Source organism: Pseudomonas sp. GW821-FHT02H09 (genome assembly GCF_059421425.1).
The window spans coordinates 339,311-394,224 of record NZ_JBWKVA010000002.1; the positions used below are offsets into that span (position 1 = coordinate 339,311).

Sequence of the window (54,914 nt, forward strand, 5' to 3'; positions counted from 1 at the left end):
CCGCCGACGTCGAGGGTCGGCCACAGGGCGTCGAGCAGTTCGCCTTGCAGCACGGCCAACGCGGCGATGTCGTCAGGTTGACGGGTCAGTTTGATGTCCGGGTGACGGCGGATCACCCCGGTGGCCGAGCATGGCGCGTCCAGCAGAATCCGCTGGAACGGCTTGCCGTCCCACCAGGCAGCGGTGTCGCGACCATCGGCGGCAATCAGCTCAGCGCTGAGGCCAAGACGCTCAAGGTTCTCTTGCACTCGCACCAGGCGCTTGGCTTCCAGATCCACCGCCACCACACCGGCCAGTTTCGGTTCGATTTCCATGATGTGGCAGGTCTTGCCGCCCGGGGCGCAGCAGGCGTCGAGCACTCGTTGGCCCGGCGCCAGGTCCAGCAGGTCGGCGGCCAGTTGCGCGGCTTCGTCCTGCACGCTGATCCAGCCTTCGGCGAAGCCCGGCAGGTTGCGTACATCACCCGGCTCGTCGAGGACAATGCCGTCCTGGCTGTAGAGGCAAGGTTTGCCGACAACACCGGCGTCGCTCAGCAGCTTGAGATAAGCATCGCGAGAATGGTGGCGGCGATTGACCCGCAGAATCATCGGCGGATGGGCGTTGTTCGCCGCGCAGATGGCTTCCCACTGTTCAGGCCAGAAGGCCTTGAGGGATTTTTGCAGCCAGCGCGGATGGGCGGTGCGCACCACCGGGTCGTGTTCCAGCTCGCTCAGCAGCGCTTCGCTTTCGCGCTGAGCACGGCGCAGCACTGCGTTGAGCAGGGCCTTGGCCCAGGGTTTTTTCAACTTTTCAGCGCAACCGACGGTTTCGCCGATGGCGGCGTGGGCCGGCACGCGGGTGTAGAGCAATTGGTAGAGACCGACCAACAGCAACGCCTCGACATCGGCGTCTGCAGCCTTGAACGGCTTTTGCAGCAGCTTGGCCGCCAACGCCGATAAGCGCGGTTGCCAGCGGGCGGTGCCGAAGGCCAGATCCTGGGTGAAACCACGATCACGTATTTCCACCTTGTCCAGTTGCGTCGGCAAGGAGCTGTTGAGTGAGGCTTTACCGTTGAGTACAGCCGTCAGGGCTTTGGCGGCGGCCAGACGCGGGTTCATTGGGCATCCACCGCTTGACCCAGCACGGTACCGACGGCGAATTTCTCGCGGCGGCTATTGAACAAGTCGCTGAAGTTCAGCGCCTTGCCGCCGGGCAATTGCAGACGGGTCAGGCACAAGGCCTGCTCGCCGCAAGCGACGATCAGGCCGTCCTTGCTGGCGCTGAGAACCTCACCCGGCGCGCCTTGGCCATCGGCGAGGTTCGCAGAGAGGACTTTCAGGGCTTCGCCATTGAGGGTGCTGTGGCAGATCGGCCAAGGATTGAACGCGCGAACCAGGCGTTCCAGCTCGACGGCCGGACGGTTCCAGTCGATGCGCGCTTCGTCCTTGTTCAGCTTGTGAGCGTAGGTGGCGAGGCTGTCGTCTTGCACTTCGCCTTCCAGAGTGCCTGCGGCCAGACCGGCGATGGCCTGAACCACGGCCGGCGGGCCCATCTCGGCGAGACGGTCATGCAGGCTGCCGCCGGTGTCGTCGGCGCTGATCGGGGTGGTGACCTTGAGCAGCATCGGCCCAGTGTCCAGGCCTGCTTCCATACGCATCACCGTCACACCGCTTTGGGTATCACCGGCTTCGACGGCGCGCTGAATCGGCGCCGCACCGCGCCAGCGTGGCAGCAACGAAGCGTGGCTGTTGATGCAGCCCAGGCGTGGGATATCCAGCACCACTTGCGGCAGGATCAGGCCGTACGCCACCACCACCAGCAAGTCCGGCTTCAGAGCCGCAAGTTCAGCCTGGGCCGCTGCGTCGCGCAGGGTCGGTGGCTGCAAAACGGCAATGTTGTGCTGCTCGGCGAGTTGCTTGACCGGGCTTGGCATCAGCTTTTGCCCACGGCCCGCCGGACGGTCCGGCTGGGTGTAGACCGCAACGATCTCATAAGGGCTGTCGAGCAGGGCCTTGAGGTGTTCAGCGGCAAATTCGGGGGTGCCGGCAAAGACGATGCGCAGTGGCTCAGTCATGTGAGAAGTCTCGCAAAAGAAAAAGGCTTGCCGCAGCAAGCCTTTGGAAGAAGGGAATCAAGCGTGCTGGCGATGTAGTTTTTCCAGCTTCTTCTTGATCCGGTCGCGTTTGAGCGTGGACAGGTAGTCGACGAACAACTTGCCATTGAGGTGATCGCATTCGTGCTGAATGCACACCGCCAGCAGGCCGTCGGCGATGAGCTCATAAGGCTGGCCGTCACGGTCCAGTGCGTGGATCTTCACGCGCTGCGGGCGATCGACGTTTTCGTAGAAGCCCGGTACCGAGAGGCAGCCTTCCTGATACTGGCCCATCTCGTCAGTCAGGACTTCAAACTCGGGGTTGATGAACACCCGTGGCTCGCTGCGGTCTTCGGAGAGGTCCATGACCACCACGCGTTTGTGCACGTTGACCTGGGTCGCAGCCAGGCCGATGCCGGGTGCTTCATACATTGTTTCAAACATGTCATCGACCAACTGACGCACTTCGTCGTCCACTACAGCCACAGGTTTGGCGATAGTGCGCAGGCGCGAGTCAGGGAATTCGAGGATGTCTAAAATGGCCATAGGCGTAATTGCTGCACGTGTGAGTAAAGTCAAAGTCGGTGCCTGGTGGGTCCGTAGACTCAGGCTGCCGTTGTAAAACGTTCTCCTGGAAGGGAGCAAGCCTCGGGGGGCTCTGGCGTTTCACGCGAACGTACATAATAAAGGGATTCACTGCATGAGGAAATCACTACTCGCCCTGCTGCTGTTGGCCTTGGCCGGTATCGCGCAGGCGCAAGTGCAACTCAAGGACGGTTTTCCACAGCATTACACCGTAGTGGCTGGTGACACACTCTGGGATATTTCCGGGAAATTTCTCCGGGAACTCTGGAAGTGGCCGCAGATCTGGCAGGTCAATCCGCACATTGAAAACCCCAATCTCCTCTACCCCGGCGACTCGCTGTCACTGGTCTACGTCAACGGCCAGCCACGCTTGACCCTCAATCGTGGGGCTTCACGGGGCACCATCACACTATCACCGCAAATCCGCCGCACGCCGGTGGCCGATGCCGTTGCGAGCGTTCCTCTGCAGACGATCAACAGCTTCTTGCTGAATAACCGTATCGTCGACACGGTCGAGGTGTTCGACAAGGCGCCATACATCGTCGCCGGCGATGCCGAGCGGGTGCTCAGCGGTACGGGCGACCGAATCTATGCCCGCGGCAAGTTCGGCCCGGCGCAATCGGTCTATGGCATCTTCCGTCAGGGTAAGGTCTACATAGACCCACAGAGTAAAGAGTTCCTCGGGATCAACGCCGACGATATCGGCGCCGGTGAAATCCTTGCCACTGAAGGTGATGTCGCCACGCTGGCCCTGCAACGCACGACCCAGGAGGTTCGCCTCGGCGACCGATTGTTCAGTGGCGAGGAACGGGCGATCAATTCGAATTTTATGCCCAGCTCGCCACAAAACGAGATCAACGGCGTGATTATCGATGTGCCACGCGGTGTGACGCAGATTGGCGTGCTCGACGTGGTGACCCTGAACAAGGGCTATCGTGATGGCTTGGTCGAAGGCAACGTGCTGGCGGTGATGAAAACCGGGGAAACCGTTCGTGATCGCGTGACGGGCAGCGAGGTGAAAATCCCCGATGAGCGCGCCGGATTGCTGATGGTGTTCCGCACTTATGAAAAGCTCAGCTATGGCCTGGTATTGAATGCATCGCGCTCTTTGGCGGTGATGGACAAGGTCAAAAATCCTTAAAAAAACGGAAACTCTCAACAAGTTACCAACAGACTTATCCACAGCTTGTTCCTGTCTGAGCAGGACTTATAACGATCAAGGATGATCCTATGTCGCTGTCTGCTATATCCCCGGTTTCCCCTGCGGAGCTGGAAGCCCGTTTGCGTTTGCACCGTCTGCCGGAACTCGGCCCCCGACGTTTTCATAAGCTGCTCGACGCCTTTGGTTCGGCCTGCGCAGCCATCAGCGCACCCGCTGGTGCCTGGCGCTCATTGGGCCTGCCTGCTGCGTGCGCCGAGGCCCGACGCAGTGCCAATGTCCGTGACGGTGCCAGCCATGCATTGGCCTGGCTGGAACGTGCGGACCAGCATTTACTGATGTGGGACCAGCCGGGCTACCCTGCTCTGCTGGCCGAGCTGTGCGACGCCCCGCCGCTGTTATTCGTTGCCGGCGATCCGGACATTCTTGAAAAACCACAGCTGGCGATGGTCGGCAGTCGTCGTGCTTCGCAGCCTGGAATGGATACTGCCGCGGCGTTTTCCCGCAGCCTTGCCGGTGCCGGTTTTGTCATCACCAGCGGCTTGGCGCTGGGCATCGACGGCGCCGCGCATCAGGCCGCTCTGGACGTGGGCGGGCTGACCGTCGGCGTGCTGGGCACAGGGCTGGAAAGTTTTTATCCACAGCGCAACCGTCAACTCGCCGAAGCGATGATTGCCCAAGGCAGCGCGGTGGTTTCCGAGTTCCCGCTGGACGCCGGGCCGCACGCCAGCAACTTCCCTCGGCGCAATCGGATCATCAGCGGTTTGTCCCTGGGCGTGCTGGTGATTGAGGCCAGTGTTGCCAGCGGTTCGTTGATTACCGCGCGGCTGGCAGCCGAACAGGGCCGCGAGGTGTATGCGATTCCTGGGTCGATCCATCATCCCGGTGCCCGCGGTTGTCATCAGCTAATCCGCGATGGCGCGGTACTGGTGGAAACCATCGAACATGTTCTCGAAGCCCTGCGTGGCTGGCAAAACCTGGCACCATCCGAGGTGGTGCCAGTGAAGGCCGATCACCCATTGTTGCGCTTGCTACATGCAGCGCCGCACACCAGCGAAGCCTTGGCTGGCGCCAGTGGTTGGGCTTTACCGAAGGTATTGGCGGCATTAACCGAGCTGGAGATGGACGGCCGGGCAGTTTGCGAAAGCGGACGCTGGTTTGCGCGCGTAAGCTAGGTTTTGTAACGAAGATCGGTAAACTGCGCTCAGCCTTATTCCGGAGAGTCAGCAATGGTCAGCAGTTGGCGTGTGCAACAAGCCGCACGAGAAATTCGCGCAGGGGCGGTGATTGCCTATCCAACCGAAGCCGTCTGGGGCCTGGGTTGCGACCCGTGGAACGAAGAGGCGGTGGATCGCCTGTTGGCGATCAAGTCGCGATCTGTGGATAAAGGTCTGATCCTGATCGCTGACAACATCCGTCAGTTCGATTTTCTCTTCGAAGACTTCCCGCAAGCCTGGATGGATCGCATGGCCAGCACCTGGCCGGGGCCCAATACCTGGCTGGTGCCGCATCAGGGCATGCTGCCGGAATGGATCACCGGGGTTCACGACACGGTGGCCTTGCGGGTCAGTGATCACCCACAAGTCCGGGATTTGTGCGCGCTGGTCGGACCGCTGGTGTCGACCTCGGCCAACCCCCAGGGCCGGCCGGCGGCGCGCACACGGATCCGCGTCGAGCAATACTTCCGCGGGCAAATCGACATGGTGCTGGGCGGTAATCTCGGCGGGCGGAAGAATCCGAGCCTGATTCGTGATCTGGCGACCGGCAAGATCGTTCGCCCGGGTTGAAGTCGCAGTAGAACCCCTGTTAATTGATCGTTCCTACGCTCCGCGTGGGAATGTCTCAATGGACGCTCTGCGTCCGCTCTAGATGTGACGCGGAGCGTCACGGGATGCATTCCCACGCGGGAGCGTGGGAACGATCAACGATCAGGCGGTCAGCTTACGGCAACAGAATCGTCGACCCGGTCGTACGCCGTGCCGACAACTCGGTCTGGGCCTTGGCCGCTTCTGCCAGTGGATAACGCTGGCTGATATCAACCTTGATTTTGCCGCTGATGATCATCCCGAACAGCTCATCGGCCATGGCTTGCAGGTTCTCGGCGTTGTTGGCGTAAGTCGCCAGCGTCGGCCGGGTCACGTACAACGAGCCCTTTGCCGCCAGAATCCCCAGATTCACGCCATCCACCGCGCCCGAGGCGTTGCCGAAGCTCACCACCAGGCCTCGTGGCGCTACGCTGTCCAGCGAGGTGAGCCAGGTGTCTTTGCCGACGCCGTCGTAGACCACCGGGCATTTTTTGCCGTCAGTCAATTCCAGCACACGCTGTGCGACGTCTTCCTTGCTGTAGTCGATGGTCTCCCAGGCGCCGAGGGATTTGGCGAGGGCGGCTTTTTCAGGCGAGCTGACCGTACCGATCAGCTTCACGCCCAGCGCCTTGGCCCATTGGCAGGCGAGCGAGCCGACACCGCCAGCGGCGGCGTGGAACAAGATGGTTTCGCCACCTTTCAGGTCATAGGTTTGACGCAGCAGGTATTGCACGGTCAGGCCTTTGAGCATCACGCCCGCAGCTTGTTCGAAGCTGATGGCATCCGGCAAATGCACCAGATTGCTCGCCGGCAGTACATGCACATCGCTGTAAGCGCCCAGTGGACCGCTACCATAGGCCACGCGGTCGCCGACTTTGAATTGAGTGACTTCGCTGCCGACCGCCTCGACCACGCCGGCGCCTTCGGCACCCAGGCCCGAGGGCAAGGATGGCGGTGCATACAGGCCGCTGCGAAAGTAGGTGTCGATGAAATTCAGGCCGATGGCCTTGTTGCTGACGCGAACTTGTTGCGGACCCGGTGCTGGCGGTTGGTAGTCTACATACTCGAGTACTTCGGGGCCGCCATGGGCACGGAACTGGATACGTTTGGCCATCTGCAATCTCCTTGGGGCTTTTCGCGAAAGGTCCCTATCGGACTCCTAAGCTTGACCTTCGTCAACTGCGGTGGGGCAAGTTGCGGTGTTATGCTACGCGCCCATTTGCGTCGGCTTCACGTTCCGTTCGAAGCGCCGCGTAGCTTTGCCCGATTCAAGGTGATGCCATGAATACTCGCACCGAGGCCGTAAAAGCTTACCTGCTTGACCTGCAAGACCGTATTTGCGCTGCTCTGGAAGCCGAAGACGCTGGCACTCGCTTCGTCGAAGACGCCTGGACCCGGCCTGCCGGTGGTGGTGGTCGCACCCGGGTGATCGAGAACGGTCAGGTCATCGAAAAAGGCGGTGTCAATTTTTCCCATGTGTTCGGCAGCGGGCTACCGCCATCTGCCAGTGCCCATCGGCCAGAACTGGCCGGGCGCGGTTTTGAAGCCCTTGGTATATCGCTGGTGATTCACCCGCACAACCCTCATGTGCCAACTTCCCACGCCAATGTGCGATTTTTCATCGCCGAGAAAGAGGGCGAAGAGCCGGTCTGGTGGTTCGGCGGCGGCTTCGACCTGACTCCGTATTACGGCAACGAAGAAGACTGCGTGCACTGGCACCGGGTCGCCGAGCAGGCTTGCGCGCCATTCGGGCCGGACGTTTATTCGCGTTACAAGGCTTGGTGCGACAGCTATTTTTACATCAAGCATCGCCACGAGCCGCGGGGCATTGGCGGCCTGTTTTTCGATGACCTGAACGAGTGGGACTTCGACACCAGCTTCGCCTTCATGCGCGCTATTGGTGACGCCTACATCGAGGCGTACCTGCCGATCGTCCAGCGCCGCAAGGCCGAGGCGTACACCGAGAAACAGCGGGAATTCCAGGAGTATCGCCGGGGTCGCTATGTCGAGTTCAACCTGGTGTATGACCGTGGCACGCTGTTCGGCCTGCAATCGGGCGGGCGTACCGAGTCGATCCTGATGTCGCTGCCACCGCAAGTGCGCTGGGGTTACGATTGGAAAGCCGAGCCTGGCAGCGAAGAAGCGCGTCTGACCGAATACTTTCTGCAGGACCGTGATTGGCTGGCCAAGGGCTGACAGTTTTACACCGTCAGGACCAACGCCAAGATCGCAGCCTCCGGCAGCTCCTACAAATGAGGAATGTGCTTGATGGACCGTTACGTCGTATTCGGTAACCCGATTGGCCACAGCAAATCGCCGCTGATCCACCGCCTGTTTGCCGAGCAGACCGCTCAGCGGCTGGACTACAGCACCTTGCTGGCGCCGCTCGACGACTTTTCCGGCTGCGCTCAGGCGTTTTTCCTTGAGGGCCTGGGCGCCAACGTCACAGTGCCATTCAAGGAAGACGCCTATCGCCTGGCCAACAGCCTGACGCCACGGGCGCAGCGGGCCGGCGCGGTCAACACCTTGAGCAAACTCGCCGACGGCAGCCTGCTGGGGGATAACACTGACGGTGCCGGGCTGGTGCGGGATCTGACGGTCAATGCCGGATTCAGCCTGCGGGGCAAACGCATTTTGCTGCTGGGTGCTGGCGGCGCGGTGCGCGGTGCGCTGGAGCCGTTACTGGCCGAGCAGCCATCGTCGGTGATCATCGCCAACCGTACGGTGGAAAAAGCCGAATTGCTGGCTGAGTTGTTCGCCGATCTCGGTCCGGTGTCCGCTAGCGGTTTCGACTGGCTGCAAGAGCCGGTGGACCTGATCATCAACGCTACATCTGCCAGTCTGTCAGGCGATGTACCACCGATTGCCAGCAGCCTGATCGAACCGGGCAAGACCTTTTGCTACGACATGATGTACAGCAAGGAACCGACCTCGTTCTGCCATTGGGCCAGTGAGCATGGCGCGGCGGTAGCAATGGATGGCTTGGGGATGTTGGCGGAACAAGCAGCCGAAGCGTTCTATCTATGGCGTGGCGTGCGCCCGGATACTGCGCCGGTGCTGGCGGAATTGCGCAGGCAGTTGGCGTTGTAACTGGCGGCGCGGGCTTTTGTGTTCAGTCTTCAAACCGAATCGGGCATTTCTCCGCCCCTTCCAGCTTCCTCAGCTCTTCCACCACCTGCGGCCGTGCTCGCCGCAGGGTCAGGCTACGGTCCTGCCGCAGCAACCGCCGTGCTTCCTGATGGAGCATTTTCACCCCGGAATAGTCGATGAAGTTGATCTGCTGCGCATCGATCACCACCCGTGAGCCGTGGAGACTTTGCAGGCGTACTTGCAGGTAGTGGCTGGCGCCGAAGAAGATCGAGCCGCCGACCCGCAGAATGTCTTCGTCGCCGTCGCGCCACTGCTGCACTCGCGGTTGCGAAGTGCGTTTGAGGTAGAAGAACAGCGACACCAGTACCCCGGCGTAGATCGCGGTCTGTAACTCCAGCAACAGGGTCGCGACGCAGGTCAGCGCCATGACCGCGAACTCAGAGCGGCTGACCCGGAACAACGACCGAATACCGCGATGATCCACCAACCCCCAACTGATCAGCAAAATGCTCCCGGCCATGCTCGGGATTGGGATATGCGCGATCAACGACGCGCCGGTCACGGCGAACAACGCCACCCATAACGCGGAAAATACCCCGGCCAACGGCGAGCAAGCGCCGGCTTCGTAGCTCAGACCCGAGCGGGTGAAAGAGCCGGCCGACAGAGAACCCGAGAAGAACCCACCCACGATATTGGACAGGCCCTGAGCGCGAACTTCCTGATTGGCGTCGAGAAGTTGCTGCGAACGGGCGGACAACGAGCGGGCGATCGACAGGCTGGTGACCAGGCCGAGCATCCCCACCGCTACGGCGCTGGGCAGCAGGCGCAGCACCAGATCAAGATCCAGCGGCAGCGGGCTGAAGGGCGGTAGTTTGCCGACGAACGAGCTCACTAGCTTCACATGACCAAACATCGCCGGCCACAGCCAGACCACCAGGGCGCTCAAGGCCAACGTGATCAGCAATGTCGGCCAGCGCGGCAGCAGGAGTTTGAGAACAATGCCCAACACCAAGGTGCTAATGCCCAGAGCCAATGACGGTCGGTCCAGAGCGCCAATATGGCTGATCAGCGACATCAGACCGTTCAGAGCAGTGGCCTGATTCGCAAGATCGAGCCCCAGCAGGTTGGGTAATTGCCCAAGGGCGATGACCACCGCGGCGCCAAGGGTGAAGCCCAGTACCACCGAGTGGGAGACGAAATTTACCAGCGCGCCGAAGCGCAGCATGCCCAGCAGCCACTGGAAAGCCCCGGCAAGGAGCGTCAGCAACAGGATCAGGGTGATGTAGTCCTGCGAACCGGGTACGGCCAATGGACTGACGCTGGCATACAGCACAATGGAAATCGCCGCCGTCGGGCCGCAGATCAGATGCCAGGACGAGCCCCACAGGCAGGCGATCAGCACCGGAATGATTGCCGCGTACAAGCCATACTCGGGCGGCAGGCCGGCGATCAGCGCATAGGCGATGGATTGCGGTAGCGCCAGAATCGCTCCGCTCAGGCCGACAATCACGTCGCGGCCGACGCTGGCGCGGGTTTGCCGTGGCATCCAGCTCAGGAAGGGGAAGAGTTTATGGCGGTTGAGCCAGGCCATGGGTCCTCTCGGTCGGGATATGCAAAAAGCGTAAGGGTGAAGTTTCAAAGGGCTGGATGCAAGGTTGGGTTTGATCGTTCCCACGCGCAGCAGAAGGAATGCCGCTAAGGACGCTCCGCGTCCGCTCTGGATGTGACGCGCAGCATCACGGGATGCATTCCCACGCAGAGCGTGGGAACGATCACCTCGCCATCACTCAAAGCTTCGCCTTCACCGCCACCAACGCATCCTTCCCATCGACGGTCTTCACCCCATCCAGCCACTTGTCCAGCACTGCGGGGTTGGCCTTGATCCAGGCTTTGGCGGCGTCGGCGTTGCTGACTTTCTTGTTCACCACCTCGGCCATGATGCTGTTCTCCATTTCCTGGGTGAAACTCAGATTGGTCAGCAGTTTGCCGACGTTCGGGCAGGCCTGTGCATAACCTTTGCGGGTCAGGGTGTAGACGCTGCCGGTGTCGCCGAAGTACTTCTCACCGCCTTTCAGATAGTGCATTTTCAATTGCACGTTCATCGGGTGTGGGGTCCAGCCGAGGAAGGTCACGAATTTCTGTTTCTTAACTGCGCGGGACACTTCGGCCAGCATTGCTTGCTCGCTGGATTCGATCAGCTTCCACTGACCCAGCTCGAAGTCGTTTTTCTTGATGATGTCCTGCAACGAGATGTTCGCTGGCGCGCCGGAGCCGATGCCGTAGATCTTCTTGTCGACTTTTTCAGGGAATTGGTCGGCATATTTATTCAGGTCGGCAAAATTATGCACACCCGCGTCCCAGACGTAATCCGGCACTGCCAGCGTGAATTCGGTGCCGTCCAGGTTCTTCGCCAGTTGGGTGACGTCACCATTGGCCACGAACTTGTCGTAGAAGCCCTGCTGCGCCGGCATCCAGTTACCCATGAAGACATCTACCTGGCCGTCCTTGAGCCCGCCAAAGGTAATCGGCACCGCCAGCGTGTCGACCTTGGCCTTGTAGCCCATGCCATCTAACAGAAAACCGGTGATGGCGTTGGTCGCGGCGATGTCGCTCCAGCCCGGGTCGGCCATTTTCACCGTGTCGCAGCTCTGCTCGGCGTAGGCCGAAACACTGCTCAGGGCCAATAGCCCCGCGCTCAGTACTGTGGATAACCGTTGCATGCTCTTCCCCTTACGTTATTGGTTTTGGCAGGGTTGTGGATAACGAGCCTTGCGCTCCAGATCGTCGAGGTCGATGTGGTTGCGCATGTATTGCTGACTGGCGTCGACCAGCGGCTGGTGATCCCAGCTCTTCAGCTTCCCGGTGGTCAGCGCCTGGGCGACAAAGCGCCGGCGTCGCTGGCTGGCGAGCACCTGTTGGTGAATCGCCGGGATATCCCATTTCGCCCGCGCTTCGGCGAGAAAGTCGTCGAACAGTTGCCGATATTGCGGTGAATGGCTGAGTTCTTCCTGTTCACGCGGGTCGTTGTGTACGTCGAAGAGAAGGCAGGGGTCGTCTTCGCTGTAGATGAATTTCCAGGCACCGCGGCGAATCATCATCAGCGGGCTGATGGTGCCTTCGGCCATGTACTCGCCAAAGACTTCGTCGTGGCCGGCCTGGCCCAACAAGTGCGGGACCAGTGAGCGGCCGTCCAGTGGCAGACCGGGTTCCAGCTCACCACCGGCCAGCTCCACCAGGGTCGGGAGCAAATCGGCGGTGGACACCGCAGCGCGGACCCGTCCTGCGCCGAATTGCCCCGGAGCACTGACCAGCAGCGGCACGCGGGCAGCCATTTCGAACCAGTGCATTTTGTACCAGAGCCCGCGCTCGCCGAGCATGTCGCCGTGGTCGCCGGAGAACACAATGATGGTGTCGTCGATTAGCCCGGTTTCCTCAAGCGTTTGCAGGAGTTTGCCGACGTTGCTGTCGATATAGCTGCATGCGCCAAAATAGGCACGGCGCGCGTCGCGGATTTTATCCACAGGCAGCGGCTTGTCCCACAGGTCGTAGACCTTGAGTAGACGCTGGGAATGCGGATCGAGACGGGTCTGCTCCGGCGTCTGCGGCAGTGGAATGTCTTCGTCGCGGTACAGGTCCCAAAACGCTTTGGGAATGGTGTACGGGTCGTGGGGGTGAGTCATCGAAACGGTCAGGCAGAACGGCTGATCGCCATCCTCGCGGATATGGTCGAACAGGTACTGCTGAGCCTTGAACACCACCTCTTCATCGAAATCCAGCTGATTGGTGCGCACACATGGCCCGGCTTGCAGCACCGAGGACATGTTGTGATACCAGCTCGGGCGTACATCCGGCTCGTCCCAGTTCACCGACCAGCCGTAGTCGGCCGGGTAGATGTCGCTGGTCAGGCGTTCTTCGTAACCGTGCAGTTGATCCGGGCCGCAAAAGTGCATCTTGCCCGACAGCGCCGTGCGGTAACCGAGGCGACGCAGGTAGTGGGCATAAGTCGGCACATCGGCGGGGAAATCGGCCGCGTTGTCGTAGGCGCCGATCTTGCTCGGTAACTGTCCGCTGACCAGGGTAAAGCGCGAAGGCGCACAGAGCGGGCTGTTGCAGTAGGCGGCGTCGAACACCACGCCTTGCGCGGCGAGGCGGCTCAAATTGGGCAATTTGATGGGCGATGGGCCGTAGAATGGCAACATTGGCGCGGCCATTTGATCGGCCATGATGAAAAGAATGTTCTTGCGCTTCATGTGATCGCGGCATTCCATAGTGAATATTTATGCGAAAGTGCTGTGATCGAGAATGGAGCCCACGCACTTGGCGGTAAAGCCCATGCACGGCAATGACTAGGATAAGTACAGCTTATGTATGACGCTCTTGGCGATTTGTCCCTGGACCTGTTTCGCGCCTTCGAAGCCGCGGCCCGCCACCGCAGCTTTACCGCAGCGGCGGTGGAGCTCGGCACGACCCAGCCGGCCGTGAGCCAGCAGATCAAGCGGCTCGAGGAGCAACTGGGCACGCGCTTGTTCGACCGGATCTATCGCGGCATTGAACTGACCGAGGCCGGAACGATTCTGTTCGAACAGGTGCAGGCCGGATTGCAAAGCATTGACGCCGGTTTGAGTGCGATCAGTGCCCAGCATCAGCATGAGGTGTTGCAGGTTGCGACCGACTTCGCCTTCGCCGCCTACTGGCTGATGCCGCGCCTGCAGCGCTTCCATGAAGCCAACCCGCAGGTCGACGTCAGCCTGGTCACCAGCGAGCGCAGTCATAACATGCTGCGCACGGATATCGATGTCGCCGTTTTGTTTGGCGATGGGCGATTCAAACAGGGTGAAAGCCATTGGCTGTTCAGCGAAGAAGTGTTTCCGGTGTGCAGCCCGCAGTTGCTCGAGGATCGCTCGATGCCCTTGCCTGCTCATTCGCTACTGGAGTTTCCACTGCTGCATCTGCGCGGTGAAAACAGCAGCCATTGGTTCGACTGGAGTGGCGTGTTTCGCGAGTTGGGCATTGCTTCAGCGCCTGCCCCGGGACCATTGCGCTTCGACAACTACACACTGTTGATCCAGGCGGCGATTGCCGGCCAAGGCGTGGCCATCGGTTGGCGCCACCTTGTGGATAACTTGTTGGAGCAGGGCTGGCTCTGTCGGCCGATAGCCGAAACGGCGATCTCACGTTTCGGCTATTACGTGGTTTTGCCCCAGCGCAAACGCCGCGGGCCGCTGATCCAGACGTTCGTCGATTGGTTGATGGCCGAGCAGGCCAGCAGTGCCGAATCGCTGACGGGTGTGGCCCTGCCGTCTATTGCGGTTTAGCGTCTGTCGCTACGAAACACACGTGCTCGCGGATGTGCAGATTCAGGCGCAGCTCATCGGCAATCCCGACTGCGACGCGGTTGAGCCGCTCAAGCACTGGGGCCAGCCCCGGCTCAAGGTGGCTGCTGACCCGGCTGAAATGTTCGATGGTCAGTCCGGCCACACCTCGCGGCGCGTTCACCAGCGTCCAGTGCAAGGTGCTGGCCTGCAGGGCTTCGAGGATTTCTTCGGCGGCGTGGCGTTGTAGGGGATCCCCCTCTTCCGGGTCATCCAGCACTGCAAAGCCCCCCACTAGAAACAGCCGATGGATGCCCATTGCCTGCATTCCGACGATCAACGCATCGACGGCGCGGACCTGCTCTACCGGGTCGGGCGTCGTGGTTTTTTCGACGTGTTCATGACTCATCGGCAGTCCCGGTGCATCCAGCAGGCAGATCACTGCCGAACAGCCGGCGACGCTTTGCTTGACCCGTTCGGCATCGAACAGATTTCCGGTTTTGGTGCGCAAACCCGGGCGCGGTGCCAGAGCCGTCAGGTCATCGAGAATGGCGATGACTTCATGTTGGCGCCGCAGCATCTCAGCCATCAGCGCACTGCCGAGGCTACTCATGGCACCATAGAGCACCAGTTTGACCACCGGGGTTTCGGCGTTTTTCATGGCTGAACTTCCTTCTTTCCCACAAGTATAGGTGCTGACCTGTGGGCAACCGGAAGGGTTCGACATTGTCGCGAGGGTTTCAGATGCAACGAATCAAGGGCTACCACGCCCATGTCTATTTCGACGCCAACACTATCGATCAGGCCCGAGCCCTGTGTGAGCAGGCTGCGCAGTTATTTCCGCTGAAGATGGGGCGTGTGCATGAACGGCCAGTCGGCCCGCACCCGGACTGGAGCTGCCAGTTGGCCTTCGCCCCTGAGTATTTCGGCGACGTCCTGCCGTGGCTGGCGCTTAATCGCAAAGGCCTGGTGGTGTTTGTGCACCCCGATACCGGGGATAACCTGGCGGACCATGCCGAGCATGCCATTTGGATGGGGGCGGTAAGGCCGCTGGATTTGTCTATTTTTTGAGCAGTGCGATCGTTCCCACGCTCTGCGTGGGAATGCTTCAACGGACGCTCCGCGTCCGCTTCGACTGTGACGCGGAGCGTCACGGGCTGCATTCCCACGCGGAGCGTGGGAACGATCATTGGGGCGGGGGCGTCGGAGATTTCCTTCAACTTCTATCGCCATGCATGAACTTGTGGAGCCTTGGATCGGGCACTAATCTGCGTCCGTCACCGCAAAATCGGTGACACGGACGTGCAAGTCCGGCTCGGTTCACAATCGGTTATGGCTATTCATCGAGCATTTTTTTATGCTCGCGAATCGTTATGGCGGCTGTGTGTGGGAGGCCTTTGGGTCTGCCGGGTTCCGAGACCGGTCTTGCACACCTATACACAGCCGCCACCTCTTTCGAAGCAAGCGAAACGGTGTCGGCTCCTTAATCTCGGAATCACATCATGTTCAAACCAACACCGAATCCCCCCGAAACCCTAAGCACCTCCCCCTACGAATCCCTCGATTCGACCAAACTCAACGACGCCGCCGAGCGCGCTCTTGATCATCACTTGGGCTCTAAACCTGACACCCAGCGCTTCGTCGGCACCCGCCCCGGCACACTGTTTATGGTGTCACCCGAAGCCAACACCGAAACCCTGTTGACCAACGCTTACGAGACACTCGCCTCGGTCAACGCCATGGCCTGCGATCTGGCCTTTGACCTCGAAGGCTCGCGTCGACATGTGGCGTTGGCCATCCAGCAGATGGTCGAGTTGGGCCAACTGCTGGTGAACCGGGCGCTGGACCTCGAAAACCCGGTGCACTGACGCGCGGGTCTTTGTGATCGTGTGATCGTTCCCACGCTCTGCGTGGGAATGCAGCCCGTGACGCTCTGCGTCACATTCGAGAGCGGACGCAGAGCGTCCAGTGAGGCCTCCCCACGCGGGAGCGTGGGTACGATCCTTGAGTCAATACAACACCCCTTCCAGAATTTCATAAACGATCCCGGTACCCACGGCGATCAGCACCACATCGGCCCCCATGCGCCGCCATTCATAACCGGGGTAATACGGCAGGTGGGACAGCGCGCGATCGTCCAGGCGTTCGCCGTAGTAGCCGTGAGGCAACGGCCGGCCCCGGACCAGATAGATGCCGTGTGGCGGTGGTGCGCCGCGGACAAACCACCCGTGGTTTTCACGAATGACCTGGCGGACCGGGCCGAAGTCCCGAGGTGGACCTGCGCGATGATCGTCGTCACGGTTGTAGCCGCGATGATCATAGTCTCGGTGTTCGTGTTGCCAGCCGCCGTGGTCATGATCGTCGCGCTCGTCGGCCATCACATGCACAAGCGGGCTGGCGCTCAGCATCAGCACGCCCAGGCTGGCAATCAGACGTTTCGGCATTTTCATCAGGTCTTCCTCACAGCACGAACAGCAAAAAGGGGTTCAGAACCCGGTTCTGAACCCCTCGGTCTTGCTATTTAGTCTGTGGCTTAAGGCTTTGATTCCTCTGTATCAGGAACTTTACCTTCAGCTGACGCGGGCTTTACGCACGCCTTCGGACAGTGCTGAACACAGGCTGAGGACACCGCTGACGGCCTGCTCGGAAGTTGTGGCATTGGCGATCTGGTCGATCAGCGCCGAACCCACCACAACACCGTCAGCCAAGCGAGCGATGGCTGCAGCCTGTTCTGGCGTGCGGATGCCGAAACCGATGCTGATCGGCAGATCGGTATGACGGCGCAACCGCGCAACGGCTTCTTCGACGTGCTCCAGAGTCGCGGAACCTGCACCGGTCACACCAGCCACCGAAACGTAGTAAACGAAGCCGGAACTGCCGTTGAGAACAGTCGGCAGACGCGCATCGTCGGTGGTCGGCGTGGTCAGGCGGATAAAGTCCAGACCGGCGGCCTGGGCCGGGTCGCAGAGTTCGCCGTTATGCTCCGGTGGCAGGTCGACGACGATCAAACCATCGACACCCGCCTCTTTCGCCTCAGCGATAAAGCGCGGCACGCCGTAGTGGTGGATCGGGTTGAAGTAACCCATCAGCACCAGCGGAGTGTCGCTGTTGCCGGCGCGGAACTCGCGGACCATTTGCAGGGTTTTGGCCAGGTTCTGATGGGCCCCCAGCGCACGGATGTTGGCCAGTTGAATCGCCGGGCCATCGGCCATTGGATCGGTGAAGGGCATGCCCAGCTCGATCACGTCGGCGCCGGCGCCCGGCAAGCCTTTGAGGATCGCCAGAGACGTGTCATAGCCCGGATCGCCGGCGGTGACGAAGGTCACCAGGGCGGCGCGGTTCTGTTCTTTGAGTTCGGCAAAGCGTGTTTGCAGGCGGCTCATTAGTGTTTCTCCTGCTGGGACTGTTCCATGTGGTGCATCACGGTTTGCATGTCTTTGTCGCCACGGCCGGAGAGGTTGACCACCATCAGGTGATCTTTGGGCAGGGTTGGCGCGCGTTTGAACACTTCAGCCAGGGCGTGGGCGCTTTCCAGCGCCGGGATGATGCCTTCCAGACGGCAGCATTTGTGGAATGCGTCGAGAGCTTCGTGATCGGTGATCGAGGTGTATTCGACGCGGCCGATGTCATGCAACCAGGCGTGTTCAGGGCCGATACCAGGGTAGTCCAGGCCGGCGGAAATCGAGTGGGCGTCGATGATCTGGCCGTCGTCGTCCTGCAGCAGGAAGGTCCGGTTGCCGTGCAGCACGCCCGGCAGACCGCCGTTCAGGCTGGCGGCGTGTTTGCCGGTTTCGATGCCGTGACCGGCAGCTTCGACACCGATGATTTTCACACTGGTATCATCGAGGAACGGGTGGAACAGGCCCATGGCGTTGGAACCGCCGCCGATGCAGGCCACCAGGCTATCGGGCAGACGGCCTTCTTGTGCCTGGAGCTGGTCGCGGGTTTCCTTGCCTATGACGGCCTGGAAGTCGCGAACCATCGCTGGGTATGGGTGCGGACCGGCCACAGTACCGATCAGGTAGAACGTACTGTCGACGTTTGTCACCCAGTCACGCAGAGCTTCGTTCATCGCGTCTTTGAGGGTACCGGTGCCGGCGACCACCGGGATCACTTCGGCACCCAGCAATTTCATGCGGAACACGTTGGCTTGCTGGCGTTCGATGTCGGTGGTGCCCATGTAGATCACGCAATCGAGGCCGAAGCGTGCGGCCACGGTGGCAGTGGCCACGCCGTGCATGCCGGCGCCGGTTTCGGCGATGATGCGTTTCTTGCCCATGCGCCGGGCCAGGAGGATCTGGCCGATGCAGTTGTTGATCTTGTGCGCGCCGGTGTGGTTGAGCTCTTCACGCTTGAGGTAGATCTTGGCGCCGCCGCAGAATTCGGTCAGGCGCTCGGCGTAATACAGTGGGCTTGGACGGCCGACGTAATCGCGCTGGAAGTAGGCCAGTTCTTCGATAAATGCTGGATCTTCCTTGGCTGCTTCGTATTCGCGGGCCAGGTCGAGGATCAACGGCATCAGGGTTTCGGCCACGTAGCGGCCGCCGAACGCGCCAAACAGGCCGTTGGCATCGGGGCCGCTGCGCAGATTGGATGGGGTCGTAGTCTGGGTCATGGGGCGCTCCATCGAATGGGTGGAAGAACAATGGCGTTCACTCTACCCCTGACGATCCGGGCTGAAAACCGATAAGATCGCCGAAACCTGTCAGGAAAACTCACAGATCACATGAGCCATGACCTTCCCCCGTTGAACGCCCTGCGCGCCTTCGAAGCGACTGCCCGATTGAACAGCGTTAGTCAGGCTGCCGACCAGCTGCACGTTACCCACGGCGCCGTTAGCCGGCAATTGAAGGTGCTCGAAGAGCATCTCGGGGTGAGCCTTTTTATCAAGGATGGGCGCGGCCTTAAACTCACAGATGCCGGTATGCGATTGCGTGACGCCAGCAGCGACGCCTTCGAGCGCCTGCGCACGGTTTGTGCCGAGTTGACTCAAGGCGGTGCTGACGCGCCGTTCGTACTTGGTTGTTCGGGTAGTTTGCTGGCGCGCTGGTTCATTCCGCGTCTGGGGCGATTGAATGCCGATTTGCCGGACCTGCGTTTGCATCTGTCGGCCGGTGAAGGCGATCTCGATCCACGACGGCCGGGGCTGGACGCCTTGCTGGTGTTCGCCGAGCCGCCGTGGCCGGTGGATATGCAGGTGTATACGCTTGCGAGCGAACGCATCGGCCCAGTAATGAGCCCGCTTTTCGCCGGTTATGAGCAGTTACGTCAAGCACCGGCCGAAGCGTTGCAGCGTGAGGCGTTACTGCACACCACTTCCCGCCCGCAAGCCTGGCCCAATTGGGCACGACAAAGCGGCATCGACGTAAAAACGTTGAAGTTCGGTCAGGGGTTCGAGCATTTGTATTATTTGCTGGAAGCCGCGGTGGCAGGCCTTGGGGTGGCGATTGCCCCTGAGCCGTTAGTGGCCGAGGACGTACGAGCCGGTCGCCTGGTTGCGCCGTGGGGCTTTTGTGAAACCCAGGCACAACTGGCGTTGTGGTTACCCAAGCGCGCCGCGGACGGGCGCGCTCGGCAGTTGGCGCAATGGCTCAAGCATGAGCTGCGCCAACCGACTTGAGCAGGCTCTCGATCTCGGCTTCGATGCTGTGCAATGAGGTTTTACGTAATAAGGTGGTGGTCATGATGACGCTCCTGCATTGATGATCAGTGGCGTGTGTTGTTTGGGACTTCAGGGGGGGAAAGAGCAGTAAATCTGAACGTTCTCGTGGGAACGGCCTGCAGAAGAAATAAGAAAAATCACTGCTAGGCTGTATTTCACACCCTAAGGAGAACGCCATGAGTGACCATCACACCTACAAGAAAGTCGAACTGGTTGGCTCTTCCCTCAACAGCATTGAAGACGCCATCAACAACGCTCTGGCTCAGGCCAGTAAAAGCATCAAATTCATGGAATGGTTCGAAGTGATCGAAACCCGTGGGCATATCAAGGACGGCAAGGCAGCACACTTCCAGGTCACTATCAAAGTCGGATTCCGGATTGCCAGTAGCTGAGATTGAGCTAGGCTTCTGAGCCTGTGCGCTGGCCGATTGCCATAGTGAATGGCAAAGCGCCACAGACGTGAGCGCGTCAGCGTCGAACGTTGACGCCTCTTTTTGATCCGACCAGGGAATGTGACCGATGAAGAAATTTATTTTGGCGATAGGTCTGCTGAGCATTGCGGGGACAGCCCTTGCTGCAGGCAAATCGTGCGAAACACTGAAAGGCGAGATTGCGGCGAAACTCGATGCCAGGCACGTTTCTGGCTATTCGCTGGACATCGTTGATAAAGGCGCTGCGGCTGGTGGGAAAGTGGTCGGTAAGTGCGAAAGCGGCAGCAAGGTCATCGTCTACAAGAAGTAGGATTGTTCCCCCCCTTGTAGATGGAAAAGCCGACGCGGTTGCGTCGGCTTTTTTTATTGATTCGCCCCGAATCCTGTTCTCGGCGCTCCATTTGATCCGGTTCAGCCTTTCATGACCTGCGCCAACAATTCGTAGGAATGCAGTCGATCGGCATGCTCGTACAAATCACAGGTGAAAATCAGCTCATCGGCACCTGTCTGTTCGATCAGCACTTCCAGTTTCGCGCGGATTTTCTCCGGGCTACCGACCATCGCCAGACCAAGGAAGCTCGCCACCGCTTCTTTCTCATGGGGCAACCACAGGCCGTCCATGGTTTTCACGGGGGCGCGCTGCACCAGACTTTGGCCGCGCATCAGGGCCAGAATCCGTTGATAGACCGAGGTCGCCAGGTAATCGGCCTGCTCGTCGGTATCCGCGGCCACCAGCGGCACGCCGAGCATCACGTAAGGCTTGTCGAGCACTGCCGAAGGCTTGAAGTGATTACGGTAGACGCGAATGGCTTCGTGCATATAGCGCGGTGCGAAATGCGAGGCGAAGGCGTAGGGCAAACCGCGCTCCCCGGCCAGTTGTGCACTGAACAGACTTGAACCCAGCAGCCAGACCGGCACGTGGGTGCCGGTGCCCGGAACGGCGATCACTTTTTGATCAGGTGTGCGCGGGCCGAGGTATCTCATCAGTTCGGCCACATCTTCGGGGAAGTCGTCGGCGCTGCCGGAGCGTTCACGGCGCAGGGCACGGGCGGTCATCTGGTCGGAACCGGGTGCGCGGCCCAAGCCGAGGTCGATCCGGCCCGGATACAGGCTTTCCAGGGTTCCGAACTGCTCGGCGATGACCAATGGGGCGTGGTTGGGCAGCATCACACCGCCGGAGCCCACGCGAATGGTCGAGGTACCGCCGGCCAGATAACCGAGCAGCACGGAAGTCGCGGAGCTGGCGATACCGTCCATATTGTGGTGTTCGGCGACCCAGAAACGGTTGTAGCCGAATTTCTCGACGTGTTGCGCCAGGTCCAGCGAGTTGCGCAGCGATTGCGCCGGGCTGCCATCCGCGCGGACCGGAACCAGGTCGAGGGTCGAGAACTTGATGTCAGACAGTCGTTTCATAAGCCTGCTTCTCCGTTGGGTGTGCAGGCTTTTGTCACGAGCCAAAACCTGCCGATTTCTATAAGCGTGTTCTATGCAATGTGGGCATATACCCGAGATTCAATAGCAGAGCTGATTTTGCCTGCCAGATAAGCGGTTTGATCCGACAAGGTGAACTCTGCCAGACCTTCTATTCTCAGAACCCTAGTAACGGAAAACCATGAAGGCGCGATCCTTCGCGCTGGATCTTGAGGAGGCACAGATGAGTATCAAAAAGAAAGCATCGGCTCATTGGGTCGGTGATCTGAAGACTGGGCTTGGCTCCATCTCGACCGAAACCGGGGCTCTGAGAAATGCACCTTATGGCTTCAAGGCACGCTTCGAAGGCGGCCCGGGCACCAACCCGGAAGAGCTGATCGGTGCAGCTCATGCGGGTTGTTTCTCCATGGCCTTTTCGATGATTCTCGGCGAGGCCAGCCTCAAAGCCACCAGCATTGATACCAATGCCGAGGTGACGCTGGATCAGGTGGACGGTGGCTTTGCAATTACCGCCGTGCATCTGACGCTCAAGGCGAAAATTCCAGGCGCCAGTCAGCAGCAATTCGACGAGCTGAGCAAAAAAGCCAAAGAAGGTTGCCCGGTGTCGAAGGTGTTGAATGCCAGGATCACGCTCGATGGGACGTTGTTAGACTGATCCAGAAGTCTGGTGTGACGTAAAAGATCGCAGCCTCTGGGCAGCTCCTGTAGGTGCTGCCCAGAGGCTGCGATCTTTTTTGGGTGTCCCCCCGGATTTGAGCCAAATCAGAACTCGGTTTGCGAAACTGTGGTCGAATGGGTGAATGCGGCTTCTGCGTATGACAGTGCGCGCTGCATCAAGGGAGTTGTAACCATGAAACGTTTTGCTTTGGCGATTATCTGTTGCGCGCTGACCACCTCGGCCCTGGCGGCAACGAAGTCTTGTGAAGAGCTCAAGGCCGAGATCGAAGCAAAGATTCAGGCCAACAACGTGGCGTCCTACACGTTGGAGATCGTGAATAATGACGAGGTGCATGATCAGAATATGGTGGTCGGCACCTGCGAAAACGGCACCAGGAAAATCATCTATCAGAAGAACGACCGTTAAGCCCTGTTACGGTACGCAATTGACCATCCGATCTTCTGCCACGATCTCGCCTTTGGCGTTATACAGCCGGGCGCTGGCGTCGAAGGACAGCGAGCGGGCTTCCAGTCGGTAACGCTGGCCCGCCTCGAAGTGGTCGTAGCGCACTGTCAGGTAACAGAGGCGCACCCGCGGTTGTATCATCATGCCTAATTTACCTGCAAATGTTTCGAAATCGAAGCGCACTACCAGTTCATGGCTGCCGGGTGTGACCTGAAAAAAACGCCCGTCGCTCAACCGCTGGTGATCCAGACGCTCGGCCAATATCACCCTGGCGCCGGGGGGCGGGGTGGCGAGGTCGATCCAGGCTTGTTGCGGATCGACACTCGGTAAAGGGCTGGTGCAGGCACTGAGAGTGGTCAGGGCGAGTAAAAGCAAAGACTGGCGCATGATGTCGGCGATTGAGATCAAGATACATTTAGCATAGCTCCGATCAGCTTCGTTGACAGCCTCTGGGGTGTCCTTGACCTACTACCCTCATCTGCTGGTCATAGAGCTTGGCCCATGGCCGGAAGCCGATGTTCCCGGCGTGCAGTTGATAACGTTGACCGGCGTTGAAGTCATTGAATTTCACACTCAACTGACAGTCGCGCCTAAGCCGTTCGGTGTCCGGACCGATATTGGTCGGCTCTACCGAGAATTGGTAACGAACAGTCAACTCATGGCTACCGGGCTGAACTTCGAAATAGCGCTTGTCGGTTGAGGTTTTTCCGTCGACTTTCAGCGCTTGCAGCGTCGTGTCCTGATGAGCTTTGAGATCGATCCAGGCTTGCGCCGGATCAGGGGTGGGCAGTCCAGCACAGCCAGCTAACATCAGCAGGCCACCCGTCAGCATTAACACGCGCATAGCGAAGCTCCAGGAAGGCGAGATAGTCTTGCAGCAGACATTCACGGGATGGTTCGATTTGGATAGGCAGCAGCGTATGAGCCATGGGGTACTCGACCGTCTTTTATGGCTTTTGTTTCCAGGGTTGTTGCTTTTGCTGCTGAACGGTTGTTCCAGCGTCAGTTATTACAGTCAATTGGCCAGCGGTCAGTGGCAGCTACTGCAGGCCCGCGAGCCTGTGGCCAAGGTGATTGCCGACCCTGCTCGTGACCCGAAGCTGCGCGAGCGTCTGGCCCAATCGCAGAAAGCCCGCGACTTCGCCAGTGAGCACTTGCATCTGCCCAATAATAAAAGCTATCGCCTGTACGCCGATATCGGCCGGCCTTATGTGGTGTGGAACGTGTTCGCCACGGCCGAGTTTTCCCTGACGCCGCAACATCATTGTTTCCCGATTGCCGGTTGTGTCGCCTATCGCGGTTATTACAGCCAGGGCGCGGCGCGAGGTGAGGCGGCGTTGCAACGCCAGCAAGGCATGGATGTGTCGATCAGCGGCGTCGAGGCCTATTCGACCCTGGGCTGGTTCAACGATCCGATTATCAATTCGATGATGGGTTGGGGTGATGAGCGATTGGCGACGCTGATCTTCCATGAGTTGGCGCACCAGCGTTTTTATGTGAAGGACGACACGGAGTTCAACGAGTCTTTCGCCAACTTCGTCGAGCAGGAAGGCACTCGCCAGTGGCGTGCGGCCCGCGGGTTGCCGCCAGCCAGCGAGGCTGATGTGCAGCAGCGGGATCAGTTTATCCAGCTGCTTCTGGACACCCGCACACGGCTTGAGCGGCTATATGCATCACCGCTGCCGACCGCGCAGATGCGCCAGCGCAAAGCTGAGGAGTTCGAGCGGTTGCGCCGCGACTATCGACAACTGCGTGACAGCCAATGGGCCGGTGCGAATCGCTACGACGCCTGGATCAACGCGCCAATGAATAACGCTCGGTTGCTGCCCTTCGGACTCTACGATCAGTGGGTGCCGGCGTTTGCGGCGTTGTTAAGGCAGTCGGGTGGGGATTGGGTGAAGTTTTATGGCGAAGTGGAGAAATTGGGCGCTTTGCCGGTTGAGCAGCGCAGGGCGGCGCTGAAATCGTTGGCCGGCTCCAAAATGCCACTGGCAGTACAAAAGCCATCGCGGGCAAGTCGGATCGCCGCACCGCTCGCTCCTACGGGGGCAATCGGCGGCGGTTAGACATCCTGTAGGAGCGAGCTTGCTCGCGATTCGATTTGATTAGCGCTGCAAAAACGCCTGATGCAACTCAGCCAGCGTCTCGAAGTGATAAGCCGGCTGCTCAGCGCTTAATTCTTCACGGCTACCAAAGCCGTAGCCCACAGCTGCCGCATCCAGCCCGTTGCGCCTGGCGCCGATGAGGTCGTGTTTGCGGTCGCCGATCATCAGTGTGTCGCTTGGGTCGAGACCTTCTTCGGCCAGCAGATGGCAGATCAGCTCGACTTTATCGGTACGGGTGCCGTCCAGTTCGCTGCCGTAGATCACTTTGAAGTGCCTGGCGAAATCAAAGTGTCGGGCAATTTCCCGCGCAAACACCCAAGGTTTCGAGGTCGCGATATACAGCTGCCGCCCTTGCCCGCTCAGGGTTTCAAGCAGTGGCGTGACACCGTCAAACACGCGGTTTTCATACAGCCCGGTGACCTTGAAGCGCTCACGATAGAAATTCACCGCCTCCCAGGCCCTGGCCTCGTCGAAGTTATAGAACTGCATGAAAGCCTGCAGCAGCGGCGGGCCGATAAAGTGTTCAAGCCTGGTCAGGTCCGGCTCATCAATGCCCAGTTTGCTCAGCGCGAACTGGATTGAACGTGTAATGCCTTCGCGAGGGTCGGTCAGGGTGCCATCGAGGTCGAACAAAACAGTTTGGTAATGCATGGTGATTCCTGAGTAATAGCGCTAGCCACACAGGCCACTAGGGTCAAGCCTGGTCGTAGCCTTCGGCCAGATGGAGATCCTTGAGCTTCACGTAATTGGCCGCGCTGTAGGTGAAAAAGGCGCGCTCTTTGTCAGTCAGCGGCCGGACCTGTTTGACCGGGCTGCCCACATAGAGAAAACCGCTCTCCAGGCACTTGCCTGGTGGTACCAGACTGCCAGCACCGATGATTACGTCGTCTTCCACCACCGCGCCGTCCATGACAATGCTGCCCATGCCAATCAGGATTCGGCTGCCAACAGTGCAGCCGTGGAGCATCACTTTGTGGGCGATGGTCACGTCATCACCGATCAGCAGAGGGAAACCGTCCGGATTGAAGGGACCTGCGTGAGTGATGTGCAACACGCAGCCGTCCTGCACGCTGGTGCGCTCCCCGATGCGGATGCGGTGCATGTCGCCGCGGATCACCGTCAACGGCCAGATCGAGCTGTCAGCACCGATTTCAACGTCGCCGATGACCACCGCCGAGCAGTCGACAAAAGCCCGCTCGCCCAGTGTAGGCGTGTGGTTCTGGTAGGTGCGAATGGCCAAGTTGCATTCCCTCTGTGACATTTATTAATGGGGTTGATAGCTGCGGTGAGCGTCGATTGTAATTAAGATGGCCCAATGTTTCTTCCAGCCAAGGTGCCAAACCGTGAGCGTGAACAACCCTCTTCTGCAGCCCTACGACCTGCCGCCGTTCTCGGCGATCCGCGCCGAGCATGTGCAACCGGCCATTGAACAGATCCTCGCTGACAACCGCGCCGCTATCGCTGGCATCCTCGTAAATCAGGGCAAACAGCCTACCTGGGCCGGTCTGGTGCTGGCCATGGATGAACTCAACGATCGCCTGGGCTCTGCCTGGAGTCCGGTCAGCCATCTGAATGCCGTATGCAATAGTGCTGAACTGCGCGAGGCTTACGAGTCCTGCCTGCCAGCACTGAGCGCCTACGCCACCGAATTGGGCCAGAACCGCGAATTGTTCGAGGCCTATGAAGCGCTGGTCAACAGCCCGGAAGCGGCCGGTTTCGAGGTCGCGCAAAAAACCATTCTTGAACACGCGCTGCGTGACTTCCGTCTGTCGGGTATCGATTTGCCTGCGCCTGAGCAAAAGCGTTACGCCGAGGTCCAGAGCAAACTGTCCGAGCTGGCCAGCCGTTTCTCTAACCAATTGCTCGATGCCACCCAAGCCTGGACCAAACACATCACTGACGAAGCAGCCCTTGCCGGCCTGACCGATTCGGCCAAGGCGCAAATGGCCGCCGCCGCCCAGGCCAAAGACCTGGAAGGCTGGCTGATCAGCCTGGAATTCCCAAGCTACTTCGCGGTGATGACCTACGCGCATGACCGCGCATTGCGCGAAGAAGTCTACGCCGCTTACTGCACCCGTGCGTCGGACCAAGGCCCGAACGCCGGTCAGAACGATAACAGCCCGGTAATGGAAGAGATCCTCGACCTGCGTCAGGAGCTTGCAAAACTATTGGGTTTCACCAGTTTCTCGGAGCTGAGCCTGGCGACCAAAATGGCCGAGTCCAGCGATCAGGTGCTGAGCTTCCTGCGCGATCTGGCCACGCGCAGCAAACCGTTCGCCGCGCGGGATCTGGAGCAACTGAAGGCTTACGCCGCTGAACAGGGCTGCCCGGATCTACAAAGCTGGGACAGCGGTTTCTACGGCGAAAAACTCCGTGAACAACGTTACAGCGTCGCCCAGGAAGCCCTGCGTGCGTACTTCCCGATCGATAAAGTACTGAGCGGCCTGTTTGCCATCGTCCAGCGTCTGTATGGCATCGAAATCGCCGAGTTGAAAGAATTCGACACGTGGCACCCGGACGTTCGCCTGTTCGAAATCAAGGAAAACGGTGAGCACGTCGGGCGCTTCTTCTTCGATCTGTATGCCCGCGCCAACAAGCGTGGCGGTGCCTGGATGGACGGCGCTCGCGACCGTCGCCGCACTGCTGAAGGCGTGCTGCAAAACCCGGTGGCGAATCTGGTCTGCAACTTCACCCCGGCGGTCGGCGGCAAGCCTGCGCTGCTGACCCACGATGAAGTCACCACTCTGTTCCACGAATTCGGTCACGGTCTGCATCACCTGCTGACCCGCGTCGAATACTCCGGTGTGTCCGGTATCAACGGCGTGGCGTGGGATGCGGTCGAGTTGCCAAGTCAGTTCATGGAAAACTGGTGCTGGGAGCCGGAAGGCCTGGCGCTGATTTCCGGTCATTACGAAACCGGCGAGCCGCTGCCGCAGGACTTGCTGCAAAAAATGCTCGCAGCGAAAAACTTCCAGTCCGGGCTGATGATGGTTCGTCAGTTGGAATTCTCGATGTTCGACTTCGAACTCCACTCCACTCATGGCGACGGCCGCAGCGTGCTGCAAGTGCTCGAACGCGTGCGCGACGAAGTTTCGGTCATGCGTCCGCCGGCCTATAACCGCTTCCCTAACAGCTTTGCGCACATCTTCGCTGGCGGTTACGCGGCGGGTTACTACAGCTACAAATGGGCTGAAGTGCTATCGGCTGATGCATTCTCGAGGTTCGAGGAAGAAGGTGTGTTCAACGCCGACACCGGTCGCGCGTTCCGCGAAGCGATTCTGGCGCGCGGCGGTTCTCAGGAGCCGATGGTGCTGTTCGTCGATTTCCGCGGACGTGCGCCGTCAATTGACGCACTCTTGCGCCACAGCGGTCTGAGTGAGGACGCGGCAGCATGAGTGACAGGCCTGTGAGTAAAACCAAAAAACGCTTCATCGCCGGGGCAGTCTGCCCGGCGTGCAGCGAGCCGGACAAATTGATGATGTGGAGCGAAGACGACGTGCCGCACCGCGAATGCGTGGCCTGCGGTTATAGCGACACGCTCAACGAGCAAGGTCTGTCGGTACCCAAGGAGTTGGGTACGCGGGTCAATACTTCAGCGTTGAAAGTGCCGGATGCCAAGGTGCAGACCGTGCAGTTTTTCCCCAATCCGAAGTTGAAAAAAGACTGACGATCCCCTCAACCTGCCAGTCTCCCACGGGGCTTGGCAGGTTTTCTCGCAGAGTGCTTATTGCGTGTCGGCGGCTTTGAACCAGCTTTTGACCGAGCAGGTGGCGAACACACTGGTACTGCACGCACCGCTGACCAGCGCAGCGCGCAGCTTTTCGATGTCGGCCTTCATCATGTAGCGAATCCCGTCCTTGAAGTGGGTGCTGTCGCCAAAGCCGCCTTGGGTCATTTCGTTCAAGGCGTCCTCCTTGCTCCAGCCCTGCACCACCACCCGGTACATCGCGGCCATCAGACCGGTGCGGTCCGAGCCATGTTTGCAGTGAATCAGTACCGGACCTTTGCTTTCAGCGGACTTGATTGCCCGCAAGGCCCTCAGTACCTCGGCGTCATCGACATGGTTGGTTTTATACGACAGGTGCACCTGGGTGATGCCCGGTGCCGACAACCAGTTGGAGTCGGACTCCGGCAGAAAGTTGATGACCGTCCCGACCTTGAGTTTTTCCAGCGACGGCACCGCTGCGCGATCGGGTAGCGTGCTGCGGTAGAGCGTCGGGGACATCTGGTAGAGGTTGTACTGCGCGTCGACCGGTTGAGCCCATTCGGCGGGGCGGGTCGACTGGGTTTCGTCAGCCTGAACCTGAGCTATCGCAAAGAGCGCCATGAAAGAAAAGCACAGTGCGGGTAAGACGCGGGTTTTCGACATGCGTGAGGGGGCCGTGAATGAGAAATGGGCGAGTGGAATCTAGCGTGGGGCCGAATGGGTCAAAGGCCCGTGAGTGGCTTGTCAAAGAATCGTGAAGTCTGTTGGGACGGCGGGATTATCGAAAACTCTGCAATTTTAAGCTGAATCGATTCATCTTTATGCTTAGCCTGCTACCATTTGTAACTAAAATTTGCTGATGTGCTCTTTTCCTTCGGGTTGAGCTCGACCCACATCGCTGCCCAAAAAAGACAAGCTGCTCTTTAGATGCGGCTGATAAATCCGTGAATGCCTGATGAGGTGCACCCATGTCCGATCAAGATCGAGACAACCCGCGGCGTGAGTTTTTACGCAAATCCCTGACCTTGATCCCTGTGGTCACCGTTGCCAGCACTGCGCTGGGCAGCTCCGTGCTGCTGGCGGCACCTGAGGCGGCTCCTGCCAACCCGGGCAAGACGCCTGTCAGCAGCGCTGCCTATGAGCCGGTTTTTTTTACCGCCCAAGAGTGGGCGTTTATCCAGGCTGCGGTCGCGCGTCTGATTCCCGCCGACGAACAAGGTCCGGGAGCCCTCCAGGCGGGTGTGCCTGAATACATCGACCGGCAAATGAACACGCCTTACGCCGCTGGAGCCTTGTGGTACATGCAAGGGCCATTCAATGCCGACGCGGCACCGGAAATGGGCTGGCAGAGCAAGTTGGTGCCCAAAGAGATCTATCGCCTGGGTATTGCTGCGACGGATGCGTGGTCAAAAACGCTCAACGGTAAGCTATTTGCTGCGCAAGACAGCGCTACCCAGGACGATTTGCTCAAGCAACTTGAGGCCGGCCAAGCGCAATTCGACAGCGTACCGTCGAAGATTTTCTTCAACATCCTGCTGCAAAACACCAAGGAAGGGTTCTTCTGCGACCCGATCCACGGTGGCAATAAAGGCATGGTCGGCTGGACCATGATCGGTTTCCCCGGCGCTCGCGCCGATTTCATGGATTGGGTGGAACGCAACGAGCAATACCCCTTCCCGGCAGTGTCGATTCGCGGCGAGAGGGCTTGAGCATGGCAACTGTAATGAAGAAGGTCGACGCAGTGATCGTTGGTTTCGGCTGGACCGGCGCAATCATGGCCAAGGAGCTGACGGAAGCAGGCCTCAATGTGCTGGCGCTGGAGCGCGGGCCGATGCAGGACACCTACCCCGACGGCAACTATCCACAGGTCATCGACGAACTCACCTACAGCGTGCGTAAAAAACTCTTTCAGGACATATCGAAAGAGACCGTCACCATTCGCCATAGCGTGAATGACGTCGCCCTGCCGAATCGCCAACTCGGCGCCTTTCTGCCGGGTAATGGCGTCGGTGGCGCTGGTTTGCACTGGTCCGGCGTGCACTTTCGGGTCGACCCGATCGAGTTGCGCATGCGCAGTCATTACGAAGAGCGCTATGGCAAAAGCTTCATCCCCAAGGACATGACCATCCAGGACTTCGGTGTCAGCTACGAAGAACTGGAGCCGTTTTTCGACTATGCCGAAAAAGTCTTTGGCACTTCGGGCCAGGCCTGGACCGTGAATGGTCAGGTGGTGGGCGAAGGCAAAGGCGGCAACCCTTACGCGCCAGATCGTTCGAATCATTTCCCACTGCAATCGCAGAAGAACACCTACTCCGCGCAGTTGTTCCAGAAAGCCGCCAATGCCGTGGGTTACAAACCCTACAACTTGCCATCCGCCAATACCTCGGGGCCATACACCAACCCTTACGGTGCGCAGATGGGCCCCTGCAACTTCTGTGGTTTTTGCAGCGGCTACGTCTGCTACATGTATTCCAAAGCCTCGCCGAACGTGAACATCCTGCCAGCGCTCAAGCCGCTGCCGAACTTCGAGTTGCGGCCTAACTCCCACGTGCTCAAGGTCAATCTCGACAGCACCAGGACCAAGGCTACCGGCGTCACCTATATCGACGCCCAGGGCCGGGAGATTGAGCAGCCAGCGGATCTGGTAATCCTGGGTGCGTTCCAGCTCCACAACGTACGGTTGATGCTGCTTTCCGGCATTGGCAAGCCTTATGACCCGATCAGCGGCGAAGGCGTGGTGGGCAAGAATTTCGCGTATCAGAACCTGGCCACCATCAAGGCCTACTTCGACAAGGATGTGCACACCAACAACTTCATTGGCGCTGGCGGCAATGGTGTGGCGGTGGATGATTTCAATGCCGACAATTTCGACCATGGCCCCCACGGTTTCGTCGGCGGTTCGCCGATGTGGGTCAACCAGGCCGGTAGTCGGCCGATTGCCGGGACCTCCAACCCACCGGGCACTCCGGCCTGGGGCAGTGCCTGGAAACGAGCGACAGCCGATTACTACACCCATCAGGTGTCGATGGATGCCCACGGTGCGCATCAGTCCTACCGTGGCAACTACCTCGATCTCGATCCGGTGTACCGCGATGCCTACGGCCTACCGCTGCTGCGGATGACCTTCGACTGGCAAGAAAACGACATCAAGATGAACCGCTTCATGGTCGGGAAGATGAGCAAGATCGCCGAAGCGATGAATCCCAAGGCCATCGCCCTGCTTGGCAAGAAAGTCGGCGAACACTTCAACACCGCGGCCTACCAGACCACTCATCTCAATGGTGGCGCGATTATGGGCACCGATCCGAAAACCAGTGCGCTCAATCGCTACCTCCAGAGCTGGGACGTGCATAACGTCTTTGTTCCCGGCGCATCGGCTTTCCCGCAAGGTTTGGGTTACAACCCCACCGGTCTGGTGGCTGCGTTGACTTACTGGTCGGCCCGAGCGATCCGTGAGCAATACCTGAAGAACCCCGGCCCGCTGGTTCAGGCTTAAGGAGCGATGACCATGAAAGCACTCGTTATCGCGACCTTTACGCTGTTGAGCAGCCTGTCGGCATTGGCTGCTGAAGTTGATCAACAAGCGCTGATCAGTCAGGGCCAATACCTGGCTCGCGCCGGAGACTGTGTGGCCTGCCACACCGCCAAGGGTGGCAAACCCTTTGCGGGCGGGCTGGCGATGGAAACGCCGATCGGCACCATTTACTCCACTAACATCACGCCGGACAAAACCGGCATTGGCGAATACAGCTTCGAAGACTTCGACAAGGCCGTGCGCCACGGCGTCGCGAAAAGCGGTAGTACGCTTTACCCGGCCATGCCATACCCGTCCTATGCGCGCGTCAGCGAAGCGGATATGCAGGCGCTATATGCCTACTTCATGAAGGGCGTTGCACCAGTGGTTCGGGACAATAAAGACAGCGACATCCCCTGGCCGTTGAGCATGCGTTGGCCATTGGCGATGTGGCGCGGGATGTTCGCGCCGAGCGTCAAGGACTATCAGGCCGTCGCAGGTGAAGACCCTGTGGTCAGCCGTGGTGCGTACCTGGTGGACGGTCTCGGCCATTGCGGTGCCTGCCATACGCCGCGAGCCCTGACCATGCAGGAAAAAGCCTTGAGCGCCAATGAAGGCCGTGAGTTTCTCTCGGGCAGCGCGCCACTGGAAGGCTGGATTGCGAAGAGCCTGAGGGGTGACCACAAGGACGGTCTCGGCAGTTGGAGCGAAGAGCAGCTGGTGCAGTTTCTCAAGACCGGCCGCAGTGATCGCAGTGCAGTGTTCGGTGGCATGAGCGATGTGGTGCTCCACAGCATGCAGTACATGACGAATGATGACCTCACCGCGATCGCTCGTTACCTCAAGTCACTGCCATCCAATGACCCCAACGACCAGCCGCACCCCTACGACAAGCAGGTCGCCCAGGCATTGTGGAAAGGTGACGACAGCAAACCCGGGGCGTCGGTCTACATCGATAACTGCGCTGCCTGCCACCGTACTGACGGTCACGGTTACACGCGAGTATTCCCGGCGTTGGCGGGCAATCCGGTGTTGCAATCAGATGACCCAACCTCGTTGATTCATATTGTTCTGAAGGGCGGCACCTTGCCCGCTACCCACACGGCGCCTTCGACCTTCACCATGCCCGCGTTTGCCTGGCGGTTGTCCGATCAGGAGGTGGCCGATGTGGTCAACTTTATTCGCAGTAGTTGGGGCAACAAAGGGGCCGAAGTTAAGCCCGGTGAAGTAGCCGCCTTGCGCAAAGATGAGATGAAAACCATGTCGGGGGACAATGTAGGGCAAATAACAAAAAATAATTAATGTTTGTTTGATGGCTGTCACTTGAACCTGTGCGGCGACGCGCCGCACAGGTTTACTCTGAAACACCGCTGAAGTGCCGAATGGTACTGGCCAGAACTCTGACGCTCTAATACTGTATGTGTATACAGCTTAGAGGCCCGTTCGATGTTCACTCCCCTGCCTCCTCGCGGACGCGGCACCGCGACCAATCCGCACAACCGCTTCGCGCCGAACCGCTCGGTCGCCGAGGACGACGGCTGGTATCAGGAAGCGCCGATGACGCAAGGCACCGAGGTGCGCATCGAGACGGCGAAAACCATCATCACTCGCAACAACTCGCCAGACTTGCCCTTCGATCGTTCGATCAATCCCTATCGTGGCTGCGAGCACGGCTGTATTTACTGCTATGCACGGCCCAGTCATGCCTATTGGGACTTGTCGCCAGGGCTGGATTTCGAGACCAAGCTGATTGCCAAGACCAACGCCGCCGCTGTGCTGGAGCAGCAGCTTTCCAAGCGCGGTTATAAGTGCGCGCCCATCAATCTTGGGTCCAATACTGATCCTTATCAGCCAATCGAGCGCGAGCACAAAATCACTCGGCGAACCCTGGAAGTGCTGCTGCGATACCGCCATCCGGTGACTATCATCACCAAAGGCTCATTGATTCTTCGTGATCTGGACCTGCTCGTCGAGCTGGCGCAACAACGGTTGGTGGCGGTGATGATCAGCCTGACCACGCTCGATGATGAGCTCAAACGCATCCTCGAACCGCGAGCTGCTGCACCAAAGGCCAGGTTGCGGGCGATCAAGGTCATGCGTGAAGCGGGTATTACGGTAGGCGTGCTGTGCTCACCGATGATTCCGATGATCAACGACAGCGAACTGGAAAGTCTGCTTGGCGAAGCCCACGCCGCTGGCGCACAAAGCGCGGCCTACATGATGCTGCGCCTGCCGCTGGAGGTCGCGCCGCTGTTCGAGGAGTGGCTGGCCGCCCACTACCCGCAGCGTGCAGCCCATGTGCTGAGCCTGATTCGCCAGAGCCGAGGCGGTGAGCTGTACGACAGCCGTTATGGAGCGCGAATGCGCGGCGAAGGACCGTTTGCCGATCTTCTGGCGCAACGGTTTGCCAAAGCCATCAAGCGTCTGGGGCTCAATCGAGGGGAGGGATTCAATCTCGATTGCGAGGCTTTTTGTCCGCCGGGCGGCCAGATGTCATTGCTTTGAGAGGAATTGGCCTGTCGTTGAATAGTGCCAATAATAGTGAGGCAGCTGGTACTCTGGTCACGTTTTTCCATGAGCGAAAGTGGCGGACTAGAGCGTTTGATTCAGTTCGAGTCAAGTTTTGGCGGTTACCGTATTCATATAGTGACTGATTGGTCACGATCATTGAGCTGAGTGGTTTTTAGCCAGGCACTGACCCTGTGCTGCTGAAAAATTCCCTTAGTCCGTCAAAGAGGATGAATCATGCGTGACAAGGATAAACAGCCGTTGGCTGCGTCGGCTTCAGCCCTTGCGGAGCCTGAAAGCGCCGATGCAGCGCTGCAGCATATCGTTGACGGCTTTCTGCACTTCCATCACGAGATCTTCCCGCAACAGGAAGAACTCTTCAAAAAACTCGCCACGGCCCAACGGCCAAGGGCGATGTTCATCGCGTGTGCCGATTCGCGCATCGTCCCGGAATTGATTACCCAAAGCGCTCCGGGCGACCTGTTCGTGACCCGCAACGTGGGCAACGTGGTGCCGCCTTATGGCCAAATGAATGGGGGTGTCTCCACGGCCATCGAATATGCGGTACTGGCGCTCGGCGTGCAGCACATCATCATTTGCGGACACTCGGATTGCGGCGCGATGCGCGCGGTGCTCAACCCGCAAAGCCTGGAAAAAATGCCCACCGTCAAAGCCTGGCTGCTCCATGCGGAGGTGGCCAAGACAATGGTTCAGGACAACTGCGATTGTGCAGACGAAAACGAAAGCATGCAGGTGCTGACCCAGGAAAACGTCATCGCCCAATTGCAGCATTTGCGCACTCACCCTTCGGTGGCGTCGCGCATGGCTAGCGGTCACCTGTTTATCCATGGTTGGGTTTACAGCATCGAAACCAGTGAAATCAAAGCCTACGACGCGGACCAGGGCTGTTTCCTGCCTCTGGATGGCAGCCATCCGATTCCCGTTGCGACGCCCAAAGCGCGCTTCTAATCTGCTACCCCTGTGTGGTTTGGCTGCGGACGACAGTTGGCATGGGTTCAGCCGGAGTTTGAACCCAAGGCTGTTGCCCAGGGCAAGATCGCAGCCGAGGCAACTCACCGACCGCGAGGCGGGCACAAAACCCTTAGCAGTTGCCGAAGGCTACGTTCGGCTGCGAAGCAGCCGTAAATCCAGCGCTTTCATTCTTTCTGTATGAAGGCGGTTGCTGTATTGCGACCGCTTCGCGGTCGAACGTAGCCTGACGGCAACTGCTACGAGAGCAGGATGTGCCTGAAATTGCTTAATTGACCAGCTCCTGCTCAAACAGCCGGCGTATCCAGCTCCAGCTCTACGCCCAGTTGGCGCGACAGGCACGGCCAGCGTTTCCACGCAGCTCCGGTATCCGGGCTGTTGAGTTTTTCGCGGTAAGCCTCGACGGATTCCAGCGCGAAGCTCTCTTCATTGAGCATTTCGTCTACGGCGTGGTGCACGGCCTCATCCAGTTGATTGGCGAATGTTTCGCCGATCAGCTGGTGGGCAATCAGGTTGGCGACAGTCATATCCAGTGGGATCAATGGCTGACCGAAATGCTTGATGTAGAGATCGTTGACCTCTTCGACCAGTCGATGAGCCAGATAGGCTTCGTCCAGCAGGCTATCAAGGCCTTCATGGCCGGCCATGATTGCCGGTGGCTGGATGAAGAACTGCTCGGCGATTTTCAGAACCGGTTTGATCTGGTCTTCGATACCCGCTTCACGCGCCACTTCGTTGGCCGCGTCGAGCAGGTCCGGGACTTGTTCTATATAAGCTGTGACAAAACGGGTCAAAACGCCCTTGGCGTCGGCATCGGACAGTTGGATGGCCGGATGAAGGTGCGGCAATTGAGTTTCCAGCTGACGCGTCAAATGGCCGGTCTGGGCCTCATGTTGATGGGCACGTTGGATCTGCTCGCGCAATGCGGCGGTGTTCATGAAAACTCCAGGGAACAAGGCAATGAAATAGGGAAGACATAAGTTAGCTTGCGTGCAAAAACTGCTAAGACGCATTTGTCATAATTATTTCATGGTTATGCGCTAGCGCTATATCGATTTGCCACCATTCGTCAGGTATCCCTCTCCATCCGTGGTCTCTGGCACAAGGCCGGCGTGTCTCAGTTGATTTACGCCATCGCGTTGCGAGGTCGAAGTCGCTGTCTATACTCGGGTCTGTATGAAGTTAGCTGATAACGCCCGGCTGCAGGTGCAGCCAAGGCGTGGCGGTTTAAGTTCGTAGTCTAGGCAGCCACTCCCTTGGCCGCAGGTGAAAGCCGGCGGGATAAAAAGAACGATAAGGGGAACCCGCGATGATGCGACATCCACAAGTCTGGATGGGCCTTGTGTTGTGGTCGATATTCAGCCAGGCGCAAGCCGCCTGGACCGTGAATATGGCGCCAGGGGCTACTGAGGTGAGTCACGCGGTATTCGACCTGCACATGACCATTTTCTGGATCTGTGTGGTGATTGGCATCATCGTCTTCGGTGCCATGTTCTGGTCGATGATCGTCCACCGTCGCTCCACCGGCCAGGTAGCTGCCAAATTTCATGAAAGTACGACGGTCGAGATCCTCTGGACTGTGGTTCCGTTCGTGATTCTGGTGGCAATGGCCGTTCCCGCGACAATAACCATGATCAAAATGTACGACACCAGTGAGCCGGATGTGGACATCCAGGTCACCGGCTACCAGTGGAAATGGCATTACAAATACCTCGGGCAGGACGTTGAGTTCTTCAGCAACCTGGCCACCCCCGCCGAACAGATTCATAACCTGGCCACCAAAGGCGAACACTATCTGCTGGAAGTCGATCAGCCGCTGGTGTTGCCGGTTGGCGCCAAGGTGCGGTTTCTGGTGACCGCTGCCGACGTCATCCACTCCTGGTGGGTGCCGGCGTTCGCGGTCAAGCGCGATGCGATTCCGGGGTTCGTCAACGAAGCCTGGACCCGGGTCGACAAGCCCGGTATCTACCGTGGCCAGTGTTCGGAGTTGTGCGGCAAGGACCACGGCTTCATGCCGGTTGTGGTCGAGGTCAAGAGCAAGGCGGATTACGACACCTGGCTGGCTGACCGCAAAGCCGAGAGCTCCAGGCTTAAAGAGCTGACCAGCAAAGAGTGGACGCTCGACGAACTGGTGACTCGCGGCGACAAGGTCTATCACACCACTTGCGTCGCTTGTCACCAGGCTGAAGGCCAGGGCCTGCCGCCAATGTTTCCGGCGCTCAAGGACTCGCCGATTGCTACCGGACCAAAAGAAGATCACCTGCACCGCGTCTACTTCGGCAAGCCCGGCACCGCTATGGCGGCGTTCGGCAAACAGCTTTCGGAAGTCGATATCGCTGCTGTCGTGACCTACGAGCGCAACGCCTGGGGCAACAAGAAAGGCGACATGGTGACACCTAAGGATGTTCTGGCTCTGAAACAGGCGCAAAGCCAATGACCCAGTCTATTGCGTGCTTCAGGAACCGCTTGGGGCTTGTCGCCCCGGATCGTCCAGCCCACCCGTTTGCAGGAGACAGGACATGAATGCTGTGAGCGATGACCACGGTCATGCAATCGTTGATGCCCACGCCCACGGTCCCGCCAAGGGCCTGATGCGCTGGGTGCTGACCACCAACCACAAAGACATCGGGACGCTGTACCTGTGGTTCAGCTTCAGCATGTTCCTGCTCGGCGGCTCGTTCGCCATGGTGATCCGTGCCGAGTTGTTCCAGCCGGGGCTGCAAATCGTCCAGCCAGAGTTCTTCAACCAGATGACCACCATGCATGGTCTGGTCATGGTCTTCGGTGCGGTGATGCCAGCGTTCGTCGGCCTCGCCAACTGGATGATCCCGTTGATGATCGGCGCGCCGGACATGGCCCTGCCACGGATGAACAACTTCAGTTTCTGGCTGTTGCCGGCTGCTTTCCTGTTGTTGGTGTCGACCCTGTTCATGCCCGGTGGCGGGCCGAACTTCGGCTGGACCTTCTACGCACCTTTGTCCACGACCTACGCGCCGGAAAGCGTGACTTTCTTCATCTTCGCCATTCACCTGATGGGCATCAGCTCGATCATGGGCGCTATCAACGTGATCGCCACCATCCTCAACCTGCGTGCTCCGGGCATGACGTTGATGAAAATGCCGCTGTTCGTCTGGACCTGGCTGATCACCGCGTTCCTGTTGATCGCGGTGATGCCGGTGCTGGCCGGTTGCGTGACCATGATGTTGATGGACATCCACTTTGGCACCAGTTTCTTCAGTGCCGCCGGTGGTGGTGATCCGGTGCTGTTCCAGCACGTATTCTGGTTCTTCGGTCACCCCGAGGTGTACATCATGATTTTGCCGGCCTTCGGTGCCGTCAGTTCGATCATTCCGGCCTTTTCGCGCAAGCCGCTGTTTGGCTACACCTCGATGGTCTACGCCACGGCGAGTATCGCTTTTCTGTCGTTCATCGTCTGGGCGCACCATATGTTCGTGGTGGGCATTCCGTTGGTGGGCGAGCTGTTCTTCATGTACGCCACGCTGCTGATCGCGGTGCCGACCGGGGTCAAGGTGTTCAACTGGGTCAGCACCATGTGGCAGGGTTCGCTGACCTTCGAGACGCCAATGCTGTTCGCGGTGGCTTTTGTGATCCTGTTCACCATCGGCGGTTTCTCCGGGCTGATGCTGGCCATCGCTCCGGCGGACTTCCAGTATCAGGACACCTACTTCGTGGTCGCGCACTTCCACTACGTGCTGGTGCCGGGGGCTATCTTCGGGATCTTCGCCTCGGCCTATTACTGGCTGCCGAAATGGACCGGGCACATGTACGACGAAACCCTGGGCAAGCTGCATTTCTGGCTGTCCTTCATCGGCATGAACATGGCGTTCTTCCCGATGCACTTCGTGGGACTTGCAGGGATGCCGCGGCGGATTCCGGATTACAACCTGCAATTCGCCGACTTCAACATGGTGTCCTCGATCGGAGCTTTTACGTTCGGTGCGACCCAGATCTTCTTCCTGTTCATCGTGATCAAGACCATTCGCGGCGGTGAGCCGGCACCGGCCAAGCCTTGGGAAGGTGCGCAGGGTCTGGAGTGGAGCATCCCGTCACCGGCGCCGTATCACACGTTTGTTACTCCGCCGGAAGTGAAATGAACGCGTTTACCTGTGAGGTCTGCGCTCATGGCTGACTCAATTTCGCTCAAACGACTGGTCACTCGACTGCTGATGGTGGTGGTAGCGATGTTTGCTTTCGGATTTGCCCTGGTGCCGATCTACGATGTGATGTGCAAGGCTTTCGGTATCAACGGCAAAACCGCCGGGCAATACGAGGGTGAGCAGGTGGTCGACACTTCGCGGCAGATCCGTGTGCAGTTTCTGTCGACCAACGCCGTGGACATGGTCTGGGGCTTTTATCCCAAGGCCGATGACATGGTGATCCATCCCGGCGCGGTGAACGAAATGCTGTTTGTCGCCTATAACCCGACTGATCACCCGATGAGTGCCCAGGCGATTCCGAGCATTTCTCCAGGCGATGTGGCGGTGTATTTCCACAAGACCGAATGCTTCTGCTTTACCCAGCAAGTGCTGCAGCCCGGTCAGCGGATCGAGATGCCGGTGCGTTTTATCGTTGACCGTGACATGCCCAGGGATGTGAAGCACCTGACGCTGGCTTACACGCTGTTTGATATCACGGCTCGTCATCCGCCGGTGGCTACCAATACCGGCGGATAAGAATCAGGGCGTGTTGACGCTCACCAACGAACGCGCCCGATAAGGAGAACAATAAATGGCAAATCATGAGCATTATTACGTTCCCGCCCAGAGCAAATGGCCGATCATTGCCACGTTTGGCATGTTGATCACCATGTTCGGTCTGGGCACCTGGTTCAACGACCTCAAGGCCGCCCGCCCGGAATCCCACGGCCCGCTGATCTTCTTCGTCGGCGGTTTGCTACTGGCCTACATGCTATTTGGCTGGTTCGGCACGGTGATCAAGGAAAGTCGCGCGGGGTTGTACAGCCCGCAGATGGATCGCACGTTTCGCTGGGGCATGAGCTGGTTCATCTTTTCTGAAGTGATGTTCTTCATTGCCTTCTTCGGCGCTCTTTTTTACGTGCGTAACCTGTCCGGCCCATGGCTGGGTGGTGAAGGCAGCAAAGGCGTGGCACACATGCTTTGGCCGAGCTTTCAGTTCAGTTGGCCATTACTGCATACCCCCGATCCGAAACTTTTCCCGCCACCCAAAGAGACTATCAGCCCTTGGGGCTTGCCGTTGCTCAACACCGTCTTGCTGGTCAGTTCCAGCGTCACCGTGACCATCGCCCACCATGCCTTGAGGAAAGGACATCGCGGCGCGTTGAAAATCTGGCTGGCGCTGACTTTGCTGCTGGGTTGGGCCTTCCTCAGTTTTCAAGCCAAGGAGTACATCCACGCCTACCACGAGCTGGGGCTGACGCTGGGATCGGGTGTCTACGGCGCGACCTTCTTCATGCTCACCGGTTTCCACGGCGCTCACGTGACCATCGGCACGATCATCCTGTTTGTGATGCTGATGCGGGTGATGCGCGGGCATTTCAATGCTGAACATCAATTCGGCTTTGAAGCCGCCTGCTGGTACTGGCACTTCGTCGATGTGGTGTGGATTGGTTTGTTTATCTTCGTGTACGTGCTCTGAGGGCCGTCAGGCAATAGCTACCAGGGAACCCTGGAGTCCAATTGGCCGCTGAAGAAACCCCAGGCAATCAAGCCGACGGTGATGGCGGCCAGGCTGACCCGAACAGTCAGGGCAATGACCAGCCGGTTCGAGCTGCTTTCGTCCTTGACCAGAAAGAACAGACCGCTGAACAGGCTGATTATTGTGGCTATCAGCATCAGGACGATTGCCGCTTTAAGCATGGTGGGACTCCGGGGGGAACGCGATGCGAATCAGTATAGCCAGTCGATCTCTTAACTTTGCGGCGATGCCATGAAGCGTTTTCACCCCGGCATTGCACCGACGTTGGTGGTGCTTGTGTTGCTGCCTGTGCTGGTCGCTCTCGGCTTCTGGCAACTGGGCCGCGGCGAGCAAAAGCGCGTATTGCTTGCCAACTACGCCGAGCGCCGGGTGGCGGAGCCAATGCTCTTCGATCAATTGCAACGCTACGAGGATCCGGCGTTCCGTCGGGTCCGTCTGCGCGGGCAGTTCGATGCCGGGCACAGCGTTTTGCTGGATAACCGCATGCGCAATGGCAAGGTCGGGGTCGAGTTGCTGCAGCCGTTTCTCGATCAGGCCAGCGGCCTCTGGGTGTTGCTCAATCGCGGCTGGCTGCCGTGGCCGGATCGGCGTACGCCGCCGGTGTTTACTACGCCTGCGCAACCGCTGAGCCTGGAAGCCTGGGTCTACGTGGCGCCCGGCGCGACCTTTCAGCTGCATGCCGACCCTGCGGGGGCGAACTGGCCACGGCTGGTCACCGCTGTCGACCCATCGAAGCTTTGGTCGGAGTTGGGGCGTAGTGGTTTTGCCGATGAGTTACGCGAAGAAGCGGGCCCGGCGTCCTACCAGACCGATTGGCCCGTAGTGGCCATGGGGCCGGAAAAACACCTTGGATATGCCGTGCAGTGGTTCGCCATGGCGGTGGCATTGTTCGGTCTTTATCTCTATCTCGGATGGCACAACGCAAGGGAGACGCACCATGGGAGCGGCCATGAATCCACCCAACATTTCTGAGAAGTCGACGTCACACAGTCGCCGACGCGGACGTTGGCAGCTGATCCTTATTCTTCTCGGGGTGATCGGTCCGATGATCCTCGCCACAGGGATGTACAAATTGCAGTTCTGGGTTCCGGAGAGTCGCAGTTATCACGGCGAATTAATCGGCGACGGGCAGAGCCGTGCCGACCTCGGCGTCGTCACGGATGAATCCCGTTGGCAGATGTTGGTCACCGCGCCGAAGGAATGTTCCGTGGACTGCCAGCAGCTTGTGTATCTGGCCCGGCAGATTCAGGTCGGCTTGGGTCGTGATGCCTCTCGCGCCAGTCATGCGCTGGCCACTGCCCAACCGCTGGACGCCGACTATGACGCCAGGCTGCAACGTGAATACCCGCAGTTGCAGCGCTACCTGCTGGACCTGTCTACATTTACTCGAGGGCCTGGGGAAAAAGCCGCACAAAGCATTGGCGCGGCGCAACTGTGGATCATTGATCCCCACGGCAACCTGGTGCTGCGTTACGACGCTCGGATAAAGGGTAAGGACCTGCTCAACGACCTGCGCCAACTGCTGAAACTGTCGAATATCGGATGAGGGCATCGTCATGGCCAAACCTGGATTTCGCCTCGCGCTGTTTGCCACCTTGCTGGCACTGATTGTGGTGTTGCTCGGCGCTTATACCCGGCTGACTCACGCAGGGCTTGGCTGCCCGGACTGGCCCGGCTGCTACGGCTTTATCAGCGTGCCGCAAAGCGAAGCCCAACTGGCCCATGCCGAACTGCATTTTCCCGAGGCGCCGGTTGTGGCCCATAAGGGCTGGAACGAGATGGTCCATCGGTACTTCGCCGGGACGCTGGGGTTGCTGATTGTATTGCTGGCCGCCCGTGCCTGGACCCATCGCCATCATCCCGGGCATCCGTTGAAGCTGCCGCTGTTTTTGCTGGCCGTGGTGTTTGCCCAAGCGGCGTTCGGCATGTGGACGGTCACCCTCAAGCTCTGGCCGCAAGTGGTCACGGTGCATTTGCTCGGCGGCCTCGCGACCTTGAGCCTGTTGTTTCTGCTGACGTTGCGCTTGTCTGGCGTGTTGCCAGCGCTGACGGTGCCGCGACGTTTGCAGTACTGGGCGACTGCCGGGTTATTACTGGTGATCGGGCAAATTGCCCTCGGCGGCTGGGTTAGTTCTAACTATGCAGCCGTGGCCTGTATCGACTTTCCCACCTGTCATGGGCAGTGGTTACCGGCCGCCGACTTCGCCAATGGTTTTCACTTGACGCAACACATTGGTCCGAATTATCTCGGTGGCCAGTTGGACAGTGATGCCCGCACCGCGATTCATCTCACACACCGCATCGGTGCGCTGCTGGTCACATTGGTGCTGCTGGGGCTTGCCTGGCAGCTGAGGTTGGTCGGCATGACCCGAATTGCCGGGCTGGTGCTGGTGGTGTTGGCCGCACAGATCACTCTGGGTGTAAGCAATGTGCTGTTTCATCTGCCGCTGCCGGTTGCCGTCGCCCATAACGCTGGCGCAGCGGTGCTGTTACTGACAATGGTACTGGTCAATTATCACGCGCGAACCAGCCTGGTTCGGGTCAAGCAGCATGTCCCTGTGCGTTGGCGGTTCAGCCCGCGTAAACACGCAGCCGGCCCCATAACAATAAAAGGAGAGCAGCCATGGCGATTTTGATTGGCGAGCGTCACAGTCAGGCGATCTGGCGTGACTATCTGGAGCTGACCAAACCCAAGGTGGTGGTGCTGATGCTCATCACCTCACTGGTCGGGATGTTCCTCGCCACGCGCGCCGGGGTGCCGTGGACGGTGTTGGTATTCGGCAACCTGGGGATCGCGATGTGCGCGGGGGGCGCGGCGGCGGTCAATCATGTGGTGGACCGGCGGATCGATGCGGTCATGGCCCGGACCCATAAAAGGCCCTTGGCCGAAGGACGGGTTTCACCGACCGCGGCGCTGACCTTCGCTTTTGCGTTGGCGCTGGCCGGCCAGGCGTTGCTGCTGACCTTCACCAACCCGTTGACCGCCTGGCTGACGCTGGCCTCGCTGCTGGGTTATGCGGTGATCTACACCGGTTTTCTCAAACGCGCGACACCGCAGAATATTGTCATCGGTGGGTTGGCTGGCGCGGCACCACCGTTGCTCGGCTGGGTCGCCACCACCGGGCATGTGAGCGCCGAACCGCTGTTGCTGGTGCTGATCATCTTCGCCTGGACGCCGCCACACTTCTGGGCACTGGCGATTCACCGCAAAGAGGAATACGCCAAGGCTGATATCCCGATGCTGCCGGTGACCCATGGCGAGCACTACACCAAAGTCCACATTGTGCTCTACACCTTCGTCCTGCTCGCGGTCAGCCTGCTGCCGTTTGTGATCCACATGAGCGGCATGCTCTACCTGATTTGTGCCCTGGGCCTCGGCGCGAGGTTTCTGCAATGGGCCTTCGTGCTGTACCGTGGCACTCGGCCGCACGCCGCGATCAACACCTTCAAGTACTCTATTTATTACTTGTTCCTGCTGTTTATCGCGCTGCTCGTAGACCACTACTTATTGTTGATCCTATGACTCGAACTCAGAAAACTGTCTTTATTCTCGTCGCCCTGGTGGCTTTGGTCCTTGGACTTACCATCAACAAAGTACTGACCGGCAAGGGCCAGGGTGACCCGACTGCACTGATCGATGCCGGGATCATTCTGCTGCCGCAAAGCCGTAATCTTCCAGAGGTGAAGATGATCGACCAGGACGGTCAGCCAGTGACGGTCAACGAGCTGAAAGACAAATGGAGCCTGCTGTTCTTCGGCTACACCTTTTGCCCGGACATCTGCCCGACCACCCTCGCCCAGTTGCGGCAGATCAAGAGTGAGTTGCCCAAGGAGGTGGTCGGCAAGCTGCAGATCATTCTGGTCAGCGTCGACCCGGCCCGTGACAACCCCAAGCAGCTCAAACAGTATCTGGGCTACTTCGACCCGGACTTCAAAGGCCTGACCGGCGCTTCGGTGGAAGACGTGCAGAAGCTCGCCAATGCGGTCAGCATCCCATTCATCCCGGCTGATATCAGCAAACCCAACTACACCGTCGACCACAGCGGCAACCTGGCCGTGATCGGGCCGGACGGTACGCAGCGTGGCTTCATTCGTGCACCGCTGAACAACACGAAACTGGTGGCTCAGTTACCGGTGATGCTCAAGCGTCAGTAATGACAGAAACCTGTAGGAGCACGGCTTGCCGGCGATGGCAATCTTGCGGACGCCATCGCCAGCAAGCTGTGCTCCTACAGTGGAAGGGGTCATAGGGGCCCGACGGGCAGGCAAAAAAAACGGGGGCGCAATCAATGCGCCCCCGTTTTATTGATCGTTCCCACGCTCTGCGTGGGAATTCCTCATTGGACGCTCTGCGTCCGCGTTGTGACGCGCAGCGTCACGGGCTGCATTCCCACGCGGGAGCGTGGGAACGATCTGCAGCCCATCAGAACGCTGGCAGTACGGCGCCTTTGTATTTTTCCAGAATGAATTGCTTCACTTCCGGACTGTGCAGGGCAGCAACCAGTTTCTTCATCGCATCGCTGTCCTTGTCGTCCGGACGGGCAACCAGGATGTTCACGTAAGGCGAGTCTTTGCCTTCGATGATCAGCGCATCCCTGGACGGATCGAGCTTGGCTTCCAGAGCGTAGTTGGTGTTGATCAGGGCCAGGTCGACCTGGGTCAGCACGCGCGGGATGGTGGCGGCTTCCAGTTCACGGAACTTCAGGTCTTTGGTGTTCTCGGTGATGTCTTTGATCGTCGAAAGAATGTTGTTCGAATCTTTCAGCTTGATCAGCCCGGCCTTGTTCAGCAGCAGCAAGGCGCGACCGCCGTTGGTGGCGTCGTTAGGAATTACCACGTTGGCGCCGCCTGGCAGATCCGCCAGCGCTTTGTATTTGCTGGAGTAAGCACCCAGTGGCTCCAGGTGTACGCCGGCAACGCTCACCAAGTGAGTGCCCTTGGTCTTGTTGAACTCATCCAGGTACGGCTGGTGCTGGAAGAAGTTGGCGTCCAGACGCTTCTCTGCGACTTGTACGTTCGGCTGGATGTAGTCGGTGAAGACTTTGACCTTGAGGTCGACGCCTTCTTTGGCCAGTGCCGGTTTAACGAATTCGAGAATTTCCGCGTGGGGAACCGGGGTCGCGGCCACGGTCAGGGTTTGTGCTGCCTGAGCGGAAAACGCGGCAACGGCAGCGAAAGCGACGAGTAGTTTTTTCATCCAGCAAACTCCTTGTTAGGCGCCTGTTTCAGGCGCCTGCCAGCCGTGGCCGGCAGTTGCATTTATTTTCGGGAAAAGTGCACCACCAGCTTGTCGCCGACGGTTTGCAGAACTTGTACCAGCACCAGCAGCAAAATCACCGTGACCACCATGACGTCGGTCTGGAAACGCTGATAGCCGAAACGGATCGCCAAATCACCAAGACCGCCCGCGCCGACCACACCGGCCATTGCGGTGTAGGACACCAGCGTGATCGCCGTCACGGTGATTGCAGCGTAAATACCCGGCCGCGCTTCCGGCAGCAAGGCATTGGTAATGATCTGCCGCGTGGTGGCGCCCATGGCTTGGGTCGCCTCGATGATCCCGCGATCCACTTCACGCAGTGCAGTTTCCACCAATCGTGCAAAAAATGGCGTCGCACCCACTACCAGCGGCGGAATAGCACCGGCCACACCCAGCGAGGTGCCGGTGATCAGTACAGTGAACGGGATCATCACGATCAACAGGATGATGAACGGCAACGACCGCAGGATGTTCACCACCAGCGACAGCAGCGCGTAGATGCTCTTTTGCTCAAGCAATTGGCGCGGGCTGCAGAGAAACAGCAGCACACCCAGCGGCAGGCCGAGCAACACGGTGAACAGGAGCGAACCGCCGAGCATCATCAGGGTATCGCCGGTGGCCAGCCAGATCTCGAACCAGTCGATGTTGGCGAAGAAACTCATCAGGGCTTCCATTAGCGCAGCACCTCCATATGGACGTCTGCCGCGGTGAAGTGGGCAAAGGCCGCTTCCATGTCACCGCCAGTGACGGCCAGGGTCAGTTGCCCGTAAGGGACGTCTTTGATGCGGTCGATACGCCCGGCCAGAATGCTGTAGTCCACACCGGTCTCGCGGGCGACGGTGCCCAGCAGCGGCGCGTAGGTCGCTTCACCCTGAAAGGTCAGACGCACGATACGGCCCGGGACATGGGCGAAGTCGTCGCGCTGTTCGTTTTCGTCGATCTGCTCGTCTTCCTGCACGAAGCGCTTGGTGGTCGGGTGCTTGGGATGCAGGAACACCTCGGCCACCGGACCCTGCTCGACGATCACGCCGGCATCCATCACGGCCACCCGGTCGCAGACGCGACGAATCACGTCCATTTCATGGGTGATCAGCACGATGGTCAGGTTCAGCTCGCGGTTGATCTGCGCCAGTAATTGCAGGACCGATGCAGTGGTTTGCGGGTCAAGGGCGCTGGTGGCTTCGTCGCAGAGCAGGATTTTTGGCTTGGTTGCCAGCGCACGGGCGATGCCGACACGCTGTTTCTGTCCGCCGGACAGTTGCGCCGGGTACTTCCTGGCGTGGTCGGCCAAGCCAACCCGTGCCAGCAACTCGGCCACACGTAGGTCGATTTCGCTGCGCGACAATTCGCCGGCGAGGGTCAGTGGCAGCGCAACGTTGTCGGCAACGGTCTTGGATGCCAGCAGATTGAAGTGCTGGAAAATCATCCCGACCTGCTGACGAAAACGCCGCAGACCATTGGCATCGAGCGCGGTGACTTCCTCGTCATCGACGATTATCTTGCCGCCGCTTGGGGTTTCCAGGCGGTTGATCAGGCGCAGCAGGGTACTTTTCCCCGCACCGGAATGGCCGATCAGGCCGAATACCTGACCATCCTCGACACGCAGACTGGTCGGATGCAGAGCGGGAATATCCTTACCGGCGACCCGGTAGGTTTTATGGACGTTTTGAAACTCGATCACGTAGCGAACCTTGTGGGGCGCGTTAGAAAAGGATCAGCGGTTAGCCGGGCGCGCATTTTAGCCTGTCTATATAGAGGTTCTTAGCATTTATTTCGCATTCAACCAGTCATTTGGCAATAACGCGATCAAAGGTCATAAAAAACCAACGGCTCAAATGCGCCGATAGCGCAGCTGCCTTCAGTAGCGTGCGAAGTGATATTTGAGTCGGGTGGTTAAAGGCGTTGAAGGCGTTTTTTGCGGAGATTGCTCAGCATCGCATGTGGGAGCCCGGGCCCAAGGCCAAGGCGATTGCGGTTTGAGGTTTTTTATTGATAGAGGGGATGCCATCGCGGGCAAGAACTGGGCGTCCCCCCTGCTCCATAGATCATAAAATTCCGTTGGAGCGAGGCTTGCCCGCGATGCTTTTAAGGCTTGCGCGGGCTCAGAACCATTTGCGCCGGGATATTGCTAATGATCTGCCGTTCCAGCTTGAGATCGAACTCTGAATCGAGTTTCTTCACCCGTTTGGTCAACAGCGTGGCCAACCATGGATAGTCGTCGGTGCGCGGCGCTTGAATGCTCACATCACACTGAAAATTCACTACGTCTGTGGCGATCGCATCCAGTTGCTTGCGCAGTTGCTTGATGTTGCTGAGGTTCAAGGCGACGGTGGTGCTTGCGGCCGTAGGGTCGATCACCTTGGCGACAGGTTTGGCTTCGGCGGCTTTCAACGCAGCTTCGGCTTTATCAAGCTCGGCCTTGCGGGCGTGGGTGATAGCGCTGTTGACGCCACCCGTCAGTGCCGGCGCTTTAGGCATCAGTGCGCGGGCCCGACTCAGTGCGGTGGCGGCGGCGTTGACATCACCTTTTTGCAAGACGATCTGGCTGCGTTGCAAATAGGCTTCGGCCAACTGGCGTTGATACTGCTCAAGCTGAGGGTCGTTGGGCGACTCGGCCTGTAACGCGCTCAACTGATCCTCGGCGGTGGCCAACTCGCTGCTGGCGAGGTTTTGCTCCAGCTGCGCGATGGCCACGGCCCGGGCATCCGGGGTCGCTGTGGCCGCGGGCGGCGTGCTTTGGCAGGCACCCAGCAGCAGGGAAAATGCGACAACGAGCAGATAACGGGATGCGAACGGCTTCATTCCTGCGACTCTCTAAATGCGCAAAAAACGAGCAAGTCTACACCCCTCTGCGGGGCAGGACAAAACTCAGCAGAAACAGCGCTGCAGCTGTGACCACAATCGACGGGCCGGCCGGGGTATCCTTGAGCCAGGACAAGGCCAGGCCGCCACACACCGCAAGCATTCCCAGCAGGCTCGCGCCAAGGGCCATCTGCTCCGGTGATCGAGCATGACGTTGAGCCGCGGCAGCGGGAATGATCAGCAACGAAGTAATCAGCAATACACCGACGATTTTCATCGCGACCGCGATCACCACGGCAATCAACAGCATCAAGGTCAGACGCAACGCCGCCACCGGCAGGCCTTCGACCGTGGCCAGTTCCTCATGCACAGTGATCGCCAGCAGTGGTCGCCACAACGTCACCAGCAACACCAACACCGCCGCGCTGCCGCCGAGAATCCAGGCCAGGTCAGTCGGGCTGATCGCCAGCAGGTCGCCGAACAGATAGGCCATCAGGTCGATCCGCACTTCATGCATGAAGCTTAGTACCACCAGGCCCAGAGACAGGGTGCTCGGTGCGAGAATCCCTAACAATGTGTCGGAAGCCAGAGGCTGACGCTGCTGCAAGGTCACCAGCAACACCGCCAGCGACAGGCAGCCCACGGTGACTGCCACCGTCGGGCTGACATCCAGCAGAAAGCCAAGGGCAACGCCGAGCAAGGCCGCATGGGAAAGGGTATCGCCGAAATAGGCCATGCGCCGCCAGACCACGAACGAGCCCAACGGACCCGCTACCAACGCCAGGGCCAAGCCTGCCAGCAGAGCGTAAAACAGAAAATCAGCCATGCTTGCAGCTATCTCCGTGAACATGGGCGTGGGCCGTGGGGGCCTCGCTGACCACAGCACCATGCAGGTCATGGGCGTGATCGTGATGGTGGTGATAGATCGCCAGGCTTTGCGCGTTCTTGCCAAATAGCTCGACGAACGCTGGATCGCCACTGACATGCTCGGGATGCCCGGAGCAGCAGACATGGCGATTCAGGCAGACCACCTGGTCGGTGGTGCTCATGACCAAATGCAAATCATGGGAAACCATCAGCACCCCGCAACCGTGGCGGTCGCGCAGGCGTGTGATCAGACTGTACAGCTCGGCCTGGCCGGCGACATCGACGCCTTGCACTGGCTCATCGAGCACCAGCAGTTGCGGTTCGCGCAACAATGCACGGGCCAGCAGCACGCGCTGCATCTCTCCGCCGGAGACGCTCTGCACCGGGCTGTCGATTACTTGTTCGGCACCGACTTCTTTGAGCGCGGCCAAGGCTCGCGAGCGATCCACGCCTGGCACCAGACGCAAAAAGCGCAGCACGGACAGCGGTAAAGTTGGGTCGACGTGCAGCTTTTGCGGCATATAACCGATTCGCAGTTTCGGCTTGCGCCAGACACTGCCGCTGTCCGGCTTGAGCAGACCCAGTACGGCACGCACCAGAGTAGTCTTGCCGGCGCCGTTGGGGCCGATCAGGGTGACGATCTGCCCTGGCTCGACGCTGAGCTGGATGTTGTCCAGCACGGTTTGCCCGGCAAAAGTCACCGCTACCTGCTCGAGGCGGATCAATGCAGTGCTCATCAAGCCCCCTGGCAACCGGAGCAGAGGCCGACCACTTCAACGGTTTGCGCTTCGACCATAAAACCGACATCGCGAGCGCTGGTGATGATCGCGTCGCTGATGGTTTTTTGTTCGAGTTCGATGGCAGCGTGGCATTCACGGCAAATCAGGAACTGGCCCTGGTGAGCGTGTTCCGGGTGATTGCAGCCAACGAAGGCGTTGAGGGACGAAATGCGATGCACCAGACCGTTTTCCAGCAAGAAATCCAGCGCCCGGTAAACGGTTGGCGGCGCGGCGCGGCGACCATCCTGTTCGCTGAGCACGGCGAGGATGTCGTAGGCGCCAAGGGGTTTGTGGCTCTGCCAGACCAGTTCCAGGACGCGCCGACGCAGTGCGGTCAGGCGCAAACCTTGACGGGCACACAGGGCATCGGCTTCCGACAGCGCACTGTGCACGCAGTGAGAATGGTCATGGGGACGGCTGGCCAGCGGTGTTTTAGGCATGAGCGGCGACGATAATTGTGAGAGACGTTATTATGTTACCCGTTCTCGCCTCTCCGAGTGGTCATCGTGTCCCGACTTTTTGCCATTTATGTCGCTTTTGCTGCCAGTTTGTTCGTGATCAGCCCTGCTCACGCCGAAGTGAAAGTACTTACCAGCATCAAACCCTTGCAGCTGATCGCCGCGGCAGTGCAGGACGGCGTCGGTGTGCCCGAGGTATTGCTGCCGCCGGGCGCCTCCCCGCATAACTTTGCCCTGCGCCCTTCCGACGTACGGCGGGTACAGACGGTGGAATTGCTCTACTGGATCGGCCCGGACATGGAAGGCTTCCTTCCGCGCGTGCTCAAGGGCCGCAGCCTGCCGTCTATCGCCGCTCAGGACTTGCCGGGCCTGAAGTTGCGCCGCTTTGCCGAGGATAGCCACTCCCATGCGGAAGAGGCCAATGAGCATGATCACGATCATCGACCCGGTAGTCTGGACGCGCACCTCTGGCTGTCGCCGGTCAATGCCCGGGTGATTGCGGCGAAAATGGCTGCGGATCTGAGTGCGGCCGACCCGGACAATGCCACTCGCTATCAGAGCAACCTCAAGGCTTTCAATGAGCGCCTCGATGCCTTGGACACACGTCTGAAAGCCCGATTGGCCGGCATTGAAGGCAAGCCTTACTTTGTCTTCCACGAAGCGTTCGATTACTTCGAAGATGCCTACGGTCTCAAGCATACCGGAGTGTTCAGCGTCGCGGCCGAAGTGCAGCCGGGTGCACAGCACGTGGCAGCGATGCGCAAGCGCTTGCAGGAAGTTGGCAAGACCTGCGTATTCAGTGAGCCTCCGCTGCGTCCACGGCTGGCGGAAACCCTGGTAGCCGGTTTACCGGTGAAACTGGCGGAACTGGATGCATTGGGCGGTTATACACCGGCCACTGCCCAGGGTTATGAGCAGGTGCTGGAAAAGCTGGGAAATGACTTGGCAGGCTGTCTGGAGCAGTTGTAAACAGGGATGTTGTGGTAACCCTTTTCGCAGGCAGGAGCCAGGTGCCTGGCTCTTGCCCGCGATGCGTTCAAATGGCGAACGGCAACGGCGTACTGACCTTCTGACGTTGCGCCAAGCGCTGCTGAAACTCCATCGGATCGTGAATCAACACGTCCTGTCCGGCAAACGACTCGGCGGCGATCAGTCGTGACAACCAGAAGCGCACGCAGGCCACCCGCAACATCGTTGGCCACAGCTCGGCTTCAGCCGCGGTGAACGGACGCAACGTCGCATAAGCACCCAGCAAGGCCCGCGCACGTGGTCCGTCGATCACCCCGGCTTTATCCGAACACCAGTCATTCAAGGCGATTGCCACGTCGTAGAGCATCGGTCCTGAACAGGCGTTGTAGAAGTCGATCAGCCCGGTCAGGTGCGTGCCTTCGAACATCGCGTTATCGCGGAACAAATCGGCGTGGATGTTGGCCCGTGGCAGCGCCAGGATTTTCGCCTTTTGCTGAGCGATCTCGTCCAGAGCACCTTGCAGCAGGCTGCTTTGCTCGGGGTTCAGGTTCGGCATCAACTGCGCACCTTCGGCCAGCATCCAGTCCAGGCCACGATCGGTCTTGCGCTCCAGTACTTTGCCTTGGGTGGCCAGGTGCAGATGAGCGAGCAGGTCTGCGACCTGCGCGCAGTGCTGCGCGTTGGCCTCTTTGACGTGTTTGCCAGCCAATCGCGGTTGCAGCAACGCCGGTTTACCGGCGAGTTCGCGCAATGCGATGCCGTCGGTAGTACGCAGGGCGTAAGGCACCGGCAGATCAGCGTCATGCAGCACGTCCAGCAGTTCGATGAAGAACGGCATTTCCTGGACCGGACCGCGCTCTACCAGGGTCAGGACAAACTCGCCCTGCTCCAGACTGATGAAGAAATTGGTGTTTTCGCTACCTGCGGCAATCCCCTGAAAATCAAGCAGGCGGCCGAGCCCATAAGGGGCGAGAAAGGTTTCCAGCTCGGGCCGAGCCAGGGGGGTAAACACAGACATGGTTAAAAACTGCTCAGTTCGGGCGCCGCGATTGAGCCAGCGCCGATTAAAGTTAAGAAACTACTTCCACGTAAAAATTTCCCACGACGGAATCAGCATATCCGGCTGATCCGATCGGATGAAGTTTGCTTCTGTTCCGTCCGCGCGCACCAGAAAGTACGGTTTGCCGCCCTTCGGTGTGACTTTAATCGCATACAGGAAGCCGTTCTGACGGTATTCCTGAATGGTTTTGTCACCTTCGGTGTGGATGGTGATTTGCGGTTCTGGAGTCGGTGCATCATCAGCTGCCATCACGGCCAGGGGAGTCATGGCAAAGAAGCCAGCCAGCAACAAGCGATTTAGTGTGCGCATGATAACCTTGTCCCTTTGTCGTCAACGGTCCCGCTATTCTAGCGCCGGACCCGCCGAAAAGGTTGATCCTGCTCATGAGCCAAGCCCCCCTCGTCCTGGTGGACGGTTCTTCTTACCTGTACCGCGCCTTTCATGCGCTGCCACCGCTGACCACATCCAAAGGCCTGCCGACCGGCGCGGTCAAGGGTGTACTGAACATGCTCAAGAGTCTGCGCAAGCAGTACCCTGACAGCCCGTTCGCGGTGGTTTTCGATGCCAAGGGCGGGACATTTCGCGATGACATGTACGCCGAGTACAAGGCCAACCGTCCGAGCATGCCCGATGACATGCGGGTACAGATCGAGCCGTTGCATGCGAGTGTGATCGCATTGGGCTTTCCGTTGCTGTGCGTAGAAGGCGTAGAGGCCGACGATGTGATCGGCACGCTGGCCCGTAGCAGCGCAGCAGCCGACCGCCCGGTGGTGATCTCCACGGGCGACAAGGACATGGCACAACTGGTCGACGGGCACATTACCTTGGTCAATACAATGACCGGTAGCGCGATGGATGTGGCTGGCGTGAAAGAGAAGTTTGGCGTCGCTCCCGAACAGATCATCGATTATCTGGCGCTGATGGGCGATTCGTCCGACAACATCCCCGGTGTTCCGGGCATTGGGCCAAAGACCGCTTCCGGTTTGTTGGTGGGCGTAAATGGCGGTCTGGTCGAGTTGTACGCGCAACTCGATATCGTGCCGACCCTGCCGATTCGCGGTGCCAAGACCCTGCCGGCCAAGCTTGAAGAGCACAAGGAGATGGCCTTCCTCTCCTATCAACTGGCGACCATCAAGGTCGACGTGCCGCTGGATATCGGGCTCGACGACCTGCATCTGGGTGAGCCTGATCGCGAAAAGCTCGCCGAGCTCTACACCTTGCTCGAATTCAAAAGCTGGTTCGAAGAATTGCAGCGCGAGGCCAAGCGCACGGAGCAGGAAATCGTCGAAGCTGTGGAGCAGGTCGCAGTCGACGCTGAGGTAAAGTACGAAACCATCCTCGACCAGGCGCGATTCGATGTCTGGCTGAAAAAGCTTAACAACGCCAGCTTGATTGCCTTTGATACCGAAACCACCGGCGTCGACGCGCAGCAAGCGCAACTGGTGGGCCTGTCTTTCGCCGTACAAGCCAATGAAGCGGCCTACATCCCGCTCACTCACTCTTATATGGGGGTGCCCGAGCAACTGGACC

The 54,914-nt window shown here is 59.2% G+C and carries 60 protein-coding genes (2 of these 60 running past the window's edge); 32 read left to right on the forward strand and 28 right to left on the reverse strand.

What is annotated here, in order from left to right:
- The 3 genes in view from rsmB to def are tightly spaced (at most 57 nt apart) and all read right to left on the reverse strand, a layout consistent with a single transcriptional unit that may run on beyond the window.
- Positions 1-1,097, reverse strand: the 5' portion of a protein-coding gene (rsmB, locus tag AC07VR_RS04075) for a 16S rRNA (cytosine(967)-C(5))-methyltransferase RsmB (protein WP_494991076.1). Its footprint begins 229 nt before the window's first position; only the first 1,097 of its 1,326 coding nucleotides appear in the window; its start codon is at positions 1,095-1,097; its stop codon lies off the left edge, out of view.
- Entirely contained in the window at positions 1,094-2,053 is a 960-nt protein-coding gene (fmt, locus tag AC07VR_RS04080; RefSeq protein WP_494991077.1) for a methionyl-tRNA formyltransferase, read from the reverse strand. Before fmt ends, rsmB begins: the two co-directional genes overlap by 4 nt.
- A 57-nt stretch (positions 2,054-2,110) precedes the next feature.
- The gene (def, locus tag AC07VR_RS04085; protein ID WP_494991078.1) at positions 2,111-2,617 is read right to left on the reverse strand and encodes a peptide deformylase; all 507 of its coding nucleotides are present in this window, start codon (positions 2,615-2,617) and stop codon (positions 2,111-2,113) included.
- Between the two features lie 154 nt (positions 2,618-2,771).
- Between def and AC07VR_RS04090 the strand changes: the two genes are divergently transcribed.
- From AC07VR_RS04090 to tsaC, 3 genes are all read left to right on the forward strand, one after another.
- The gene (locus tag AC07VR_RS04090) at positions 2,772-3,797 is read left to right on the forward strand and encodes a LysM peptidoglycan-binding domain-containing protein (RefSeq protein WP_495010519.1); all 1,026 of its coding nucleotides are present in this window, start codon (positions 2,772-2,774) and stop codon (positions 3,795-3,797) included.
- Between the two features lie 89 nt (positions 3,798-3,886).
- Positions 3,887-4,990: a DNA-processing protein DprA gene (gene dprA, locus AC07VR_RS04095; protein WP_495010520.1), complete on the forward strand. Its 1,104-nt coding sequence runs from the start codon at positions 3,887-3,889 to the stop codon at positions 4,988-4,990.
- Positions 4,991-5,044: 54 nt separating this feature from the next.
- The gene (gene tsaC, locus AC07VR_RS04100; protein WP_494991081.1) at positions 5,045-5,602 is read left to right on the forward strand and encodes an L-threonylcarbamoyladenylate synthase type 1 TsaC; all 558 of its coding nucleotides are present in this window, start codon (positions 5,045-5,047) and stop codon (positions 5,600-5,602) included.
- Between the two features lie 154 nt (positions 5,603-5,756).
- Here the strand turns inward: tsaC and AC07VR_RS04105 are convergent, their stop codons facing one another.
- Positions 5,757-6,734, reverse strand: a complete 978-nt coding sequence (locus AC07VR_RS04105; RefSeq protein ID WP_494991082.1) for a quinone oxidoreductase family protein — start codon at positions 6,732-6,734, stop codon at positions 5,757-5,759.
- A 167-nt stretch (positions 6,735-6,901) separates the two neighbouring features.
- Between AC07VR_RS04105 and hemF the strand changes: the two genes are divergently transcribed.
- A complete protein-coding gene (hemF, locus tag AC07VR_RS04110) occupies positions 6,902-7,816 on the forward strand; it encodes an oxygen-dependent coproporphyrinogen oxidase (protein ID WP_494991083.1) in 915 nt (304 codons plus the stop codon).
- Positions 7,817-7,888: 72 nt separating this feature from the next.
- On the forward strand, positions 7,889-8,710 hold the full coding sequence (gene aroE, locus AC07VR_RS04115; protein ID WP_495010521.1) for a shikimate dehydrogenase: 822 nt from the start codon (positions 7,889-7,891) through the stop codon (positions 8,708-8,710).
- Between the two features lie 22 nt (positions 8,711-8,732).
- On the opposite strand, the gene AC07VR_RS04120 is transcribed toward aroE, so the two are convergent.
- The 3 genes from AC07VR_RS04120 to betC form a co-directional block, all read right to left on the reverse strand.
- Complete coding sequence (locus tag AC07VR_RS04120) at positions 8,733-10,301, reverse strand: SulP family inorganic anion transporter (RefSeq protein WP_495010522.1); 1,569 nt, start codon at positions 10,299-10,301, stop codon at positions 8,733-8,735.
- Between the two features lie 196 nt (positions 10,302-10,497).
- Positions 10,498-11,430, reverse strand: a complete 933-nt coding sequence (gene choX, locus AC07VR_RS04125) for a choline ABC transporter substrate-binding protein (protein ID WP_495010523.1) — start codon at positions 11,428-11,430, stop codon at positions 10,498-10,500.
- A 15-nt stretch (positions 11,431-11,445) separates the two neighbouring features.
- Positions 11,446-12,960 carry a choline-sulfatase gene (gene betC / locus AC07VR_RS04130; RefSeq protein ID WP_494991087.1) on the reverse strand — a complete coding sequence of 505 codons (1,515 nt, stop codon included), beginning with the start codon at positions 12,958-12,960 and terminating at the stop codon, positions 11,446-11,448.
- Between the two features lie 114 nt (positions 12,961-13,074).
- Here betC and AC07VR_RS04135 point away from each other — a divergent pair, with 114 nt between their 5' ends.
- Entirely contained in the window at positions 13,075-14,025 is a 951-nt protein-coding gene (locus AC07VR_RS04135; RefSeq protein ID WP_495010524.1) for a choline sulfate utilization transcriptional regulator, read from the forward strand.
- Here the strand turns inward: AC07VR_RS04135 and AC07VR_RS04140 are convergent.
- A complete protein-coding gene (locus AC07VR_RS04140) occupies positions 14,012-14,683 on the reverse strand; it encodes an NAD(P)-dependent oxidoreductase (protein ID WP_495010525.1) in 672 nt (223 codons plus the stop codon). The genes AC07VR_RS04135 and AC07VR_RS04140 overlap by 14 nt on opposite strands.
- Positions 14,684-14,766: 83 nt before the next feature.
- Here AC07VR_RS04140 and AC07VR_RS04145 point away from each other — a divergent pair, with 83 nt between their 5' ends.
- Together AC07VR_RS04145 and AC07VR_RS04150 are read left to right on the forward strand one after the other, a co-directional pair.
- Positions 14,767-15,093 carry a DOPA 4,5-dioxygenase family protein gene (locus tag AC07VR_RS04145; RefSeq protein ID WP_495010526.1) on the forward strand — a complete coding sequence of 109 codons (327 nt, stop codon included), beginning with the start codon at positions 14,767-14,769 and terminating at the stop codon, positions 15,091-15,093.
- Between the two features lie 431 nt (positions 15,094-15,524).
- On the forward strand, positions 15,525-15,890 hold the full coding sequence (locus AC07VR_RS04150) for a DUF6124 family protein (RefSeq protein ID WP_495010527.1): 366 nt from the start codon (positions 15,525-15,527) through the stop codon (positions 15,888-15,890).
- Between the two features lie 141 nt (positions 15,891-16,031).
- On the opposite strand, the gene AC07VR_RS04155 is transcribed toward AC07VR_RS04150, so the two are convergent.
- From AC07VR_RS04155 to trpB, 3 genes are all read right to left on the reverse strand, one after another.
- Positions 16,032-16,472 carry an anti-virulence regulator CigR family protein gene (locus AC07VR_RS04155; protein WP_495010528.1) on the reverse strand — a complete coding sequence of 147 codons (441 nt, stop codon included), beginning with the start codon at positions 16,470-16,472 and terminating at the stop codon, positions 16,032-16,034.
- Positions 16,473-16,592: 120 nt separating this feature from the next.
- A complete protein-coding gene (trpA, locus tag AC07VR_RS04160; protein WP_495010529.1) occupies positions 16,593-17,405 on the reverse strand; it encodes a tryptophan synthase subunit alpha in 813 nt (270 codons plus the stop codon).
- The gene (gene trpB, locus AC07VR_RS04165; RefSeq protein ID WP_494991094.1) at positions 17,405-18,637 is read right to left on the reverse strand and encodes a tryptophan synthase subunit beta; all 1,233 of its coding nucleotides are present in this window, start codon (positions 18,635-18,637) and stop codon (positions 17,405-17,407) included. Before trpB ends, trpA begins: the two co-directional genes overlap by 1 nt.
- A 111-nt stretch (positions 18,638-18,748) precedes the next feature.
- Between trpB and AC07VR_RS04170 the strand changes: the two genes are divergently transcribed.
- The 3 genes from AC07VR_RS04170 to AC07VR_RS04180 all read left to right on the forward strand — a co-directional run bounded on the left by AC07VR_RS04170 (position 18,749) and on the right by AC07VR_RS04180 (position 20,425).
- Entirely contained in the window at positions 18,749-19,642 is an 894-nt protein-coding gene (locus tag AC07VR_RS04170) for a LysR family transcriptional regulator (protein ID WP_495010530.1), read from the forward strand.
- Positions 19,643-19,860: 218 nt separating this feature from the next.
- Positions 19,861-20,076, forward strand: coding sequence for a dodecin (locus tag AC07VR_RS04175; protein WP_494991096.1), 216 nt, complete (start codon positions 19,861-19,863; stop codon positions 20,074-20,076).
- Between the two features lie 127 nt (positions 20,077-20,203).
- Positions 20,204-20,425, forward strand: coding sequence for a DUF1161 domain-containing protein (locus AC07VR_RS04180; RefSeq protein ID WP_494991097.1), 222 nt, complete (start codon positions 20,204-20,206; stop codon positions 20,423-20,425).
- A gap of 101 nt (positions 20,426-20,526) precedes the next feature.
- Here the strand turns inward: AC07VR_RS04180 and AC07VR_RS04185 are convergent, their stop codons facing one another.
- Positions 20,527-21,528: an LLM class flavin-dependent oxidoreductase gene (locus AC07VR_RS04185; RefSeq protein ID WP_494991098.1), complete on the reverse strand. Its 1,002-nt coding sequence runs from the start codon at positions 21,526-21,528 to the stop codon at positions 20,527-20,529.
- A 241-nt stretch (positions 21,529-21,769) separates the two neighbouring features.
- Between AC07VR_RS04185 and AC07VR_RS04190 the strand changes: the two genes are divergently transcribed.
- A complete protein-coding gene (locus AC07VR_RS04190; RefSeq protein ID WP_495010531.1) occupies positions 21,770-22,201 on the forward strand; it encodes an OsmC family protein in 432 nt (143 codons plus the stop codon).
- Positions 22,202-22,396: 195 nt separating this feature from the next.
- Positions 22,397-22,630 carry a DUF1161 domain-containing protein gene (locus AC07VR_RS04195; protein ID WP_494991100.1) on the forward strand — a complete coding sequence of 78 codons (234 nt, stop codon included), beginning with the start codon at positions 22,397-22,399 and terminating at the stop codon, positions 22,628-22,630.
- A 6-nt stretch (positions 22,631-22,636) separates the two neighbouring features.
- On the opposite strand, the gene AC07VR_RS04200 is transcribed toward AC07VR_RS04195, so the two are convergent.
- Positions 22,637-23,056, reverse strand: coding sequence for a PA0061/PA0062 family lipoprotein (locus AC07VR_RS04200; RefSeq protein ID WP_495010532.1), 420 nt, complete (start codon positions 23,054-23,056; stop codon positions 22,637-22,639).
- A gap of 43 nt (positions 23,057-23,099) precedes the next feature.
- Complete coding sequence (locus tag AC07VR_RS04205; RefSeq protein ID WP_495010533.1) at positions 23,100-23,513, reverse strand: PA0061/PA0062 family lipoprotein; 414 nt, start codon at positions 23,511-23,513, stop codon at positions 23,100-23,102.
- Positions 23,514-23,589: 76 nt separating this feature from the next.
- On the opposite strand from AC07VR_RS04205, the gene AC07VR_RS04210 reads away from it, so the two are divergent.
- Positions 23,590-24,735 carry an aminopeptidase gene (locus tag AC07VR_RS04210; RefSeq protein ID WP_495010534.1) on the forward strand — a complete coding sequence of 382 codons (1,146 nt, stop codon included), beginning with the start codon at positions 23,590-23,592 and terminating at the stop codon, positions 24,733-24,735.
- A gap of 39 nt (positions 24,736-24,774) precedes the next feature.
- Here the strand turns inward: AC07VR_RS04210 and AC07VR_RS04215 are convergent, their stop codons facing one another.
- Positions 24,775-25,425, reverse strand: coding sequence for an HAD family hydrolase (locus AC07VR_RS04215; protein ID WP_495010535.1), 651 nt, complete (start codon positions 25,423-25,425; stop codon positions 24,775-24,777).
- A 43-nt stretch (positions 25,426-25,468) separates the two neighbouring features.
- A complete protein-coding gene (locus AC07VR_RS04220) occupies positions 25,469-26,014 on the reverse strand; it encodes a gamma carbonic anhydrase family protein (RefSeq protein ID WP_494991106.1) in 546 nt (181 codons plus the stop codon).
- 67 nt (positions 26,015-26,081) lie between these two features.
- On the opposite strand from AC07VR_RS04220, the gene prlC reads away from it, so the two are divergent.
- On the forward strand, positions 26,082-28,169 hold the full coding sequence (gene prlC, locus AC07VR_RS04225; protein ID WP_495010536.1) for an oligopeptidase A: 2,088 nt from the start codon (positions 26,082-26,084) through the stop codon (positions 28,167-28,169).
- Positions 28,166-28,441, forward strand: a complete 276-nt coding sequence (locus AC07VR_RS04230) for a YheV family putative zinc ribbon protein (protein WP_494991108.1) — start codon at positions 28,166-28,168, stop codon at positions 28,439-28,441. Before prlC ends, AC07VR_RS04230 begins: the two co-directional genes overlap by 4 nt.
- 57 nt (positions 28,442-28,498) lie before the next feature.
- Here the strand turns inward: AC07VR_RS04230 and AC07VR_RS04235 are convergent, their stop codons facing one another.
- The gene (locus AC07VR_RS04235; RefSeq protein ID WP_494991109.1) at positions 28,499-29,143 is read right to left on the reverse strand and encodes a dual specificity protein phosphatase family protein; all 645 of its coding nucleotides are present in this window, start codon (positions 29,141-29,143) and stop codon (positions 28,499-28,501) included.
- A 305-nt stretch (positions 29,144-29,448) separates the two neighbouring features.
- Here AC07VR_RS04235 and AC07VR_RS04240 point away from each other — a divergent pair, with 305 nt between their 5' ends.
- The 5 genes from AC07VR_RS04240 (at position 29,449) to AC07VR_RS04260 (ending at position 35,471) form a co-directional block, all read left to right on the forward strand.
- Positions 29,449-30,189, forward strand: coding sequence for a gluconate 2-dehydrogenase subunit 3 family protein (locus AC07VR_RS04240; protein ID WP_494991110.1), 741 nt, complete (start codon positions 29,449-29,451; stop codon positions 30,187-30,189).
- 2 nt (positions 30,190-30,191) lie between these two features.
- Positions 30,192-31,976, forward strand: a complete 1,785-nt coding sequence (locus AC07VR_RS04245) for a GMC family oxidoreductase (RefSeq protein ID WP_495010537.1) — start codon at positions 30,192-30,194, stop codon at positions 31,974-31,976.
- A 12-nt stretch (positions 31,977-31,988) separates the two neighbouring features.
- Positions 31,989-33,296: a c-type cytochrome gene (locus AC07VR_RS04250; protein WP_495010538.1), complete on the forward strand. Its 1,308-nt coding sequence runs from the start codon at positions 31,989-31,991 to the stop codon at positions 33,294-33,296.
- Positions 33,297-33,440: 144 nt separating this feature from the next.
- On the forward strand, positions 33,441-34,499 hold the full coding sequence (locus AC07VR_RS04255) for a PA0069 family radical SAM protein (RefSeq protein ID WP_495010539.1): 1,059 nt from the start codon (positions 33,441-33,443) through the stop codon (positions 34,497-34,499).
- Positions 34,500-34,739: 240 nt separating this feature from the next.
- Positions 34,740-35,471 carry a carbonic anhydrase gene (locus AC07VR_RS04260; protein WP_495010540.1) on the forward strand — a complete coding sequence of 244 codons (732 nt, stop codon included), beginning with the start codon at positions 34,740-34,742 and terminating at the stop codon, positions 35,469-35,471.
- A 308-nt stretch (positions 35,472-35,779) separates the two neighbouring features.
- On the opposite strand, the gene AC07VR_RS04265 is transcribed toward AC07VR_RS04260, so the two are convergent.
- Positions 35,780-36,430, reverse strand: a complete 651-nt coding sequence (locus AC07VR_RS04265; protein WP_494991115.1) for a hypothetical protein — start codon at positions 36,428-36,430, stop codon at positions 35,780-35,782.
- 371 nt (positions 36,431-36,801) lie between these two features.
- Here AC07VR_RS04265 and coxB point away from each other — a divergent pair, with 371 nt between their 5' ends.
- From coxB to AC07VR_RS04285, 4 genes are all read left to right on the forward strand, one after another.
- Positions 36,802-37,929, forward strand: coding sequence for a cytochrome c oxidase subunit II (gene coxB / locus AC07VR_RS04270; RefSeq protein WP_495010541.1), 1,128 nt, complete (start codon positions 36,802-36,804; stop codon positions 37,927-37,929).
- 82 nt (positions 37,930-38,011) lie between these two features.
- Positions 38,012-39,607, forward strand: a complete 1,596-nt coding sequence (ctaD, locus tag AC07VR_RS04275; protein ID WP_494991117.1) for a cytochrome c oxidase subunit I — start codon at positions 38,012-38,014, stop codon at positions 39,605-39,607.
- Between the two features lie 27 nt (positions 39,608-39,634).
- Positions 39,635-40,186, forward strand: coding sequence for a cytochrome c oxidase assembly protein (locus AC07VR_RS04280; RefSeq protein WP_494991118.1), 552 nt, complete (start codon positions 39,635-39,637; stop codon positions 40,184-40,186).
- 55 nt (positions 40,187-40,241) lie between these two features.
- Entirely contained in the window at positions 40,242-41,129 is an 888-nt protein-coding gene (locus tag AC07VR_RS04285; protein WP_494991119.1) for a cytochrome c oxidase subunit 3, read from the forward strand.
- 17 nt (positions 41,130-41,146) lie between these two features.
- Here the strand turns inward: AC07VR_RS04285 and AC07VR_RS04290 are convergent, their stop codons facing one another.
- Positions 41,147-41,350 carry a twin transmembrane helix small protein gene (locus AC07VR_RS04290; RefSeq protein WP_494991120.1) on the reverse strand — a complete coding sequence of 68 codons (204 nt, stop codon included), beginning with the start codon at positions 41,348-41,350 and terminating at the stop codon, positions 41,147-41,149.
- 70 nt (positions 41,351-41,420) lie between these two features.
- On the opposite strand from AC07VR_RS04290, the gene AC07VR_RS04295 reads away from it, so the two are divergent.
- From AC07VR_RS04295 to AC07VR_RS04315, 5 genes are read left to right on the forward strand one after another with little or no spacing between them, the layout of a single operon-like run.
- Complete coding sequence (locus AC07VR_RS04295; RefSeq protein WP_494991121.1) at positions 41,421-42,161, forward strand: SURF1 family protein; 741 nt, start codon at positions 41,421-41,423, stop codon at positions 42,159-42,161.
- Positions 42,127-42,735: a PA_0111/PP_0108 family redox-active disulfide protein gene (locus tag AC07VR_RS04300; RefSeq protein ID WP_495010542.1), complete on the forward strand. Its 609-nt coding sequence runs from the start codon at positions 42,127-42,129 to the stop codon at positions 42,733-42,735. The genes AC07VR_RS04295 and AC07VR_RS04300 overlap by 35 nt, the downstream gene beginning before the upstream one ends.
- A 10-nt stretch (positions 42,736-42,745) precedes the next feature.
- Positions 42,746-43,825 (forward strand): COX15/CtaA family protein, encoded by a 1,080-nt coding sequence (locus AC07VR_RS04305; RefSeq protein WP_494991123.1) that lies wholly within the window; start codon positions 42,746-42,748, stop codon positions 43,823-43,825.
- Positions 43,813-44,712 carry a heme o synthase gene (gene cyoE, locus AC07VR_RS04310; RefSeq protein ID WP_494991124.1) on the forward strand — a complete coding sequence of 300 codons (900 nt, stop codon included), beginning with the start codon at positions 43,813-43,815 and terminating at the stop codon, positions 44,710-44,712. Before AC07VR_RS04305 ends, cyoE begins: the two co-directional genes overlap by 13 nt.
- Positions 44,709-45,344: an SCO family protein gene (locus AC07VR_RS04315; RefSeq protein ID WP_494991125.1), complete on the forward strand. Its 636-nt coding sequence runs from the start codon at positions 44,709-44,711 to the stop codon at positions 45,342-45,344. Before cyoE ends, AC07VR_RS04315 begins: the two co-directional genes overlap by 4 nt.
- Positions 45,345-45,612: 268 nt before the next feature.
- Here the strand turns inward: AC07VR_RS04315 and AC07VR_RS04320 are convergent, their stop codons facing one another.
- The 7 genes from AC07VR_RS04320 to zur form a co-directional block, all read right to left on the reverse strand.
- Positions 45,613-46,386 carry a MetQ/NlpA family ABC transporter substrate-binding protein gene (locus AC07VR_RS04320; protein WP_495010543.1) on the reverse strand — a complete coding sequence of 258 codons (774 nt, stop codon included), beginning with the start codon at positions 46,384-46,386 and terminating at the stop codon, positions 45,613-45,615.
- Between the two features lie 62 nt (positions 46,387-46,448).
- Positions 46,449-47,123 (reverse strand): methionine ABC transporter permease, encoded by a 675-nt coding sequence (locus AC07VR_RS04325; protein WP_494991127.1) that lies wholly within the window; start codon positions 47,121-47,123, stop codon positions 46,449-46,451.
- Positions 47,123-48,130, reverse strand: a complete 1,008-nt coding sequence (locus tag AC07VR_RS04330) for a methionine ABC transporter ATP-binding protein (protein ID WP_495010544.1) — start codon at positions 48,128-48,130, stop codon at positions 47,123-47,125. Before AC07VR_RS04330 ends, AC07VR_RS04325 begins: the two co-directional genes overlap by 1 nt.
- Positions 48,131-48,534: 404 nt before the next feature.
- Complete coding sequence (locus AC07VR_RS04335; RefSeq protein WP_495010545.1) at positions 48,535-49,251, reverse strand: PA5502 family lipoprotein; 717 nt, start codon at positions 49,249-49,251, stop codon at positions 48,535-48,537.
- Positions 49,252-49,288: 37 nt separating this feature from the next.
- Positions 49,289-50,077, reverse strand: coding sequence for a zinc ABC transporter permease subunit ZnuB (gene znuB / locus AC07VR_RS04340; RefSeq protein ID WP_494991130.1), 789 nt, complete (start codon positions 50,075-50,077; stop codon positions 49,289-49,291).
- On the reverse strand, positions 50,070-50,855 hold the full coding sequence (znuC, locus tag AC07VR_RS04345) for a zinc ABC transporter ATP-binding protein ZnuC (RefSeq protein ID WP_494991131.1): 786 nt from the start codon (positions 50,853-50,855) through the stop codon (positions 50,070-50,072). Before znuC ends, znuB begins: the two co-directional genes overlap by 8 nt.
- Positions 50,855-51,337, reverse strand: a complete 483-nt coding sequence (gene zur / locus AC07VR_RS04350) for a zinc uptake transcriptional repressor Zur (protein ID WP_494991132.1) — start codon at positions 51,335-51,337, stop codon at positions 50,855-50,857. Before zur ends, znuC begins: the two co-directional genes overlap by 1 nt.
- Before the next feature lie 57 nt (positions 51,338-51,394).
- Between zur and AC07VR_RS04355 the strand changes: the two genes are divergently transcribed.
- A complete protein-coding gene (locus AC07VR_RS04355; RefSeq protein ID WP_495010546.1) occupies positions 51,395-52,324 on the forward strand; it encodes a zinc ABC transporter substrate-binding protein in 930 nt (309 codons plus the stop codon).
- Positions 52,325-52,391: 67 nt separating this feature from the next.
- On the opposite strand, the gene AC07VR_RS04360 is transcribed toward AC07VR_RS04355, so the two are convergent.
- Together AC07VR_RS04360 and AC07VR_RS04365 are read right to left on the reverse strand one after the other, a co-directional pair.
- Complete coding sequence (locus AC07VR_RS04360; RefSeq protein ID WP_495010547.1) at positions 52,392-53,342, reverse strand: homoserine kinase; 951 nt, start codon at positions 53,340-53,342, stop codon at positions 52,392-52,394.
- A gap of 60 nt (positions 53,343-53,402) precedes the next feature.
- Positions 53,403-53,693, reverse strand: coding sequence for a DUF2782 domain-containing protein (locus tag AC07VR_RS04365; RefSeq protein WP_495010548.1), 291 nt, complete (start codon positions 53,691-53,693; stop codon positions 53,403-53,405).
- 74 nt (positions 53,694-53,767) lie between these two features.
- On the opposite strand from AC07VR_RS04365, the gene polA reads away from it, so the two are divergent.
- On the forward strand, positions 53,768-54,914 hold the start of the coding sequence (gene polA, locus AC07VR_RS04370) for a DNA polymerase I (protein WP_495010549.1). 1,622 nt of this gene lie beyond the right edge of the window; only the first 1,147 of its 2,769 coding nucleotides appear in the window; its start codon is at positions 53,768-53,770; the stop codon falls past the right edge of the window.

Coding starts and splice junctions, on each gene's coding strand:
- AC07VR_RS04295 (WP_494991121.1), top strand. CDS start 41,421: ATGAAGCGTTTTCACCCCGGCATTGCACCGACGTTGGTGGTGCTTGTG.
- fmt (WP_494991077.1), bottom strand. CDS start 2,053: ATGACTGAGCCACTGCGCATCGTCTTTGCCGGCACCCCCGAATTTGCC.
- tsaC (WP_494991081.1), top strand. CDS start 5,045: ATGGTCAGCAGTTGGCGTGTGCAACAAGCCGCACGAGAAATTCGCGCA.
- AC07VR_RS04305 (WP_494991123.1), top strand. CDS start 42,746: ATGGCCAAACCTGGATTTCGCCTCGCGCTGTTTGCCACCTTGCTGGCA.
- znuB (WP_494991130.1), bottom strand. CDS start 50,077: ATGGCTGATTTTCTGTTTTACGCTCTGCTGGCAGGCTTGGCCCTGGCG.
- AC07VR_RS04245 (WP_495010537.1), top strand. CDS start 30,192: ATGGCAACTGTAATGAAGAAGGTCGACGCAGTGATCGTTGGTTTCGGC.
- AC07VR_RS04180 (WP_494991097.1), top strand. CDS start 20,204: ATGAAGAAATTTATTTTGGCGATAGGTCTGCTGAGCATTGCGGGGACA.
- AC07VR_RS04195 (WP_494991100.1), top strand. CDS start 22,397: ATGAAACGTTTTGCTTTGGCGATTATCTGTTGCGCGCTGACCACCTCG.
- AC07VR_RS04105 (WP_494991082.1), bottom strand. CDS start 6,734: ATGGCCAAACGTATCCAGTTCCGTGCCCATGGCGGCCCCGAAGTACTC.
- AC07VR_RS04280 (WP_494991118.1), top strand. CDS start 39,635: ATGGCTGACTCAATTTCGCTCAAACGACTGGTCACTCGACTGCTGATG.
- hemF (WP_494991083.1), top strand. CDS start 6,902: ATGAATACTCGCACCGAGGCCGTAAAAGCTTACCTGCTTGACCTGCAA.
- AC07VR_RS04315 (WP_494991125.1), top strand. CDS start 44,709: ATGACTCGAACTCAGAAAACTGTCTTTATTCTCGTCGCCCTGGTGGCT.
- AC07VR_RS04235 (WP_494991109.1), bottom strand. CDS start 29,143: ATGTCGAAAACCCGCGTCTTACCCGCACTGTGCTTTTCTTTCATGGCG.
- AC07VR_RS04205 (WP_495010533.1), bottom strand. CDS start 23,513: ATGCGCGTGTTAATGCTGACGGGTGGCCTGCTGATGTTAGCTGGCTGT.
- AC07VR_RS04210 (WP_495010534.1), top strand. CDS start 23,590: ATGAGCCATGGGGTACTCGACCGTCTTTTATGGCTTTTGTTTCCAGGG.
- AC07VR_RS04265 (WP_494991115.1), bottom strand. CDS start 36,430: ATGAACACCGCCGCATTGCGCGAGCAGATCCAACGTGCCCATCAACAT.
- zur (WP_494991132.1), bottom strand. CDS start 51,337: ATGCCTAAAACACCGCTGGCCAGCCGTCCCCATGACCATTCTCACTGC.
- trpB (WP_494991094.1), bottom strand. CDS start 18,637: ATGACCCAGACTACGACCCCATCCAATCTGCGCAGCGGCCCCGATGCC.
- znuC (WP_494991131.1), bottom strand. CDS start 50,855: ATGAGCACTGCATTGATCCGCCTCGAGCAGGTAGCGGTGACTTTTGCC.
- AC07VR_RS04215 (WP_495010535.1), bottom strand. CDS start 25,425: ATGCATTACCAAACTGTTTTGTTCGACCTCGATGGCACCCTGACCGAC.
- AC07VR_RS04290 (WP_494991120.1), bottom strand. CDS start 41,350: ATGCTTAAAGCGGCAATCGTCCTGATGCTGATAGCCACAATAATCAGC.
- AC07VR_RS04175 (WP_494991096.1), top strand. CDS start 19,861: ATGAGTGACCATCACACCTACAAGAAAGTCGAACTGGTTGGCTCTTCC.
- AC07VR_RS04200 (WP_495010532.1), bottom strand. CDS start 23,056: ATGCGCCAGTCTTTGCTTTTACTCGCCCTGACCACTCTCAGTGCCTGC.
- AC07VR_RS04140 (WP_495010525.1), bottom strand. CDS start 14,683: ATGAAAAACGCCGAAACCCCGGTGGTCAAACTGGTGCTCTATGGTGCC.
- AC07VR_RS04190 (WP_495010531.1), top strand. CDS start 21,770: ATGAGTATCAAAAAGAAAGCATCGGCTCATTGGGTCGGTGATCTGAAG.
- AC07VR_RS04240 (WP_494991110.1), top strand. CDS start 29,449: ATGTCCGATCAAGATCGAGACAACCCGCGGCGTGAGTTTTTACGCAAA.
- AC07VR_RS04325 (WP_494991127.1), bottom strand. CDS start 47,123: ATGGAAGCCCTGATGAGTTTCTTCGCCAACATCGACTGGTTCGAGATC.
- trpA (WP_495010529.1), bottom strand. CDS start 17,405: ATGAGCCGCCTGCAAACACGCTTTGCCGAACTCAAAGAACAGAACCGC.
- AC07VR_RS04285 (WP_494991119.1), top strand. CDS start 40,242: ATGGCAAATCATGAGCATTATTACGTTCCCGCCCAGAGCAAATGGCCG.
- ctaD (WP_494991117.1), top strand. CDS start 38,012: ATGAATGCTGTGAGCGATGACCACGGTCATGCAATCGTTGATGCCCAC.
- betC (WP_494991087.1), bottom strand. CDS start 12,960: ATGAAGCGCAAGAACATTCTTTTCATCATGGCCGATCAAATGGCCGCG.
- AC07VR_RS04135 (WP_495010524.1), top strand. CDS start 13,075: ATGTATGACGCTCTTGGCGATTTGTCCCTGGACCTGTTTCGCGCCTTC.
- AC07VR_RS04230 (WP_494991108.1), top strand. CDS start 28,166: ATGAGTGACAGGCCTGTGAGTAAAACCAAAAAACGCTTCATCGCCGGG.
- AC07VR_RS04090 (WP_495010519.1), top strand. CDS start 2,772: ATGAGGAAATCACTACTCGCCCTGCTGCTGTTGGCCTTGGCCGGTATC.
- coxB (WP_495010541.1), top strand. CDS start 36,802: ATGATGCGACATCCACAAGTCTGGATGGGCCTTGTGTTGTGGTCGATA.
- AC07VR_RS04145 (WP_495010526.1), top strand. CDS start 14,767: ATGCAACGAATCAAGGGCTACCACGCCCATGTCTATTTCGACGCCAAC.
- AC07VR_RS04255 (WP_495010539.1), top strand. CDS start 33,441: ATGTTCACTCCCCTGCCTCCTCGCGGACGCGGCACCGCGACCAATCCG.
- AC07VR_RS04260 (WP_495010540.1), top strand. CDS start 34,740: ATGCGTGACAAGGATAAACAGCCGTTGGCTGCGTCGGCTTCAGCCCTT.
- AC07VR_RS04335 (WP_495010545.1), bottom strand. CDS start 49,251: ATGAAGCCGTTCGCATCCCGTTATCTGCTCGTTGTCGCATTTTCCCTG.
- AC07VR_RS04365 (WP_495010548.1), bottom strand. CDS start 53,693: ATGCGCACACTAAATCGCTTGTTGCTGGCTGGCTTCTTTGCCATGACT.
- AC07VR_RS04250 (WP_495010538.1), top strand. CDS start 31,989: ATGAAAGCACTCGTTATCGCGACCTTTACGCTGTTGAGCAGCCTGTCG.
- dprA (WP_495010520.1), top strand. CDS start 3,887: ATGTCGCTGTCTGCTATATCCCCGGTTTCCCCTGCGGAGCTGGAAGCC.
- prlC (WP_495010536.1), top strand. CDS start 26,082: ATGGCCCAATGTTTCTTCCAGCCAAGGTGCCAAACCGTGAGCGTGAAC.
- def (WP_494991078.1), bottom strand. CDS start 2,617: ATGGCCATTTTAGACATCCTCGAATTCCCTGACTCGCGCCTGCGCACT.
- AC07VR_RS04360 (WP_495010547.1), bottom strand. CDS start 53,342: ATGTCTGTGTTTACCCCCCTGGCTCGGCCCGAGCTGGAAACCTTTCTC.
- AC07VR_RS04155 (WP_495010528.1), bottom strand. CDS start 16,472: ATGAAAATGCCGAAACGTCTGATTGCCAGCCTGGGCGTGCTGATGCTG.
- cyoE (WP_494991124.1), top strand. CDS start 43,813: ATGGCGATTTTGATTGGCGAGCGTCACAGTCAGGCGATCTGGCGTGAC.
- aroE (WP_495010521.1), top strand. CDS start 7,889: ATGGACCGTTACGTCGTATTCGGTAACCCGATTGGCCACAGCAAATCG.
- AC07VR_RS04300 (WP_495010542.1), top strand. CDS start 42,127: ATGGGAGCGGCCATGAATCCACCCAACATTTCTGAGAAGTCGACGTCA.
- AC07VR_RS04120 (WP_495010522.1), bottom strand. CDS start 10,301: ATGGCCTGGCTCAACCGCCATAAACTCTTCCCCTTCCTGAGCTGGATG.
- AC07VR_RS04150 (WP_495010527.1), top strand. CDS start 15,525: ATGTTCAAACCAACACCGAATCCCCCCGAAACCCTAAGCACCTCCCCC.
- AC07VR_RS04170 (WP_495010530.1), top strand. CDS start 18,749: ATGAGCCATGACCTTCCCCCGTTGAACGCCCTGCGCGCCTTCGAAGCG.
- choX (WP_495010523.1), bottom strand. CDS start 11,430: ATGCAACGGTTATCCACAGTACTGAGCGCGGGGCTATTGGCCCTGAGC.
- AC07VR_RS04320 (WP_495010543.1), bottom strand. CDS start 46,386: ATGAAAAAACTACTCGTCGCTTTCGCTGCCGTTGCCGCGTTTTCCGCT.
- AC07VR_RS04185 (WP_494991098.1), bottom strand. CDS start 21,528: ATGAAACGACTGTCTGACATCAAGTTCTCGACCCTCGACCTGGTTCCG.